The sequence below is a fragment of the Metabacillus mesotrionivorans genome (genome assembly GCF_052171315.1).
Lineage (GTDB): Bacteria > Bacillota > Bacilli > Bacillales > Bacillaceae > Bacillus_P.
Genome location: NZ_JBQMFF010000008.1, coordinates 1 through 57,671 on the forward strand (window position 1 = coordinate 1; position 57,671 = coordinate 57,671).

Annotated in this window: 55 protein-coding genes (1 of these 55 running past the window's edge); 45 read left to right on the plus strand and 10 right to left on the minus strand. The window is 40.6% G+C overall.

What is annotated here, in order from left to right; all coding sequences use genetic code 11:
• Positions 1 to 492 precede the first annotated feature (492 nt).
• From ACTSEZ_RS17350 to ACTSEZ_RS17375, 6 genes are all read left to right on the plus strand, one after another.
• A complete protein-coding gene (locus ACTSEZ_RS17350; RefSeq protein WP_029284972.1) occupies positions 493 to 723 on the plus strand; it encodes a DUF1146 family protein in 231 nt (76 codons plus the stop codon).
• Positions 724 to 965: 242 nt separating this feature from the next.
• A complete protein-coding gene (locus ACTSEZ_RS17355) occupies positions 966 to 1,706 on the plus strand; it encodes a YwmB family TATA-box binding protein (protein WP_369735590.1) in 741 nt (246 codons plus the stop codon).
• A gap of 32 nt (positions 1,707 to 1,738) precedes the next feature.
• Positions 1,739 to 3,043, plus strand: a complete 1,305-nt coding sequence (gene murA, locus ACTSEZ_RS17360; protein WP_320154835.1) for a UDP-N-acetylglucosamine 1-carboxyvinyltransferase — start codon at positions 1,739 to 1,741, stop codon at positions 3,041 to 3,043.
• Between the two features lie 166 nt (positions 3,044 to 3,209).
• Entirely contained in the window at positions 3,210 to 3,644 is a 435-nt protein-coding gene (locus ACTSEZ_RS17365; RefSeq protein ID WP_369735592.1) for a VanZ family protein, read from the plus strand.
• 106 nt (positions 3,645 to 3,750) lie between these two features.
• Complete coding sequence (gene spoIID, locus ACTSEZ_RS17370) at positions 3,751 to 4,773, plus strand: stage II sporulation protein D (protein ID WP_369735594.1); 1,023 nt, start codon at positions 3,751 to 3,753, stop codon at positions 4,771 to 4,773.
• Between the two features lie 667 nt (positions 4,774 to 5,440).
• Positions 5,441 to 6,139: a hypothetical protein gene (locus ACTSEZ_RS17375; protein WP_369735595.1), complete on the plus strand. Its 699-nt coding sequence runs from the start codon at positions 5,441 to 5,443 to the stop codon at positions 6,137 to 6,139.
• A 257-nt stretch (positions 6,140 to 6,396) separates the two neighbouring features.
• Here ACTSEZ_RS17375 and ACTSEZ_RS17380 read toward each other — a convergent pair whose 3' ends face one another.
• Positions 6,397 to 6,894, minus strand: a complete 498-nt coding sequence (locus ACTSEZ_RS17380) for a GNAT family N-acetyltransferase (RefSeq protein WP_369735596.1) — start codon at positions 6,892 to 6,894, stop codon at positions 6,397 to 6,399.
• A gap of 6 nt (positions 6,895 to 6,900) precedes the next feature.
• Entirely contained in the window at positions 6,901 to 7,329 is a 429-nt protein-coding gene (locus ACTSEZ_RS17385) for a VanZ family protein (protein WP_369735597.1), read from the minus strand.
• Positions 7,330 to 7,504: 175 nt separating this feature from the next.
• Here ACTSEZ_RS17385 and spoIIQ point away from each other — a divergent pair, with 175 nt between their 5' ends.
• On the plus strand, positions 7,505 to 8,443 hold the full coding sequence (gene spoIIQ, locus ACTSEZ_RS17390; protein WP_345741239.1) for a stage II sporulation protein SpoIIQ: 939 nt from the start codon (positions 7,505 to 7,507) through the stop codon (positions 8,441 to 8,443).
• A gap of 22 nt (positions 8,444 to 8,465) precedes the next feature.
• Here spoIIQ and ACTSEZ_RS17395 read toward each other — a convergent pair whose 3' ends face one another.
• A complete protein-coding gene (locus ACTSEZ_RS17395; RefSeq protein WP_369735598.1) occupies positions 8,466 to 8,801 on the minus strand; it encodes a hypothetical protein in 336 nt (111 codons plus the stop codon).
• A gap of 150 nt (positions 8,802 to 8,951) precedes the next feature.
• Here ACTSEZ_RS17395 and spoIIID point away from each other — a divergent pair, with 150 nt between their 5' ends.
• The 8 genes from spoIIID to ACTSEZ_RS17435 all read left to right on the plus strand — a co-directional run bounded on the left by spoIIID (position 8,952) and on the right by ACTSEZ_RS17435 (position 14,920).
• Positions 8,952 to 9,227: a sporulation transcriptional regulator SpoIIID gene (gene spoIIID / locus ACTSEZ_RS17400; protein ID WP_029284957.1), complete on the plus strand. Its 276-nt coding sequence runs from the start codon at positions 8,952 to 8,954 to the stop codon at positions 9,225 to 9,227.
• Between the two features lie 149 nt (positions 9,228 to 9,376).
• Entirely contained in the window at positions 9,377 to 10,378 is a 1,002-nt protein-coding gene (locus tag ACTSEZ_RS17405; protein ID WP_369735720.1) for a rod shape-determining protein, read from the plus strand.
• 192 nt (positions 10,379 to 10,570) lie between these two features.
• Complete coding sequence (locus ACTSEZ_RS17410) at positions 10,571 to 11,359, plus strand: flagellar hook-basal body protein (protein ID WP_369735599.1); 789 nt, start codon at positions 10,571 to 10,573, stop codon at positions 11,357 to 11,359.
• Positions 11,360 to 11,369: 10 nt separating this feature from the next.
• Entirely contained in the window at positions 11,370 to 12,161 is a 792-nt protein-coding gene (locus tag ACTSEZ_RS17415; RefSeq protein ID WP_369735600.1) for a flagellar hook-basal body protein, read from the plus strand.
• Between the two features lie 12 nt (positions 12,162 to 12,173).
• Complete coding sequence (locus tag ACTSEZ_RS17420) at positions 12,174 to 12,437, plus strand: DNA-directed RNA polymerase subunit beta (RefSeq protein WP_369735601.1); 264 nt, start codon at positions 12,174 to 12,176, stop codon at positions 12,435 to 12,437.
• Between the two features lie 67 nt (positions 12,438 to 12,504).
• On the plus strand, positions 12,505 to 12,939 hold the full coding sequence (fabZ, locus tag ACTSEZ_RS17425) for a 3-hydroxyacyl-ACP dehydratase FabZ (RefSeq protein WP_369735603.1): 435 nt from the start codon (positions 12,505 to 12,507) through the stop codon (positions 12,937 to 12,939).
• Between the two features lie 683 nt (positions 12,940 to 13,622).
• The gene (locus ACTSEZ_RS17430; protein ID WP_369735604.1) at positions 13,623 to 14,585 is read left to right on the plus strand and encodes a nuclease-related domain-containing protein; all 963 of its coding nucleotides are present in this window, start codon (positions 13,623 to 13,625) and stop codon (positions 14,583 to 14,585) included.
• A gap of 59 nt (positions 14,586 to 14,644) precedes the next feature.
• Positions 14,645 to 14,920: a hypothetical protein gene (locus tag ACTSEZ_RS17435; protein ID WP_369735605.1), complete on the plus strand. Its 276-nt coding sequence runs from the start codon at positions 14,645 to 14,647 to the stop codon at positions 14,918 to 14,920.
• An 18-nt stretch (positions 14,921 to 14,938) separates the two neighbouring features.
• Here ACTSEZ_RS17435 and ACTSEZ_RS17440 read toward each other — a convergent pair whose 3' ends face one another.
• Entirely contained in the window at positions 14,939 to 15,394 is a 456-nt protein-coding gene (locus ACTSEZ_RS17440) for a YwpF family protein (protein WP_369735606.1), read from the minus strand.
• A gap of 401 nt (positions 15,395 to 15,795) precedes the next feature.
• Here ACTSEZ_RS17440 and ACTSEZ_RS17445 point away from each other — a divergent pair, with 401 nt between their 5' ends.
• Entirely contained in the window at positions 15,796 to 16,194 is a 399-nt protein-coding gene (locus ACTSEZ_RS17445) for a hypothetical protein (protein ID WP_369735607.1), read from the plus strand.
• 157 nt (positions 16,195 to 16,351) lie between these two features.
• A complete protein-coding gene (gene ssb, locus ACTSEZ_RS17450; RefSeq protein WP_369735608.1) occupies positions 16,352 to 16,729 on the plus strand; it encodes a single-stranded DNA-binding protein in 378 nt (125 codons plus the stop codon).
• A gap of 674 nt (positions 16,730 to 17,403) precedes the next feature.
• Here the strand turns inward: ssb and ACTSEZ_RS17455 are convergent.
• Both ACTSEZ_RS17455 and ACTSEZ_RS17460 read right to left on the minus strand, forming a co-directional pair.
• Entirely contained in the window at positions 17,404 to 20,160 is a 2,757-nt protein-coding gene (locus ACTSEZ_RS17455) for a DEAD/DEAH box helicase (protein WP_369735609.1), read from the minus strand.
• Entirely contained in the window at positions 20,150 to 21,760 is a 1,611-nt protein-coding gene (locus ACTSEZ_RS17460) for an SWIM zinc finger family protein (protein ID WP_369735610.1), read from the minus strand. The genes ACTSEZ_RS17455 and ACTSEZ_RS17460 overlap by 11 nt, the downstream gene beginning before the upstream one ends.
• A 392-nt stretch (positions 21,761 to 22,152) precedes the next feature.
• On the opposite strand from ACTSEZ_RS17460, the gene ACTSEZ_RS17465 reads away from it, so the two are divergent.
• The 15 genes from ACTSEZ_RS17465 to ACTSEZ_RS17535 all read left to right on the plus strand — a co-directional run bounded on the left by ACTSEZ_RS17465 (position 22,153) and on the right by ACTSEZ_RS17535 (position 35,112).
• Positions 22,153 to 22,296, plus strand: coding sequence for a YwzD family small protein (locus ACTSEZ_RS17465; RefSeq protein WP_087946346.1), 144 nt, complete (start codon positions 22,153 to 22,155; stop codon positions 22,294 to 22,296).
• A gap of 156 nt (positions 22,297 to 22,452) precedes the next feature.
• Positions 22,453 to 22,584 carry a hypothetical protein gene (locus ACTSEZ_RS17470; protein WP_267881656.1) on the plus strand — a complete coding sequence of 44 codons (132 nt, stop codon included), beginning with the start codon at positions 22,453 to 22,455 and terminating at the stop codon, positions 22,582 to 22,584.
• A 232-nt stretch (positions 22,585 to 22,816) separates the two neighbouring features.
• Positions 22,817 to 23,566: a YveK family protein gene (locus tag ACTSEZ_RS17475; protein WP_369735611.1), complete on the plus strand. Its 750-nt coding sequence runs from the start codon at positions 22,817 to 22,819 to the stop codon at positions 23,564 to 23,566.
• Positions 23,556 to 24,254 carry a CpsD/CapB family tyrosine-protein kinase gene (locus tag ACTSEZ_RS17480; protein ID WP_369735612.1) on the plus strand — a complete coding sequence of 233 codons (699 nt, stop codon included), beginning with the start codon at positions 23,556 to 23,558 and terminating at the stop codon, positions 24,252 to 24,254. The genes ACTSEZ_RS17475 and ACTSEZ_RS17480 overlap by 11 nt, the downstream gene beginning before the upstream one ends.
• Positions 24,255 to 24,382: 128 nt before the next feature.
• Complete coding sequence (locus ACTSEZ_RS17485) at positions 24,383 to 25,147, plus strand: tyrosine-protein phosphatase (RefSeq protein WP_369735613.1); 765 nt, start codon at positions 24,383 to 24,385, stop codon at positions 25,145 to 25,147.
• A 205-nt stretch (positions 25,148 to 25,352) separates the two neighbouring features.
• A complete protein-coding gene (locus tag ACTSEZ_RS17490; RefSeq protein WP_369735614.1) occupies positions 25,353 to 26,681 on the plus strand; it encodes a UDP-glucose dehydrogenase family protein in 1,329 nt (442 codons plus the stop codon).
• Positions 26,682 to 26,699: 18 nt separating this feature from the next.
• Complete coding sequence (gene galU / locus ACTSEZ_RS17495; protein WP_369735616.1) at positions 26,700 to 27,581, plus strand: UTP--glucose-1-phosphate uridylyltransferase GalU; 882 nt, start codon at positions 26,700 to 26,702, stop codon at positions 27,579 to 27,581.
• Between the two features lie 16 nt (positions 27,582 to 27,597).
• Entirely contained in the window at positions 27,598 to 28,260 is a 663-nt protein-coding gene (locus ACTSEZ_RS17500; protein WP_369735617.1) for a sugar transferase, read from the plus strand.
• Between the two features lies 1 nt (position 28,261).
• Complete coding sequence (locus tag ACTSEZ_RS17505; RefSeq protein ID WP_369735618.1) at positions 28,262 to 29,521, plus strand: O-antigen ligase family protein; 1,260 nt, start codon at positions 28,262 to 28,264, stop codon at positions 29,519 to 29,521.
• The gene (gene pssD, locus ACTSEZ_RS17510) at positions 29,508 to 29,948 is read left to right on the plus strand and encodes a PssD/Cps14F family polysaccharide biosynthesis glycosyltransferase (RefSeq protein ID WP_369735721.1); all 441 of its coding nucleotides are present in this window, start codon (positions 29,508 to 29,510) and stop codon (positions 29,946 to 29,948) included. The genes ACTSEZ_RS17505 and pssD overlap by 14 nt, the downstream gene beginning before the upstream one ends.
• Positions 29,949 to 29,964: 16 nt before the next feature.
• Entirely contained in the window at positions 29,965 to 30,423 is a 459-nt protein-coding gene (locus ACTSEZ_RS17515; RefSeq protein WP_369735620.1) for a glycosyltransferase, read from the plus strand.
• Positions 30,424 to 31,551, plus strand: coding sequence for a polysaccharide pyruvyl transferase family protein (locus ACTSEZ_RS17520; protein WP_369735621.1), 1,128 nt, complete (start codon positions 30,424 to 30,426; stop codon positions 31,549 to 31,551).
• On the plus strand, positions 31,523 to 32,608 hold the full coding sequence (locus ACTSEZ_RS17525) for a glycosyltransferase family 4 protein (protein ID WP_369735623.1): 1,086 nt from the start codon (positions 31,523 to 31,525) through the stop codon (positions 32,606 to 32,608). The genes ACTSEZ_RS17520 and ACTSEZ_RS17525 overlap by 29 nt, the downstream gene beginning before the upstream one ends.
• A complete protein-coding gene (locus ACTSEZ_RS17530) occupies positions 32,593 to 33,921 on the plus strand; it encodes a lipid II flippase MurJ (RefSeq protein WP_369735624.1) in 1,329 nt (442 codons plus the stop codon). Before ACTSEZ_RS17525 ends, ACTSEZ_RS17530 begins: the two co-directional genes overlap by 16 nt.
• 78 nt (positions 33,922 to 33,999) lie before the next feature.
• The gene (locus tag ACTSEZ_RS17535) at positions 34,000 to 35,112 is read left to right on the plus strand and encodes an alginate lyase family protein (protein ID WP_369735626.1); all 1,113 of its coding nucleotides are present in this window, start codon (positions 34,000 to 34,002) and stop codon (positions 35,110 to 35,112) included.
• A 283-nt stretch (positions 35,113 to 35,395) separates the two neighbouring features.
• Here the strand turns inward: ACTSEZ_RS17535 and ACTSEZ_RS17540 are convergent, their stop codons facing one another.
• Positions 35,396 to 36,412 (minus strand): hypothetical protein, encoded by a 1,017-nt coding sequence (locus ACTSEZ_RS17540; RefSeq protein ID WP_369735627.1) that lies wholly within the window; start codon positions 36,410 to 36,412, stop codon positions 35,396 to 35,398.
• Positions 36,413 to 36,942: 530 nt separating this feature from the next.
• Positions 36,943 to 38,178, minus strand: coding sequence for a BCCT family transporter (locus tag ACTSEZ_RS17545; protein WP_369735628.1), 1,236 nt, complete (start codon positions 38,176 to 38,178; stop codon positions 36,943 to 36,945).
• A gap of 209 nt (positions 38,179 to 38,387) precedes the next feature.
• Between ACTSEZ_RS17545 and ACTSEZ_RS17550 the strand changes: the two genes are divergently transcribed.
• The 4 genes from ACTSEZ_RS17550 (at position 38,388) to ACTSEZ_RS17565 (ending at position 42,132) form a co-directional block, all read left to right on the plus strand.
• Complete coding sequence (locus tag ACTSEZ_RS17550; RefSeq protein WP_369735630.1) at positions 38,388 to 39,677, plus strand: hypothetical protein; 1,290 nt, start codon at positions 38,388 to 38,390, stop codon at positions 39,675 to 39,677.
• Between the two features lie 314 nt (positions 39,678 to 39,991).
• Positions 39,992 to 40,360 (plus strand): hypothetical protein, encoded by a 369-nt coding sequence (locus ACTSEZ_RS17555; RefSeq protein ID WP_369735631.1) that lies wholly within the window; start codon positions 39,992 to 39,994, stop codon positions 40,358 to 40,360.
• Positions 40,357 to 41,508: a bifunctional metallophosphatase/5'-nucleotidase gene (locus tag ACTSEZ_RS17560; RefSeq protein ID WP_369735632.1), complete on the plus strand. Its 1,152-nt coding sequence runs from the start codon at positions 40,357 to 40,359 to the stop codon at positions 41,506 to 41,508. The genes ACTSEZ_RS17555 and ACTSEZ_RS17560 overlap by 4 nt, the downstream gene beginning before the upstream one ends.
• Positions 41,509 to 41,625: 117 nt before the next feature.
• Positions 41,626 to 42,132, plus strand: a complete 507-nt coding sequence (locus ACTSEZ_RS17565; protein ID WP_369735634.1) for a DUF6933 domain-containing protein — start codon at positions 41,626 to 41,628, stop codon at positions 42,130 to 42,132.
• A 281-nt stretch (positions 42,133 to 42,413) separates the two neighbouring features.
• Here the strand turns inward: ACTSEZ_RS17565 and ACTSEZ_RS17570 are convergent, their stop codons facing one another.
• The gene (locus ACTSEZ_RS17570) at positions 42,414 to 44,237 is read right to left on the minus strand and encodes a hypothetical protein (protein WP_369735636.1); all 1,824 of its coding nucleotides are present in this window, start codon (positions 44,235 to 44,237) and stop codon (positions 42,414 to 42,416) included.
• 387 nt (positions 44,238 to 44,624) lie between these two features.
• Between ACTSEZ_RS17570 and ACTSEZ_RS17575 the strand changes: the two genes are divergently transcribed.
• The 5 genes from ACTSEZ_RS17575 (at position 44,625) to ACTSEZ_RS17595 (ending at position 52,799) form a co-directional block, all read left to right on the plus strand.
• Positions 44,625 to 44,759, plus strand: a complete 135-nt coding sequence (locus ACTSEZ_RS17575) for a hypothetical protein (RefSeq protein WP_369735637.1) — start codon at positions 44,625 to 44,627, stop codon at positions 44,757 to 44,759.
• Positions 44,760 to 45,139: 380 nt separating this feature from the next.
• Positions 45,140 to 48,415: a S8 family peptidase gene (locus tag ACTSEZ_RS17580; RefSeq protein WP_369735639.1), complete on the plus strand. Its 3,276-nt coding sequence runs from the start codon at positions 45,140 to 45,142 to the stop codon at positions 48,413 to 48,415.
• 168 nt (positions 48,416 to 48,583) lie between these two features.
• Entirely contained in the window at positions 48,584 to 50,887 is a 2,304-nt protein-coding gene (locus ACTSEZ_RS17585) for a hypothetical protein (protein WP_369735640.1), read from the plus strand.
• Between the two features lie 310 nt (positions 50,888 to 51,197).
• Entirely contained in the window at positions 51,198 to 51,362 is a 165-nt protein-coding gene (locus tag ACTSEZ_RS17590; RefSeq protein ID WP_369735641.1) for an antitoxin VbhA family protein, read from the plus strand.
• Between the two features lie 204 nt (positions 51,363 to 51,566).
• Entirely contained in the window at positions 51,567 to 52,799 is a 1,233-nt protein-coding gene (locus tag ACTSEZ_RS17595) for a S1C family serine protease (protein ID WP_369735642.1), read from the plus strand.
• Positions 52,800 to 52,862: 63 nt separating this feature from the next.
• Here ACTSEZ_RS17595 and ACTSEZ_RS17600 read toward each other — a convergent pair whose 3' ends face one another.
• The gene (locus ACTSEZ_RS17600; RefSeq protein WP_369735643.1) at positions 52,863 to 53,618 is read right to left on the minus strand and encodes an AAA family ATPase; all 756 of its coding nucleotides are present in this window, start codon (positions 53,616 to 53,618) and stop codon (positions 52,863 to 52,865) included.
• Between the two features lie 430 nt (positions 53,619 to 54,048).
• Here ACTSEZ_RS17600 and ACTSEZ_RS17605 point away from each other — a divergent pair, with 430 nt between their 5' ends.
• The 4 genes from ACTSEZ_RS17605 to ACTSEZ_RS17620 all read left to right on the plus strand — a co-directional run.
• Positions 54,049 to 54,765 (plus strand): alpha/beta hydrolase, encoded by a 717-nt coding sequence (locus ACTSEZ_RS17605; RefSeq protein ID WP_369735644.1) that lies wholly within the window; start codon positions 54,049 to 54,051, stop codon positions 54,763 to 54,765.
• 4 nt (positions 54,766 to 54,769) lie between these two features.
• Positions 54,770 to 56,071, plus strand: coding sequence for an ABC transporter substrate-binding protein (locus ACTSEZ_RS17610; protein ID WP_369735645.1), 1,302 nt, complete (start codon positions 54,770 to 54,772; stop codon positions 56,069 to 56,071).
• 71 nt (positions 56,072 to 56,142) lie between these two features.
• Positions 56,143 to 56,877, plus strand: a complete 735-nt coding sequence (locus ACTSEZ_RS17615; RefSeq protein ID WP_369735646.1) for an N-acetylmannosamine-6-phosphate 2-epimerase — start codon at positions 56,143 to 56,145, stop codon at positions 56,875 to 56,877.
• On the plus strand, positions 56,831 to 57,671 hold the 5' portion of the coding sequence (locus ACTSEZ_RS17620; RefSeq protein WP_035319428.1) for a MurR/RpiR family transcriptional regulator. 11 nt of this gene lie beyond the right edge of the window; 841 of the gene's 852 nt are visible here — the first part of the coding sequence; it begins with the start codon at positions 56,831 to 56,833; the stop codon falls past the right edge of the window. The genes ACTSEZ_RS17615 and ACTSEZ_RS17620 overlap by 47 nt, the downstream gene beginning before the upstream one ends.

Below are 57,671 nucleotides of genomic sequence, written 5' to 3' on the forward strand. Positions count from 1 at the left end.
CGCTTCTCTTATTAAAGACGTTCAAAAAACGGTGTGCGGGAGGAACCTTGACAGTTTCGTTCATATCAGGAGGCTCCAGGCACTCCCCGCGGAAAGCAAGTGACTGCAGCGGAAAGGAACGGTCACAGTTCGAACCACTGACGCAAACATTTCATAAATTTGCCACGAATCTTCACAAAAAAAACATCACTGCACGCACAGAATTTTATATAATAGAGGAGGTGTAAAAGCCTCTTCTTTTTTGTTGTTTAGGAAATTATAAAGAATAATAGGCTGTGGGTAACATAACAAAGTTATCATCGTCCAGCTCCAGCGCCTAGATCCTCTGTCAGAACAAATCCGTCAAAAAAGTCAAAACCGGACTTTTCCGCCGGATTCTTATCTGCCTATCGGATCTGACCAAGGCGCTTGCGCTTTTGTTCTGTGCAAAAAAAGAAGATAAGCAAAAGCCTTCTTTTCGAAATATAGCTACATATAGGAGTTGTTTAACCTATGCTTGATTTTAATCAGCAGGCGTTGCTTGGCCTTATGTCTCACCTCGTGTTTATTCCGGTTACCTGGTGGGCGCTGCAGGCGCTTCATATTGAAAAAGCCATGAAAAAAGGAAAGGTCATGCAAGCGCGTGCGCTGCTGATTCTGCTTACAATCGCCATCTCAGGTGCTGTCAGCAATTTTTTTCTTGATTATTTAATATGGTCCCGCCAGCTGCCTTTTTTATTTTAGGGCCTTTTTTACCGGTTTATTTCAGCACTGACACAGCCAATTCACTTAGCCAATAGATCAGGCAAGCATGCTGACATCATCTTTTCTTTGTTTTCGTACGTTTAGGCAACTGACAACAGGGGAATATGTCCTACAGATTAGGAAGTGAACAGCACGAGCTTGTCTAACAATGACGACTTTTTCCACGTATGCCGCACTCTCAAACGGTAACACTGTTACTAGGGAGAGGACGTGGGGATATCATGAAAAAAGTCAGTTTAGCCATTATAGTATTTCTTATTTTTTTTACAGGTGCATTCGCTGCACACCAGACATTCGGAGCAAAGAAGGAAACGGAGCTTGAAACCATTGTAGAGGGCATGGAAGCACAGGGAATTGATGTAAAAAAATGGTCAATGTATTCAAAGAAGATGGTTTCACACGAAACCCGTTCTTTTGAAGATACAGTGAAACTTTTCCAAAATCAATTTCGTCAGTTTAAGTGGTCTGAGGACCGTGCGGACGGCAAACTACATAAGATGACAGGTACTTTTTTCGACAAGAATTCAGGATTTACCGAAAAACTCCAGATTCAAGCAACCGACACAAATGGATTTCAGCAATCGTATATCTTGTATGAGCTGAGCGGAGAGGGTTCCGGAAAAAAATGGGCGGAGATCTATGGGCATGCGCAGGCCAGAAGCTTCGACATTTTCCATGAAAATCCTACAATTTTCACTTGTGTCAATGGACAGCTTGATGATAAGATGAGTAGTGTTTTGCAACTTAAAGTGGATGCTTTGCTTAAACAATTTAACGCGGTGCCGGTGGAACAGCTTAAAGAGAAGTCGTTCATATCCGTGTCCGCACTCACGAAGGATTGGAATCATGTGATTCCGGCAGACTCAGGCAGCATGAACATTCAAATTGCGCTCAGAAGCGCAGGATTGGGCGGTAATACTAGCGTTACAGTAGGAACCCCAATCATAACGTCTGAATATTAATATATAGAAATTGGGACGCGGAGGGGAAGACCTTGGAAAAAATCATCGTCCGCGGCGGTCGTAAGTTAAACGGTACTGTAAAAGTAGAAGGTGCTAAAAATGCCGTTTTACCAGTAATCGCTGCATCTTTATTAGCCAGTGAACAAAAAAGCATAATCTGTGATGTGCCTACGCTCTCCGATGTGTATACAATCAATGAAGTGCTGCGCCATCTTGGTGCAGAAGTTCACTTTGAAAATAACCAAGTGTTTGTAGATGCATCAAATGAGCTAAATATGGAAGCTCCTTTTGAATATGTGCGCAAAATGCGCGCTTCTGTATTGGTCATGGGGCCATTACTAGCAAGAAACGGCCGTGCACGCGTGGCTCTGCCAGGCGGATGTGCGATCGGATCACGTCCAATTGACCAGCATTTAAAAGGCTTTGAAGCAATGGGAGCAACAATTAAAGTAGGTAACGGATTCATCGACGCTGAAGTCAAAGGAAGACTTCGCGGCGCCAAAATCTACCTTGATTTCCCAAGTGTTGGAGCAACTGAAAACATCATCATGGCTGCGGCTCTTGCGGAAGGAACAACCATCCTTGAGAACGTAGCAAAAGAACCGGAAATCGTTGACCTTGCCAACTACATCAACGCGATGGGCGGCAAAGTGCGCGGAGCCGGAACTGGAACAATCCGCATTGAAGGTGTGGAAAAACTGACAGGCGTTAAGCATCACATCATTCCTGACCGCATTGAAGCTGGTACATTTATGGTAGCAGCAGCAATTACTGGCGGAAATGTGCTTGTTCGCGGCGCCGTGCCTGAACATTTAGCATCTTTAATTGCAAAAATGGAAGAAATGGGCATCCAGATCACTGAAGAGGAAGACGGACTTCGTGTCATTGGCCCTGAAAAACTAAAAGCCATTGACATCAAAACGATGCCGCATCCAGGCTTCCCGACAGACATGCAATCACAAATGATGGCATTACTGCTGAAAGCGGAAGGCACTTCTATGATTACGGAGACGGTTTTTGAAAACCGCTTCATGCACGTGGAAGAATTCCGCCGCATGAATGGAGAAATTAAAATTGAGGGCCGTTCTGTCATCATCAATGGTCCAGCCAACATGCAAGGCGCTGAAGTTGCAGCAACAGACCTGCGCGCTGGTGCAGCACTTGTTCTTGCAGGCTTAGTATCTGAAGGCTACACGCGTGTAACGGAGCTTAAGCACGTTGACCGCGGCTACGTAGACTTCCACGGAAAACTTGCTTCTATCGGTGCAGACATCGAACGCATCACGGAAGAAAGCACTGTGAAATCAGAAAAAGCTGTCAGTGACATGAACGCATAAATTTATACGTATTTTTTCAGGAAGCCGGGGTAGATCTACTCCGGTTTCTTTTGTTTTTCTTAAAAAGAAAGACTTTATTAGTTTGGGTGTTTTCCTTATGATTTATACATAGATACTTATAAAAAACACCGTAAATGACAACGATAAATGCGGAGGAGGGAAAGAGATGAAAGTTATCATTGCGTGCTGCCTGATCACCGCATTTTCATTGTTTTCATTTACGAGCGACCTGCAGTCTCTGCTGACAGCGAACTATATCGGATTTATCTTCAGGAGCGATCCTGATTTCTCAGATTTGCTGATGACCGCTGATATCCAGTGGCAAAGCACATTTTATGTAATTTCCAAAACGGGACACGCGCTGTACTTCTTCTTTTTCACACTGATCATGACGTTTCTGTATCGTATGCGCACGGCTCTCCTTTGGGCTCTCTTTCTTGCGGTTTCATCCGAATTTCTTCAGCTGTACACAAACCGCAGCGGAAGAATCGTCGATATGCTTTATGATCTCACCGGAACTGCTGCTGCCATACTCGTACTTTTCATCATGAAAAAGAGCGCCGGGATTGTCGAAGGAAATCGCCGCAGCGTGCCGAAATGAATAATAGAAGTGCGTGAACTTTCCAATGTTTGGAGTCATAAACGGTTGTCCACCTCCATAGAATTGAACAGAGACGGTAAACGACATATCGGATATGGAGGCCCAGATGAAATCTTTGAAACCAATCGTTTTAGTACTCGCCGGATTATTTCTCATCATATTAATGATCCCAACACTCCTCGTAGCCCCCTTTATGAACGATCCATCAAGCGGAGAACTATCAGAAGACCTTCAAACCAAAAAGGGTGAACAGCTTATGCTTGGAAAATCCATGATCGATGTACCAGTGTACCGAAGCAGCTCGGAGAAAATTGAAAACATCCCGCTCGAAGAATATGTCATCGGCGTAGTCGCCTCAGAAATGCCGGCTGATTTTGAAGAAGAAGCGCTGAAGGCGCAGGCGCTTGCAGCGAGGACGTATGTGGTGAAGCAGATGATGTTTGATAAGCTGCCGAAAGTTCCTGAAGGAGCGGTCGTCAGCGACACAACCTCCCATCAGGTTTACAAAAACAACGACCAGCTGAAAAAACAGTGGGGCAAGGATTATAACTGGAAAATGACAAAGATCTACAATGCGGTAGCATCCACTCAGGGGCAAATTCTGACCTATGACAATAAACCGATCGATGCTTCCTTTTTCTCGACAAGCAACGGCTACACCGAAAACTCGGATGAATACTGGACAGCAGCACTGCCTTACTTAAAAAGTGTAGAAAGTCCGTGGGATGAAAAATCCCCTAAATATCATGACCAAACCGTCATCAACGTACGTGACTTCGAGAAAAAGCTCGGCGTGAAGCTCGGTTCTGGTGGAGAAGTCGGCAAAGTGATTGAGCGCACGTCCGGCAAACGGGTCGCCCAGGTCGACTTCAACGGCAAAAAGCTCAGCGGCCGCGAAATCCGCGAAAAACTCGGCCTCCGCTCAAGCGACTTCGCCTGGCAGCTCAAAGGCGACCAGGTTGTCATCACCACAAAAGGCTTCGGCCACGGCGTCGGCATGAGCCAATATGGCGCCAACTTCATGGCCCAGGACGGCAAAAAATACAAAGACATCGTCAGCTACTACTACCAGGGCGCCAAAGTCGGCAGTGCCGAACCGTTTATTGCCCAGTACACAGCCAGAAATTGAGTTTCTGCCCGCGGGATGGGTCCTGCGGGTTTTTTTGGAGGTATTTTGGGCAGAACATGGAGCGTTACTTGCCGCATAGATTGGAATACTTGGTGGAATGGTTCTTTTACTTGAAAAAGCAATTGCGTTACTTGCTGGAAACGGGTGTTCATTAGAAAATTTTCAATTAACTCCTATATGGCGGTGTGTATCCTTCATTCAGATGTCCTGTTCGAAGAAATTTTGGACATTCTTTAAGAGTGCACTTTACAGAGCTTTGAAAGAGCAAGATATCAAGGAGATAAATTCAAGTGATATTAAGTTTATACATTCTGTCCAAAATCAGGTAAGGAAAAAACGTTATAAAGTATGACAGCGGAAAAAAATTGAAGATGCGCTTCCATAAAATTCTGAAAGAGAGAAAAAGGAATTTGTCGAGCATTCCTATCAATAATGACGTTTTGAAACAGTATCTAAAGGGCGAATCTTTAGCAGATACCTTGCGGATCTTGATTATTCCTTTTCAGAAGAACATGAAAATGTAGTTATTCAAGCTTGTAAAATCAGGTGCGAGAGTCAAGAAGAAACTCATTCCATGATCAAGTAAAAAAATGTTTACTTAGAAATGTTTACCATATATAATGATGGATGGTTTATAAAACCAATATAATACATGGGGGAAATTATTTTGTTTAAATTAGGTAAGGTTGCTGTTTCTGGTCTTTTTGTTGTTGGGTTGCTTGCTGGCTGCGGAGATACAGAACAATCATCAGGTTCAAGCGAAAAGACAGAGGAAGCGAAGCCTGCTGATCAAAAACCTTTAAAGGAAGAAAAACCTTCCGAGCCAAAGAAAGATGAAAGCGGCAATACAGAGCTTTTGGAAGTTGGTCAAAAGGCTGAATCGGATGCTGCTAAAGCAGAACTTCTGAAAATCAAGCAAGTAAATGAGACTATTGATATTGCACCATTAAAAGTAACTGTAAAAGATGTTAAGGTGATTAAGCTTACTGACTTGGACCCTGCATTTGTGGAAGATCTGGTGTTTCAAACGCAATCGAATACTACTGATATAGAAAACGGATTCTCATACATTCAGGTACAATATACAGCTGAAAATACATCAGAAGGCAACGTTGACTGGTATGACCTGATGAACGTTGTTACAGATAAAGGTGAACAGATTGACGGTCAGATAAAAGATATGTTCTTTGATGACTCTGAAATGGATAGTGTTTTCATCGGTAAAGTAAAGAAAGATTTCCAAGATGGATTTATCGTCAAGGATGCAGAAATCGGTAAAGTGAAGCTGGTATTCGGCAACACAATGAACGCTGATACTTACGAGGACATTACTGGTCAGCAGACAGTTGAATATACATTAGAATAGATAAAATAAAGCTGGAGAAAATTTCTCCAGCTTTTTTATGCCATCTAATGTGTATGCTAATTGTAAAACTAATTATGCTGTTGTTTCTGAAATTTGCACTCAAAACACTTTATATTAATACTTTATGTTCTTTGCAGAGAGAGCTCTTCCGCAAAGTGCAATTGATCAATTATTTACAGAATAGATGGAAAGCGCTGCTTATTGCCGTGCTTTTTATTTTTATAAGCAAAAACGCGCCTCTCCACAGGCGCGTTTCTCTATTGAATCACTCGTTTCCCTACTATCACTAAATCGCGCTCCACTCCATCGAGCTCCGCAACACGTGGCATATTCGCCCACTGTTCAAAGCCGAAGCGCTTGAACAAGCGCAGGCTAGCTTCGTTGTGCCCGAATACAAGTCCTAGCAGGGTTTTGATGCCGAGTTCAGGGCATGCATCGAGTGCAGCCTGCAAAAACGTTGTGCCGATGCCTTTGCCGCGCACGTTTTGATCAATATAGATGCTGACTTCAGCGGTATATTGGTAGGCGGCACGTCCGTGGAAGGATTCAAAGCTGAGCCAGGCCACCACTTTGTCTTCATCCGTCATCACCCATATCGGGCGCATATCCGTATGGTTGTTGAACCAGGTTTCACGGTCGGCAACCGTAACCGGAGTCAGGTCTGCTGTCACCGCTCTGCTTTCAATTGTCGAGTTGTAGATCTCAACGATGGCGGGCAAGTCGCTGCGGACAGCTTTTCGAATAGGAAAACTCATAGATGATCACTCCGAATCATTTAGCTTTTTAAAAAGAGAGGTGATAAATGAAGGACGGTTTGCAAAATAAGTCACCTTCATTATATAGAAAGATACAAGTACACCGATGGCATCCTTCACCAGATCAATTACTGTAGCGGAACGGTACGGAACAAAGTACTGATGAATTTCATCTGTAGCCCCGTAAAGAATCGAAATCACGGCTGCAAAGACACTAGCCTTCGTGGTCCAGCGTCCGTTTGCGGCAAACGCCAGCGCGATGAGCCAGTAGAGAATCCCGAATTCAATCAAGTGAAGCGATTCCTTCATTAAGCGGTCAAACGAAAACGGCGTCTTAATAATGGCATCCGCCGGCAGGCTTGAGAGTATCCAAATGAGGATCATATAGAGAATGGGGGCGATTGTAAGCGCCCATTTGAAAATCGGCTTCTTCATTGACGTGCTCCTTTAGCTTGCTGATGGAACATAGTATACCATGTGTGCCGGAAAAATTTTAGAATCCATACATAATTTTATAACCTTCAGCAAAAAATAACTTTTTGAATTTTTTTGGCCCAGATGTATATATTTTCAGAATTCTGTTCAGAATGATTGCTGAGGTGATGATAGAATGAGAGAGGAAGAAACTAAACGTACTTCTCAAAACTCAAAAATGCAACAAATTTTCAGAAAGCGTTGGGTATTCCCAGCAATCTACTTAGTCAGTGCAGCATTGATTTTGACAGCCGTGTTATGGTATCAGTCAATCGGCAATGGTAACTCAGCAAACGATCCAAGTGATTATGGAACATCGTATCAGGATGAGCCGACACGTGAAGTAAACTCAGCAGTAGAAAACTTCGCAATGCCGGTAGCCGATGCAGATTCAGTATCTGTCATCCGCAGCTTCTATGAAGCAGATGCAACAGCAGAAGAGCAAGAAGCAGCACTCGTTTCCTATAATAATACGTACGAGCCTAGCAAAGGAATTGACCTGGCAAGAGAAGACGGCAAGGAATTCGAAGTCGCAGCTGCTCTAAGCGGTACAGTTACTAAAGCTGAAAAAGACCCATTACTCGGAAATGTCATTGAAATCGAGCACAAAGACGGCGTAACTACAGTTTACCAATCATTATCAAGCATGACTGTCGCAGCCGGTGACGAAGTTGAGCAAAACGAAATCCTCGGACAAGCTGGAAAAAGCCTGATCCACGAAGAAGATGGCGTACACGTTCACTTTGAAATCCGCAAAGACGGTACAGCAGTAAATCCCGTTGACTACATGGATAAGCCAGTTTCAGCATTGAACGAAATCAATGCTGAAAAAGAAGCACCTGCTAAAGAAGAAGAAGGTACTGAAGACGCAGAAAAAGGCGCTGAGGAAGAAAAGGGCGCTGAAGAAGAAAAAGGTGCTGAAGAAGAAAAAGGCACTGAAGATGCTGAAAAAGGAACCGAAGATGAAAAAGGTTCTGAAGAAGGCAAAGAAAAAGAAGACGCTGGTAAAGAGGGCAAAGAAAAAGGCAACTCTGACGAGCAGTCTGAAGCTTCAATCAGCACAAAAAACGCATAATAAGCATCACTCTATAGATTGTCTATCCGCTTAGGGATAGACTATTTTTTTGTTTTTGGATATTTGGCCGGTTAGTTGCAGGAATACCTCTTTTACTAGAAAAAGATGATCTGTTACTTGCCACAATGCGCGGAATACTTGCCGGAATACCTCTTTTACTTGAAAAAACAGATCCGTTACTTGCCCCAACCAGCAGTCTCCTAAATAACAACCCGCATCCTTCATACTCAAACCCTCGACAAATTTTTAAGAAAATACCCACTCCGCCAAAACATAAAAATACACTTTCAAAGTGCCCCAAAACACAAATTATAAAAAAATTCGCACAAATCCCTTGTCCCTCTTGACTTTTTAGCATATATCTTCAACCAAGCTAATAAAATGTTACAAACCTAACAAAGAGAGTGTCTGAGGTGAGGGATCGTAAGTTATATACATAGGCGCAGCTGCGTCTTGGTGCGAGTCTCATTTCACACTTCTCACATCCATTTTAGGGAGGTCGAGTGGTGTGCACGATTACATCAAAGAACGTACTATCAAGATTGGAAAGTATATCGTGGAGACGAAGAAAACTGTTCGCGTGATTGCGAAGGAATTTGGCGTTTCTAAAAGTACTGTCCATAAGGATTTAACCGAAAGGCTGCCTGAAATCAATCCAGAGCTTGCGAATGAAGTAAAAGAAATTCTTGATTATCATAAATCCATCCGCCATTTGAGGGGCGGGGAAGCGACGAAGCTGAAATACCGGAAAGAGGATATTTTACAAGAAGAGCCTGTGAAATAAGAATTCTGCCTGTCTTTCTTGCAATTTCGACAAATCCCTACAAAACCTTTTACAATTTCAACCTTTTTTTAGTAAATTGTGATACAATATGAAATTAGGGCACAAAGTAGGAAATGCTGGGATCAGATTGCAAGGAGGATATGGAAAGAATGTTTGCAAGGGATATTGGAATTGACCTTGGTACTGCAAATGTACTAATTCATGTAAAAGGAAAAGGCATCGTTCTGAACGAGCCGTCTGTAGTTGCACTGGATAAGAATACTGGCAAGGTTCTTGCTGTTGGCGAGGAAGCCAGAAGAATGGTTGGACGTACTCCTGGGAATATTGTTGCGATCCGTCCATTGAAAGACGGGGTCATCGCGGATTTTGAAGTAACAGAAGCGATGCTCAAGCACTTCATCAACAAATTAAATGTAAAGGGTTTATTTACGAAACCCCGGATGCTTATTTGCTGTCCGACGAACATTACCTCTGTTGAACAGAAAGCCATCAAGGAAGCTGCTGAAAAAAGCGGCGGAAAAGACGTATTTCTTGAAGAAGAGCCAAAGGTTGCCGCAATCGGCGCCGGTATGGACATTTTTCAGCCTAGCGGAAATATGGTTGTAGATATTGGCGGTGGAACGACGGATGTCGCAGTTCTTTCAATGGGCGATATTGTCACCGCCTCTTCTATTAAGATGGCTGGGGACAAGTTCGACATGGAAATTTTGAACTACATCAAAAAAGAGTACAAGCTCTTAATTGGTGAACGTACGGCTGAGGATATCAAAACGCAAGTCGCGACAGTATTCCCAGGCGCACGCAACGAGGAAATCGCTATTCGCGGACGTGACATGGTGTCAGGTCTGCCAAGAACCATTACAGTCAACTCTGAAGAGGTTGAAGGCGCACTGCGCGAATCAGTCGCTCTCATTATTCAGACAGCGAAAAGCGTCCTTGAGCGCACTCCGCCGGAGCTTTCTGCGGACATTATCGACCGCGGCGTCATCCTGACAGGCGGCGGAGCCCTTCTGAACGGCCTTGATCAGCTGATGGCAGAAGAACTGAAGGTTCCTGTCCTGATCGCTGAAAATCCAATGGACTGCGTGGCAGTCGGAACAGGCATCATGCTTGATAACGTCGACCGTCTGACTAGACGCAAAATCGTATAATCTATGAGAAACATCAGTCATACTGGCTGGTGTTTTTTTCTTCTTCTCCTAAACCTTTCGCCCTCCCAGCCGATTTTAAGAGTGTAGAAGCTTAACTTTATAATATTTACAAATTTATACTGTGCGGAGTCTTGAACTCCGCTATAATGAAAAATAGAGAAAATTGCCTAAATACTCTTAAGAGGTGGAACGATGCTAAGAGGCTTTTATACTGCATCGGCGGGAATGCTCGCCCAGCAGCGGAGAACGGAAATGCTCTCCAATAATATTGCAAACGCCAATACCCCGGGCTATAAAACAGATCAGGCTGCGCTCAAAGCGTTTCCTGAAATGCTTCTGAAAAGAGTGCAGGACAACAAACTGCCTCAGGAAGTCGGCTCGATCAACACAGGTGTCTATCTTCAGGAAATGATTCCCCAGTTCGCTCAGGGAGACCTGCGCGAAACGGGCATAAATACAGATATAGCTTTGCTTGAAACGGCTGTGCCTGAAAACGGCACGCTGATGTTCGGCGTGCAGCTTCCGGACGGCGAGGTCCGCTACACGCGAAACGGGCAGTTTACGAGAAATGAGAACGGACAGCTCTCCCTTGCAGGCAATCCGGTTCTCTCAACGGACGGACAGCCGATTACGCTTGCATCTGACGAGTTTGAGATATTGCCGGACGGCACGGTCAGAGTAAATGGTGAGGCGGGGTCGCAAATCGGCATCTTCTTTTCAAACAATACAGCAGGTCTGGTGAAAGAAGGGAACGGTCTGTACCGGACAGAGGATGGCACTGAGCTTGATGCGGCTGCCGGCAACCCGGACGTTGCCTTTCAGTTGAAACAGGGTTTCCTTGAAGGATCCAATGTGGATGTATCAAGGTCCTACACGGAGATGATGACCGCCTACCGCGCCTTTGAAGCGAACCAGAAGGTGCTGCAGGCCTACGACAGAAGCATGGACAAAGCCGTCAACGAGATTGGCAGAGTCAGATAGGAGGAGAAGTATGCTGCGATCTATGATTACCGCATCGAACACACTTGGTCAGCTGCAGCAGCAGCTTGACCTGATTGGAAACAATATGGCCAACATCGACACTCAGGGCTATAAACGGACGCAGACCGGCTTTTCTGATTTGCTTCAGCAGCAAATGGACAACGGCGGCCCGGATGACAGCCTTGCCGGCAGATCGACTCCTCTTGGCGTGCGATCAGGATCGGGTGCGGTGCTGACTGCTCAGACCGCCTTTTCACAAGGAGGCATTAAGACAACCGGCCGCGAACTTGATTTCGCACTGACTAAGCCTGGACAATTTCTGCAGGTGGAAGCAGGCGGGGAAATTCAATATACACGGGATGGCGCAATGTATTTGAATCCTGCTCAGGACGGGCGCCTTCAGCTTGTCACGTCTGAGGGGCACGCTGTTTTAGATGAGAATCAGAATCCGATTTTTCTGGATGCTTCTTTTAAAAACAGTACCGTATCGGCTGGCGGAAGATTGACGGCAAATCCATCCGGTGAAACGGTTCAGCTTGGAATTGTAGGAATTACCCAGCAAACAATGCTTGAAAAACAGGGCGGAAATCGGTACGCTTTAAAAGAGATCGCTCCAAATGGAACAGTTGCCTTTTTAGAGCCTGAACAAGTCGGCATCAAACAGGGTGCCCTCGAAATGTCCAACGTCGATCTTTCAAAAGAAATGACCGACCTCATGATTGCGCAGCGGTCTTATCAACTGAACTCAAAATCAATCACCATGGGCGATCAAATGCTCGGGTTAATCAATAGCGTCAGATAAGGGGTTTTTACAGTGAGTGCAAACGAACAGTCTCGTGAACATGTGAAACAGAAAAAGAACAGCGAAGAGAAGAGCGAAAAAAGTCCGAAAATCAGAATCAGGCTGATTCCCATCTGGCTGCGCATCATTCTTTTGCTTCTTTTCATGGCCATTGCCGTCACCAGCGGCGCGATGATTGGATACGGTGTACTCGGCGACGGAAAACCAACAGATATCTTCGACAAACAGACGTGGCAGCACGTCATCGACCTGGTCGAAAAAGAATCCGAAAAATAAGGAGGGCGAACCCCTCCTTTTTGTGTATAATAGAACTATTAGGTTGTACTAGGAGGAGGTCCTAAAAATGCTCGACATCAATCAAATCAAAGAAATTATCCCGCACCGCTACCCGTTCCTGCTCGTGGACAAAGTCATCGAAGTTGAAGAGGGCAAGCGCGCCATCGGACTCAAAAACGTAACAGCGAATGAAGAATTCTTTAACGGACACTTCCCGGAATACCCTGTCATGCCGGGCGTCCTGATCGTGGAAGCACTGGCCCAGGTCGGCGCCGTCGCCATGCTCATCAAAGAAGAAAACCGCGGCCGCCTCGCCTTCTTCGCAGGCATCGACAACTGCCGCTTCAAAAAGCAAGTAACCCCTGGCGACCAGCTCCGCCTCGAAGTCGAAATCATCCGCCTCCGCGGCTCCCTCGGCAAAGGAAAAGGCGTCGCTACTGTGAACGGTGAGGTTGTTTGTGAAACTGAATTAATGTTTGCATTGGGTGAGAAAAAAGAATAACGGTTTGAAGGACGATCCTGGGAGGGGTCGTTTTTTGTTCGTCTAAATTAGGAGGCAGCGGGGATATTTCAAGTAAACAGTGGATTTCGGCAAGAAAGGGTCGGCTTTTTCAAGAAAAAGAGGCATTTTGGCAAGTAATTCGCGTCGAGTAGCAAGTAAAGGACGAAGTGTTACCCCACGGACTAATTTCAAAGACTGGAATGCCCAAAAGCGTCTTCGAGCAGGGATCATATACGTAGTTTGCACACTGTAAGTTAGGAGGCGTCTGGAAAATTTCAAGTAAACAGCTGTTTGCAGCAAGTAAAGGGTAAGATTTTTCAAGAAAAAGAGGTATTTAGGCAAGTATTCCGAGCTAAGTGGCAAGTAAAGACCAAAGTGTTGCCCGCGCTTCTTGTTTAGAGATTGGAATGCCCAAAAGCGTCTTCGAGCAGGGATCATATACGTAGTTTGAACACTGTAAGTTAGGAGGCGTCTGGAAAATTTTAAGTAAACAGCTGTTTGCAGCAAGTACAGGGTCGGCTTCTTCAAGAAAAAGAAGCATTCAGGCAAGTAACAAACATTGAGTATCAAGCAAAAGGCAAAGTATAGTCCAGAAACCGACCAAATAAGTTTCACATGAAGACAGGATTATCAAACATAACAGAGAACTGCTACAAGTGAATACTCAACGAAGGAGTGATTAGTTGATTGTAAAAGAATTGCAGCCGTCAATAAGGCTTAGAAAGCTTGAGGCATTATTGAGAAGGCTGCCCAGTCATCACAGAGAAAGACGCAGGGTGGAGGACGAATATGCCAGAAGGATGGCAGGCTACCGCGGAGAGCAGTCAGTGGGCTATCACTTGACCCCGTTGCTGAGCAAGGAATTTCTTGTATTGTATGATATAAGAATGCAGCAGAACAGTTCATTTTACCAAATGGATATACAGATTCTCACACCTGCATTCTTCGTCATCCTGGAAGTAAAGAACATGAGCGGCACACTATGCTTTGATCAGCCGTTCGGGCAGCTGATACGTACCTTGAACGGGAAGGAAGAGGCGTTTTCGTGTCCGATTGTTCAGGTGAAACGGCAAGCGCATTATTTGGAAAGCTGGGCGAATCTATACAGGATTCCGGTTCACTCTTTTGTTGTTATCAGCAACCCTGCAACCATCATCAAATCTATCCCCGCCTACTCCGATATAGTCGTCAAGACGGTCATTCACGCTGCCGCTCTTGAAGAGAAGATTACCTCCCTTAGAACACGTCACAGGGAACCGCTCATAGCCCCAAAAGAACTAGTCAAGCTCTCAAAAAAGCTGAAAAATCTTCATGTTCCCGACAATCCCGATTTACTAGCAATGTTTCAAATCCGAAGAGATGAGCTTCTAACAGGCGTACACTGTCCTTCCTGCAGCGCCCTTCCGATGCGAAAGATAAGCGGCATTTGGTCATGCAGAAAATGCGGTTGCCGTACGAAAACAGCACATCTTAATACGTTAGACGATTATGTTCTCTTATTTGGTACAACGATTACAAACAGACAAGTCAGAGAGTTTCTCCAAGTATCCTCCACCTTCTCGGCCTCCAAGCTTTTGGCTGACCTCAATCTCCCTCACACAGGCACCTACCGAAACAGAGCCTATCTTCTGCCTGCACCCACATAAAATCCCCAAAACTAACACACCCTAACCCCGAACAACCACCACGAAAGGAGCAACCCAACATGAAAAAGAAATGGTACCTAATAGCAGCAGGATCCCTGCTTGCGATGATGCTTGCAGCGGGATGTCAGGATGATCAGGATCCGGCGCCTCCGGAGGATAACAACATGGAGGAGGAAGTGCCGAACGACGAGACACCTCCGGCTGAGGAAGAGACGGAAGACGACATGGAACAGGATATGGAAGAGGATATGCAGGAAGACGAAGGCAAGATGGAAGATGAGATGAAAAAAGATGAGAAGCATATGGAAGAAGATATGAAGCACGACATGAAATAGGCAAAACAAAAAGTCCCTTCACGGTTGAGGGGACTTTTTGGTGTGGATTTCGCGCTGTTCATTGAGTTTTTGTCTGAAGGCGTGGACGAGATCGTCGCCATGAAGGCCTTTGGTGAGCAGATCACCGAGGACTTTTTCGGGCTCGCTTTTGGATTTCCGGGCGAGCATGCGGCCTTCAAATAGTACAGATATATGCTCTTCAAGGACCATAATGGATTTGATGTTTGCCATAATTTCAGCAGGCTTGTTCGTTTTTTTGGATATGGTGACATAGAGGCGCAGTTCGGCATTCTGCTTCGACAGAGATTCGAAGTATTCATTCTGGTCTTTCGGCAGAAGCGCTTCGATCATCCAGTGATTCTCGCCGTCTTCTTTGTTGATGATCAGTCCGTCCGATAGGGAGATTTCGTCAAAGCGTACACCGTTCTCTCCCTCAAGTTCAATTGTCAGTCCCACGAGTCTAAACGTTTTCATAAACACCCTCCTTGGTCCAGTTTATCGTTCTCATATGGTTATTGTTACATTATACCATACGAAAGGAGCGGGACACCAAAGGAAGGGATGAGCCGAATTATTCAATTATCTTTTGTATCTCCAGAATTGTGTGCTAATGGCGTTCTGCAACTCCTGAGGCCTGCCCTAGCATCTTTCTTTCCGTGTATCATGCACTTTACTCCTAACGTATAAGATCTGATCCGGCACCACATACAGAAAAAGGGAGGAAAATCCATTCTAAAAGCGGATAACAGAGTATAAATGAGATTAATTACACATTTTTACAATAAATGAGAAAATATACCCATTATTAGCGTTTTTCAAACTCTTCTCTATTTGTTATTTTGGAAAAGTAAACATTTAAGAAAAGAGGATGATCAGTGGAAACCTTCAAACTTAAAACCATTTCAGTAAAAGACCTTCAGGCATCAGGTGGAATTGTGCGGGAGAGGCTCAATAACGTACCCATGACTCTCAGATTGGGAGAGGTCATCGGAGGAAAAGTAAAGCACCACCATTTTCAGGTCAACCGGGAATCCTCCGTCGAGATCCTCTACGAAATACGGGAAAAGCAGCAATTCATCCGTATACTGTTCGATTTGCTCAAAAATCAGCTTTCCATTCACTCGTTCATGTGGACACATGAAACTAACCGCTATGAACAGACAGCCATAGAAGAGCAGCTCATGACATCAAAGGCCTTTCAAACCATTCTTCATAGCATCACATTTTCAGGCAGTGATCAACAATCCTATCTTTTTCAGCTTCATAAAAAATAGAAAAAAGCCCAGAATATGATGCTCAAAATCAATTCAAAACAATATTTTCCTAAATTAAAAACTTCATTATCACCCGGCAAAATTTGATTTTCACGATTTTTCCTTGGCTCTAAAACCCGTTACAATGGTCATGCAAGCTAAGGAAAGGAGGAACCACGTGATCAACTCAGTCGTGCTCGTCGGACGCTTAACGAAAGATCCGGATATGCGCTACACAGCAGACGGTGCCCCCGTCGCTAACATCACACTTGCAGTCAACCGCACCTTTAAGAACGCATCAGGTGTCATGGAAGCAGACTTCGTCAACTGCACCCTCTGGAGAAAAACCGCAGAAAACACGGCAAACTACTGCCGCAAAGGCTCCATCGTCGGCGTCTCCGGCCGCATCCAAACCCGCAACTACGAAAACTCAGAAGGCAAGCGCGTCTACGTCACCGAAGTCGTAGCCGATTCCGTCCGCTTCATGGGCGGACAAACCCGTGAACTCGCCGTAACCGAAAAACCGCAGCCGCTGCAGCAAACCCAGCCGCAGTAACAACAGGCTGCACCTCCCTCACAGACAGAGAATCAATGAACGCCCCGTTTACCCACACACTTTGGCCGGCCGGATTGATCTGGCTGGTCGTTTTTGATTTCTTTTACAGCAGCCATTGCGAACCAGGCAAGTAAAGAAGAGTTCTTTTCTAGTAAAAGAGGTATTTTTGCAAGTAAACTGCAGATTCCGGCAAGAAACGGAGTCTCCGTCCGGTCTACATACCCTAGCACCTACACCGAACTAGGAGGCAGCAGGGAAAATTCAAGTAACCTTGCCAACCTTGCAAGTAAAAAAGAGCTCTTTTCTAGTAAAAGAGGTATCCCAGCAAGTAAACGGCAAGAAACGGAGTCTCCGTCCGGTCTACATACCCCAGCTCCTACGCCTAACCAGGAGGAAACTGGAAAAATTCAAGTAACCCCGCCAACCTTGCAATTTAAGAAGACATCTTTTCTAGTAAAAGAGGTACTCCCGCAAGTAAACCGCCAATCCAGGCAAGTAACGACCACCAAGCTGCAAACAAAAAGCCAGCTCCCCAACAGGAACTAGCTTCACAAACCATTCTATTTCCCAACCTTCTTCCCAATCAGCTCATAAAGCTTTCGCCATTCGGGACTCATGGTGTCTTTTTCTTTCGGCTTTTCCTGTTCTTTCTTCTTGGCCATGTCGCGCGCCTCCTAGCTGATGGATAGGGTGAAGAGCTCTTCGAGTTCGTCTGTTGAGAGCTCGGTGATCCAGCTTTCGCTCTGGATGATTTCATCATTCAGGGACTGTTTTTTGTCCAGCATAACGTCGATTTTCTCTTCGATGGTGCCGGTTGTGATCAGCTTGTGCACGTGCACGAAGCGGCTCTGTCCAATACGGTACGCGCGGTCGGTTGCCTGGTTCTCGACAGCGGGATTCCACCAGCGGTCGTAGTGGACGACGTGATTGGCGGCTGTCAGATTCAGTCCGGTTCCGCCGGCCTTTAGGGACAGAATCAGAATCGTATACTCCCGGTTCTGGAACTGTTCGACCATTTTATCGCGCGCAGCCTTAGGCACACTGCCGTTCAAAAACAGCACCTTTTCACCAAACTCGCGCTCAAGCAGGGACTGAATCATTTCACCCATGCCGATATACTGGGTGAAAATCAGCAGACTCTCATCCTGCTCGCGGATCGCGCCGACGAGCTCCAGCAGCTTCTCGATTTTATGAGAACGCGTCGTCACAGACGCGGCACGCTCTTCTTTCAAATAAAGCGCCGGATGGTTACAAATCTGCTTCAGCTTCCCAAGCATCTTCAGGATCAGCGCCTTCCGCTGCATCCCTGCAAGCTGCGAGACCTGGGCGAACGTATCCTTCACAAGCTGCTCATAGAGAGAGGCCTGCTCAACAGTGAGCGGGATGTACTCTTTTTGCTCCTGCTTCTCAGGCAGATTCAGCGCCACCTGCTCATCGCGCTTCGTGCGGCGGAGCAGGAACGGTTTGATCAGCTGCTGCAGGTTGCCGATGATCTTCGGATCGCGGTCCTTCTCAATCGGGAGCACAAACTTTTTATGAAAGCTGTGCAGGCTGCCCAGGAACCCGGTATTGATAAAATCAAAAATCGACCACAATTCCGTCAGGCGATTTTCCATCGGCGTCCCAGTCAGGGCGATATGGTGATGGCCCTTCAGTTTGCGGATCGCCCGCGACTGCTTCGTATGGGCATTCTTGATATTCTGCGCCTCATCCAGGCAAATCGTGCTCCAGGGAACAGTTGCAATTTCCTCATGATCCGCGTGAGACAGGCCGTACGACGTCAGCACAATATCGGCACCGGCAATCGAAGCCGCGAAATTCTCACCTTTAGCCCGGTTCGGACCATAGTGGAGATGTACCTTCATATCCGGCCCAAACTTCTCGATTTCCTTTTGCCAGTTGCCGAGAACAGAGGTAGGGGCAATGATCAAAAAAGGCGCCGGCATGTTTTCATGCTCAAGAACATAGGCGAAATAAGCGATCATCTGAATCGTCTTACCGAGACCCATATCATCCGCCAGACATCCGCCAAACTTGAACTTCCGGAGAAACAGCAGCCAGTCAACGCCTTGCTGCTGATACGGGCGCAGCTCGCCAATGAAGGTAGCAGGCACATCATGCTTCGGAATATCCGTCGTCTGCGTCAGCTGGCGCAGCATGGACTTCATCTGCTTGTTCAGCTCAATATGGATATTCGCAAACGCGCGCGCATCCATAACCTCATCTTCATCATCACGTGTATCCGCAAGCTCCTGCTGCAGGATATCGGAAAAATGCAGGCCCTCTTTTTCCGCCTTTTTTAAAATCGACTGCACGTGCTTGATAAAAGCAGGGTCAAGCTTGATCCACTGTCCTTTAAAATTCACAAGACGGCGGTTCGCATTCACCATCTGCATGAACTCATCTTCGCTCAGCTCAACACCGTTGGTCGAAAACCGCCAGTTAAAGTCAATCAGCGAGCTCATGCCGACAAAGGACTGGCCGCGAGGGGAGGAAGACATCTTCGCCTTCAGCATCACCTTGGAGTCGCGAACAACCTGCCACCACGATGGCAAGAGGATCTCAACTCCTGTATTTACAAACGTCTCACTCGCGCTCGTCAGGAAGAGCCACGCCTCATCCTCGGATATATGCGTGTTTCCGTTCTTAAACGACAGCCACGGCACAATCTCCTCAAAGCGCTGCTGCTCCCGTTCAATCCGGTCCATATAGCTGCGCCACGGAGCGGGAAGATCCTTCAGCCCCTGGAAAAGGTGAAACGAATCCGGATTTTTCCGGTCACGCAAAAACAGCTCAAGCTTCCAGTCATCCCCGTCATAATCCGGCTCATTCAAGCGCAGGCCAATCGTAAACGGTGCATCATCAACAAGGTAGCCGATTTTCTCAAGCCAGTCGCGTTCATCCAGAAAATGACCTTCAAACGTCTCGGCAGCTCCGTAAGCATTCACTATATCGCCCCACGCTACGCCAAGATCGGGGTTTTGCTCAATCAAATCATTCACAGCAGCAGACAGCCAGTCAGCCGTAAACCCTTCAAGCTCGCCGGCCGTATCGCGCCATCCGAACGCACCGCTTTTCCAGCGCTCATAATCCGGCATAAATTCACCCGATACGATACAGTCGTATATCGCTTCCGCTGCATCGATCAGCGATACGGCATCTCCGCTGTATTCAACATCTGCTAGCGAGTTCGTCGTGTCTTTTCCAATCAGCTCGACCATCATCCACGGCGACAGGAGCACAGAAGGGACCCCGATATAACTCACGTCCTCAAGCATCGATCCGTAGAAAGACGATTCATGCCAGGCGAAAAGATAGCGCCTCATATGATTGGTGCCGAGCACTTTCTCATCTTTTGTCGTGCACCAGATGTAAAAGTGAAAATTCTCGATTTGTTCGGTGTGAACGGAGATCTTCAAATCATTCAGCATGAATCAACTTTCCTCTCTTCAGCTCCTCCTGAAAAGCCCGCAGGCGCCGATGCTCATGCGCAAGCTTCCCAAGATAGATTTCAAATTGACTTTCTTTCTTCAGCTTCTTATATAACGTGCGCGCTTTTTTCAAATACCGCACAGCAAATTTATAATTGCTCCGCGTTTTCTGGGCAATCTCATGGCGTATCGCATGGTGATACACCGTCAGCAGCGATTCCGGACTTTCCTTCTCGACAACTTTCAGCAGATCTCGGTCAATCTCATACAGCTCAAATCCAAGAAGCAGCTGCAGCTCCGCCCACGTCTTAAACTGCTTCCGGTTAACCAGGAAATGATGATACTCCGCGTAGCTGAAAGGCAGGGATGCGCGGCACGCATTTTCATACAGACGCTCATCCTTTGACTGCATTGAATAGTCCCCGAGCAGATCAAGATAATACCGTATCGCTCTGCGCTTTTCTTCATATGGAAGCTCGCTGTTGATATACGCATCGATCTTTCCATGCATATGAGAAAACCATTTTCCGGCACGTTTCCAGTTTTTCCGGGAAATAATATCTTCCACCCAATCATACAAAACGACAAAGCCCGCATCCGAAAACATCGCCATCTTCTCAAACAGGACATCGTCATTTCCAAGCAGATACTCCATATGCAAAAGGGCAAGCCCGTACTCAGGCTTCATCTCCGAGCTTTGCTTATCTTGCAGCCACTCCGCCTCTTCGGTTACCCACTTCTTCTGATTCAAAAGAGCCGTCCAAAGCGAGCGATATACACTCAGTCGTTCATATTGCATATAGTCGCTCACATCTAGCAGTCTCCGGAAAACTTCTATACTATCCTTCAGCAGACCGTCAATCGAAAACGGCAGAGCAAACTTCCGCATCTCACGAAGTTCATAGGTAATCGTATCGATGCACTCTTCGAGATAAGAATGATACACATTATGCAACAAATGCTCCCCGGGCTTCGTCTCATTAAGCAGACGAAGCATTTGGAACAGCACAGCAAGATTCGCGTGAATCAAATAAAAGCGCCTGAGATCCGCATCTTTCGGAACCTTCTTCTTAAGTGCTGGATAGTAATGATTGTACAGGCTCTGGAGCTGCTGCACGGTGCGCGGGCGGTTTTCCGCCCAGCGCTCGTATTCAAACTCAAAATAGGCTAGCCAGCTCTCAAGCGAATCCTCCTTCCAGCTCACAGAAGGAACCAGCTTGCTCGCTGGCTTCAATTGGGCCAGAATCGCCCTCTGGGCCTTGGCATTCCAGGCGTCCATATACGTTCCGACTGCTTCCGTACTTGCATATAAATAAAGAAAGGCAGCCGCAGCATGACGGCATGGAAAAGCAGCTGGGCACGTGCACGAACTCATCGTGAAAAAATCAAGCTCAAGCACCACCCGCACAGGCGTCACATCCTGCACATTCGCCTTCACCGTGTGCCCGTCAATCTTCACATTATAAACACTGCCCTGCCGGTACAGCATCAAACCCTTTTTCATCAGCTGCCGATCATCCTCCGAATTCGGCGACAGCATATCCTGCAGCTGCTCACCTGCCTGCAGAATCAGTTCTTTATCCAGTTCGTGCTGAAGCATGGCGTACCGCTCCTTTTTGTTAAGTTATAAATTATATATAGATTACCGATTTGAGGCGGCACTGTTTTCTGGTGTCCAGCTCCATCGTCCAACTCCTCGGCCAGAACAGAATCCCCCAAAAAGTCAAAACCGGACTTTTAGTGTGATTCCTTATCTGTCTGTCGGAGCTAAACGGACGATTCCGCTTTTCTAGTCATCTCTACATTATAACTCAAAAAGAATAAATCAGAAAATGTCAGCGACATAAACAAATTAGGTTTAGCGGAAAGAAAATTCGGGGACATAAACAATAGTTCGACACGAATGGTATAAATAGTTGCCAGCCGACACAAAACGCAGTATAATCTGCTTGTTGTATATTTTTGTAAAATACAAGAAAGGAAATTTGTAGAATGAAAGAAAACAATCTAAAGCAAGAAGAACTTCTGCAAATTTTAATGAGCGCCTACCAAAAAGGCGAACATTCAAATGAAATTACCACCAAAGAACTGCTCGATGAGCTGATCCTACAATTCAGAAAAGTATATGCCTCATAATAAATGAACACCGAAAAGAGTCCGCAATCAAAAGTGTGCGGACTTTTTTCGTCTACATCCTACCAAAGATCTATTAAACTATTCCTAAACCTCACCGATAATTAAGACATAAACATTTAGACATTTGTCGACAAGATTCGAGGGGGATTTTAAATAATGAGTCAATGGATTACACCAGAGGAAATGGAACGGAAGAGAGAGCTGAAAAAGCGCGTCGTTACTGTAACCATTCCTGTTTTAACAATTGCAATCACAGCGCTTGTAACCGTTTTAATAAATGGCCTATAATTCGTCAGGAGATTCGCGTTTTTGCGGGTCTCCTTTTTGCATTTTAAAAAAATTAATACACTATTTACAAAACCTTGTTATAATTGTCATTATTGTTCAACAAACTACAAGTTTTTACAAAATATAAGAAATTAATCACATGCAATGTAAAAATTTGTAGCGTATATGTAGGTCTTTTATTATAATGGTTCTTGTGCTTTTTTCTAATACATACCAAAAAACGGAGGTCAACATGGAAGAAACTATCAGCTTGAAAGAGCTGTTTCGAACTTTAAGGAAACGTCTTTCACTCATTATTATTATCACGGCCATTGCCGCAGCCACAAGTGGACTTATCAGCTTTTTTGTTCTTACTCCTATCTACCAGTCTTCTACTCAAATTCTAGTGAATCAGACTAAAAGTGATCAGCAGGCTTTTCAATATAATGAAGTACAAACCAACCTGCAGTTAATTAACACTTACAATGTCATTATTAAAAGTCCAGCTATTTTGGATAAAGTTATTCAGCAATTAGACCTCAACATGAGTACAAGTGAACTCAACAGCAATGTAACAGTAGAAAGTGAGCAAAACTCACAAGTAGTAAATATATCTGTTCAAGATGAAAATCCAAAGCAAGCAGCAGAAATTGCCAACACAATTGCAGCTGTCTTTCAAAAAGATATAGCTCAAATTATGAGTGTTAACAATGTCAGTATTCTTTCTAAAGCCGATTTAGGAACAGACCCTTCTCCAATTCAGCCAAAACCTTTGATGAATATTGCAATAGCAATGGTAATAGGTCTTATGGCAGGTGTGGGTCTAGCATTCCTCCTAGAATTCCTTGATAACACAATTAAAACCGAAGATGACATTGAAAAACATCTTGGCCTTCCTGTATTAGGTGCGATTACCCGTATTGACATGGAACAGGAAATCAAAAATCAAAAGAATGTGCAAACGAACGTTTCTAGAACGAGAGGTGAGAGTTTTGGCTCGTAAGGACCGCAAGCAGTTGTTTCAAACGCAAAGCAGAAGTTTAATTTCGATGACAGCTCCAAAATCACCGATTGCCGAGCAATACCGAACGATCCGTACAAACATTCAATTTTCAACGGTTGACGAAGATATTACATCAATGATTGTTACGTCAGCAGGACCAGGGGATGGAAAATCAACAACGGCAGCAAACGTTGCTGTTGTGTTTGCTCAACAAGGGAAGAAAGTTTTGCTTGTAGATGCCGATTTGAGAAAACCTACAGCGCACCATACTTTTAAAATGGACAATCACTCCGGCTTGACAAACGTCTTGACAAAGCAAATTAGTGTTACTCAAGCAGCAAAATACACAGAACAAGAAAATTTATATCTATTATCGAGCGGACCAATTCCTCCAAATCCATCTGAATTATTGGCCTCAAAAGGAATGAAGCAGCTGATTGAGGATGCAAAAAGAGACTTTGACATGATCATCTTTGATACGCCTCCGGTACTTGTTGTTACAGATGCTCAGATTCTAGCGAACTTAGTTGATGGTGCTGTGTTGGTTGTCAGCAGCGGCAAAACAGACTTTGAGGGAGCGAAAAAAGCAAAGGATGCCCTATTACAAGCCAAAGCAAAAATTCTAGGTACTGTTTTAAATAACAAAAAGCAACAGGATAGTCAGTATTACTATTACGCAACAAAATAAAGGAATATCGACAAAATATAATTCTTTTGAACTGGTTTGTGATGTGTTAAATCTCTAGAAATATTTACAGAATTTAATAGGCATTATTAATCCTAATGCCTATTTTTATCCTATGGGCGGTGGTTCTTATGATTGATATTCATTCACATATTTTACCTGGGGTAGACGATGGAGCGGCAACTATGGAAGAAGCCATTAAAATTGCTAAGGCTGCAGTCGAAGAAGGCATTACAACTATCATTGCCACACCCCATCATCAAAACGGCAAATACATAAACGGCAAGCAAAGTATTTTAGAAAGCGTAGAAACACTAAACACACTACTTCGAAGTGAAACCATTCCTCTAACCATATTACCTGGGCAGGAAACACGAATTCATGGAGACTTGATGAATGAATTAGAAACTGACGTCATTCTGCCGCTCAACCACACCAGCTATGTTTTTATCGAGCTTCCATCAGGTCACGTACCTAGATACACCGAACAAATGCTGTTTGACATACAGCTTAAAGGGCTCACCCCCATTATCGTTCATCCAGAACGAAACGCAGAATTTATTGAAAACCATGATCTCTTATACAAGCTTGTCAGTAAAGGAGCGCTTACTCAGATTACATCATCGAGCATCACAGGGCATTTTGGAAAGAACATAAAGAAATTCACTCTGCAGCTTGTAGAGGCACAATTGACTCATTTTCTGGCATCGGATGTTCACAGCTTAAAGAATCGTCCATTCAGATTATCTGATGGATACAGTGTTCTTAATAGAGAATTCGGATCGCAAGCTGAGTACCTCTTTAAAGAAAATGCTGAACTCCTTGTACAAAACTTAACAGCATACAGAATGGATCCAATGAAAATAAAGAAAAAGAAGTTTTTAGGAATTTTTTAATAAGGACTTGTGATGTTTCCTCCTTCCATATCAAAGGAGGCACTCGGCTGCATTTTCGGTGAGAGAAGTCTTCAAGGATGCGGAGTGAGGGTGAATTCAATGCCCATCTTGATTAAAAAGAAAGATAGTTAACTATAGATTGTTACGATGAGAATGCTTTACGGTTAACTATTTCAATTCAAATGATAAGAAAAAGGTGAATGTAATGAAAATTGCAGTTGTAGGAACGGGTTATGTAGGTCTTGTGACTGGAACTTGCCTCTCTGAGCTTGGTCATACTGTTACGTGTATTGATATTGACCAAAAAAAAGTAGATAAGATGAAAGCGGGATTTTCTCCTATTTATGAACCGGGTCTTGATGAATTAATGCTAAAAAACATTAAAGAAAAGAGACTGGACTTTACAACAAATCACGAAGAAGGTTTTAACGGAGCTGATGTCATTTACATAGCTGTAGGGACACCTGAAAAAGAAGATGGTTCAGCAAACTTAAAATATGTTGAGTATGTAGCAAAGGATATTGCTTCAAACGTGAAACAAGATGTTGTAGTAGTAACTAAAAGCACCGTACCTGTTGGTACAAATGACTGGATTATAGAAGTGATCGAAGATAATTTGGTTCATGATGTAAAAGTTGAGATTGTCTCAAATCCCGAATTCTTGCGTGAAGGTTCTGCTATTTATGATTCTTTTAATGGTGATCGAATTGTGATCGGTTCAAGTTCAGAAAAGGCAGCAACTATATTAGAAGAAATCAACAAGCCATTCGGACTTCCAATTTTCAAGACGGATATTCGAAGCGCAGAAATGATTAAATACGCAGCAAATGCTTTCCTTGCAACGAAAATCAGTTTTATTAATGAAATTTCAAATATCTGTGAAAAATTGAATGCCAACGTAGAAGACGTAGCCAATGGCATGGGGCAGGACAGCAGAATTGGTTCTCAGTTCCTGAATGCTGGCATTGGATACGGCGGTTCTTGTTTCCCAAAGGATACGAAGGCTCTAATACAAATCGCAGGAAATGTAGAGTATGATTTTGATTTATTAAAAGGCGTGGTGCGTGTTAATCAAAAACAGCAAGAAATTCTTTTAAATAAACTTGAAGATAGATTTGAAAGTCTATCAGGTAAAAAAGTTGCTATTCTTGGACTAGCATTCAAGCCAAATACAGATGACATGAGAGAAGCAGCTTCAATCGTTATCACAAAACATTTAATTGAGAAGGGCGCTAATGTTTTTGCTTATGATCCTGTTGCAATGACAAACGCAAAGAAAATCCTGGATGCAAAAGTGAACTTTGCATCAGATGCTGCTGAAGCACTGATGGGTGCTGATGCCGTATTGATACTTACAGAATGGAATGAATTTAAAGACTTAGATTTGAAAGTATTCGAAGAGCAAATGAAATTACCAATTATATTTGATGGCCGTAATTGCTATGACCTTGAGATTGTTAAGGACCACAATCTTGAATATCACTCAATGGGAAGAAAGACGATTAATACTGTAAAATCACTTGCTGTAAATTAAATAAAAGGGGCGTTTTAATTGAAAAAAGTAAGAAAGGCAATTATACCAGCTGCTGGATTAGGAACTCGTTTTTTACCAGCAACCAAAGCTATGCCAAAAGAAATGCTTCCTATTGTGGATAAACCAACCATTCAATATATCATTGAGGAAGCGATTGAATCGGGTATTGAGGACCTAATTATTGTAACGGGAAAAGGTAAAAGGGCGATTGAAGATCACTTTGATCACAATTTTGAACTAGAGCAAAACCTCATTGAGAAGAAAAAGTATGATTTACTCGAAAAAGTTAATCATTCTTCGGGAATTAACCTTCATTACATTAGACAAAAAGAGCCAAAAGGGCTTGGACATGCGGTATGGTGTGCTAGAAAATTTGTTGGTGATGAGCCGTTTGCAGTATTACTTGGTGACGATATTGTTGAAGCAGAAACTCCTTGTTTAAAGCAGTTAATAAATGAATATGAGAAAACTGGCTCATCTGTAATAGGTGTTCAATCAGTTGCGGAAGACCAAACACATCGATATGGAATAATAGATCCTTTAGAAAGTGATGGGGGACTCTATAAAGTAAACCGTTTTGTAGAGAAACCTGCACAAGGAACAGCACCATCTAATTTAGCAATTATGGGTAGATACATAATAACTCCCGAAATTTTCGAATTATTAGAAGGTCAAAAAACAGGTGCAGGTGGGGAAATACAATTAACAGACGCAATTCAACAATTAAATGAGAAACAATCTGTGTATGCCTTCGATTTTGATGGCACTAGATATGACGTTGGTGAAAAATTAGGATTTATTAAAACGACAATTGAGTTTTCCTTAAAGCATGATGATATCAAGGATGAGATGATCAGATACATGAAAGACTTATTAAATGCGCTTAAAGTAAAAGGGTAAGAGGTGAAAGTTTTTTATGGAAAGTTACTCTATTACAGCTATAGAGCCAGAAATCGTAGACAGATTGGAATTAAAGCGTCTATACGAAAAGAGAAAGAGAGTTATAGATATTATTGGTTCACTAATCGGAATAATATTATTGTTTCCGTTCTTTTTACTTATATCAATTTTAATCAAACTTGAAGATCCTAAAGGAAAAGTTTTTTTTATTCAAAAAAGGGTTGGTAAAAATGGTAAAGAATTTAACATGTTTAAATTTCGGTCAATGGTACATGATGCAGAAAATAAATTAAATGAATTATTAAAGCATAATGAAGTATCTGGGGCTATGTTTAAGATGAAGAATGACCCGAGGATCACTAAAATTGGGAAGTTCATCAGAAAAACTTCTATAGACGAACTTCCACAATTGTTGAATGTACTGAAAGGGGAAATGAGTTTGGTTGGGCCACGCCCAGCACTACCTAGAGAAGTAGAAACTTATAATGAGAATCATTTACAAAGATTACTAATAACACCAGGATGCACAGGACTCTGGCAGGCAACAGCAAGAAATAATGTAGGATTTGAAGAAATGGTAGAATTGGATCTTTACTATCTGAAAAATAGGACAATTTTTTTTGATTTTAAAATTATTTTTATGACAATAAAAATAATTTTAATTCCTAATGGAGAGTAAAATGAGTCGAATTTTTATACAAATTGTATTAGTAATTTTGTTATTTCAAGAACTATTAGCTGTAAACTTACATCCTTTAATAGATATGGCGGATGAGGTCATTGTTGTATTTTTGGCATTTTTAGTATTTCTAAAATTATTAAAAAGTCAAACCATTTCTAAACACACAATGTTAGTTTTATTAATAACGATTGCATTTTTGTTTATTGGTTTTATATCCAGTTTTTTGAGAGACGGGATTTCTATAAATTCTATTATTAGCTCTTTCCTAGTAGTGAAAGGGTTTATTATATATATAACAATCTTTGAACTAACTGGAAAAAACGAAAATAGAATCAGTATAATTATAAAAACAATTATATCTGTTGGATTTATACTCATGTTTTTTGCGGTAATAGATTTTTTACTTTATGAAAAATTTAGAGCTTTATTAAATTTAGATTACCGTCAGGACATAAGGGCAGGTTTAGTTAGCGTACAATCTCTGATGACACATCCGGGTGTTTATGGTTGGTTTATGAGCTTGTGTGGAATCATTATGTTCTCGAGGTATTTAATTAATAAAAATAAAAAAGATATTATCATATCTGTTATCTTTTTCTTGTTTGCACTTATTTCGCTAAGATTTAAAGTGATAATGTTATTAGCGTTTCTTATTTCTTACTTATTATTTAAGTCGAAAAATAAGTTATTAGGTATCATAGTTGTTAGTTTATTTGTAGTGCCTATCTTTTTATTTTTCTTTGGAGATATATTCTCACTGACGATTGATAGATATATTCAAATTGATTATGATGAGTCAGCGAGAAAAGCTTTATACTTATTCTCATTTGTAATAGCAAAAGAATACTTTCCAGTTGGCACTGGCTTTGGTACATATGGAACCTTTCAGTCAATTGAACCATATAGTAGCGTTTACTATGAATTTGGATTGAATCGTGTGTGGGGATTAAGACCAGATAATCCAATGTGGTTGACTGATACTTTTTGGCCGGCAATTCTAGGAGAAACAGGATTAGTAGGGATTATTCTTTATGGAAGTGTATTTTTAATTATTTTCAGGAACCGAAAACAAATTAAAAAGAGATTGAATCTATATTACTATTACATTTTTATTTTTGTTTTTATTCAAGCATTCTTAGAATCTTTAGCCGAACAAATATATTTTTCAAGTCCACAATTTATCATTATTTTTACATTGTTGGGCTTAATTTCTGCAGACTTAAAGGAGAAAAAAATTGAAGAAAGTGTTAATAGCTAGTTCAACGGGTGGACATTTTACTCAAGTTAATAAAATTGCAGCAGTACTAGATGATAAGGATATTATCTACTTAGTTGAGAAGCACCCCTCTGTACTACAAAGAGATAATATGTACTTTTTAAAAATGTTTAATAGGAAAGAAAATATAATAAAGACGATGATAATAAATACAAAAATTTCTTTTCGTGTATTAAGAAAAACAAAACCAGAATATATTATCTCCACTGGTGCAGGTGCGGTTATACCTTGTATGATTCTTGGAAAACTTATGGGTTCAAAAATTATCTTTATTGAGAGTTTTGCAAAGGTAAAATCCCCTACATTAACTGGTCGAATTATGTATCTTATAGCAGATCGATTCTATGTTCAGTGGCCTGATATGCAAAAAGTATACAAAAAAGCTATTTATAGAGGTGGTCTATATTAAGAAGATATTAGTTCTAATGGGTACCCAGAAATTCGGATTTGACAGATTAATAAATCATTTATCTGATTTAGCAGACGATAGTGAAAAATATGAGTTTACTATTCAAACTGGTTATAGTTCACCTCCGGAAAATGGTAAAGTTAGTTGGTTTGATTTTAAAAATGCAGAGGATTTAAATCAGTTAATAAAAACTTCTGATTTAATCATTACCCATGCAGGCACCAGTTCAATTAATCAAGCGTTAACTTTGGAAAAACCGATAATTATTGTTCCAAGAAGACAAAAGTATAATGAACATGTGGATGATCATCAGCTGGAAATGTCAGACTATTTTAGTGAGAAATATGGGATTCCTGTCATACATGAAATTAAAGATCTTAGTTCTAAACTCTTAAATGAAAATTTTAAAATAGCAAAGATTAAAATGGAAAAAAATCTTATTAATGACTTAATAAATTATATGGAGATTGGTTAAATGAAGATAGCAATTGTTGGTAACTATGGTAATCGTAATGCTGGTGATGATGCGATTTTGTCAGGGTTAATTCACACATTATTCACAATCAATAAGGACGCTGAAATAACGGTTTTTACTAATAATAAAGAGAATACCGATACAGTTGAGGGTGTTGTGAAAGAAAATTTAATCTATAAAGAAAAAAAAAATAAATTGCTTAACATCATATTTTCAATTAAAGAAATATTAAAATTAAAGAGAAAATTTGATATTGTAATCTTGGGTGGCGGGGGCATTTTAATGGATATGTATCCAAGAGATTTACCTCTGTATTGGTTCATTGTGAAGAATATTGTTAAACGAGATGGTGACCTTATTGTCCATGGTGTTGGCGCTGGGCCTCTAAAAACATCTTTAGGTAAGAGGATAGTAAAAAGTATTCTGAATTCTTCTAAGGTAATTAGTGTAAGGGATGAAAAGTCAAAAAGCATCCTAAGTAAATTGATTCCAGTAAATCGTGCAATAGAAGTTATTGGTGACCCAGCCTTTGGAAATGAGTATGCAATTACAACAAAACAGGATGGAATAAAAAAGATTGGGATAACAGTCTTACCATATTTTGCTGACTATTACTGGCCAAAATATGATAAAAAGAAGTTCGAAGCATATAAAAATAATATGATCAAGCTAATCCTCGGTCTTTCTGATAATGAAAAAAATCATATCTATTTATATAGCACTAAGTATCCTGATGATCATAAACTTGCAAATGAAATTTTTCAGGAAACAAAAAAACAAAACGTTTTTTTAAATGAAGAAGTTTTCAGTCCGAAATCTTTGATTAAATTTACACAAGATTTGGATGTAGTTGTAGGTACAAGGCTTCACTCTCTTATCATTGGATTATTAGTCAATTCAACTATCTTCGGTATTGGTTATCACCATAAAGTTGAAGGCTTTTTTTGTGAAATGGAATTAGAAGAGCATTTCTTTAATATTGATGATATAAATGTTGAAGTATTAATTGAAGAGATCAATAAATCAGTGGGTAATACAAATAATATCATTAAGGCTAATTCTATTTATCAAAGCAAATTTGCAAAGGGTGTAAGCATTCTTGAATCAGTTATCAAGGCGAAAAAGTGAAATTGATAATAATAAAATCTTATTAGTAAGCAATATGTTTCCGTCTAAGGAAAATGCTGCGTTCGGTTCTTTTGTTTATAACCATTACAAAAGATTAAAAAAGAGTTTTCATATCGATAAAATTGTGATAAATAATCATAGGAAGGATAAAAAAAACGTTATTGCAAAATATTTAACGTTTTTCCTTAAACAAATAAAAGTACTCATTTGCATAAAAAAATATCAAATTGTGCATTTTCATTATGTTTTTCCAACTGCATTATTAATTGATATTTTCAAGTTTTTTGGTTCAAAAACAATTGTCACAGTCCATGGTGGAGATGTTGACAATATGGCCAAGAGGACGAAGTTTCACAAGACAATTACAAAACATATTTTAAATAAAGCAGATCGCATTCATTGTGTTAGTGAATATTTGAAAAATCTTATTGTCAAAGAGTTTCAAGTAAATCCTGAAAAAGTTGTTGTTTTCAATATGGGAATTGATGAATCATTTCTAGCCTTTTCAAATGGAAAAACAAAAGAATACGATCTATTATTTGTAGGGAATTTCATAAAGTCAAAAGGTGTTATAGACTTATTTGAAGCATTAAAAAATCATCCACAAATGAATGTTTGTATAGTAGGATCTTTACATGATAAAAAAGTCTATGAAATATGTAAAGAAATTATAAATAAATATAAATTGAACGTAGAATTTACTGGAGTAATTGAAAAAAGAGAACTAAAAGAATATTACAGTGCTTCTAAAATTCTAATATTACCTTCTCACAATGAAGGGGCTGGTCTAGTAACTATAGAGGGAATGGCAAGCGGATTATTAGTTCTTGGTTCCAACGTTGGGGGATTATCTGAACTCTTAGCAGAAAATAGAGGAATCTTATTCGAAGCTGAAAACATAAATGAAATTTCTTCTGCAATTAATAAGGGATTAACAATCGTAGAAAGTCAAGATATAGAAGAAATATCAAGGGTGAATGTTGAATATGCTCGCCAAATGACAATATCTCAACAAATATTAAAAGTAGAAAGGCTATATAAATGTTTTCTAAAATAATGAAAAATAAATATTTTGTCTTTATGACGATTGGGATATTGTCGTTACTTGGGAAGATTGTTGGCTTCGTTAGAGAACTTGTAATTGCAAATGAATTTGGTACTACAATTATAGCCGATAATTTGTCTTTGCTGTTAAGTATTCCAACATATGTTTATTTGATAGTTGGTGGAGCCTTATCAACTTCTGTTGTAATTTTTGCTAATTCGAAAGATAATAATACAAGTTTTTTAAAAGGTTTAAAAACTATTTATAAACATATTGGAATTGCTTCAATATGTTTATTTATGTTGATTTTATCTTTTTACTTTGTATATAAAGAATCAATTCATCCTTCAATCTTAATTATTTATTGGTCTATTCCGGTCTATGTCTTTTTATCACTTAGGACCAGTTTGTTTAACATCATTTCAAAACCTTTATATCCTCAAGTTGCATTAATCATTCTAAATGCAGTTTTTGTTATACTCATCTATATTGTGCCCTTAGACTTTTTTAAATGGGACATTTACGTTACATTTGGTTTAGCGTTTACTTTAAGTACATTCATTGGTTGTCTATCATTGTTACTTATGAAAGTATTATTTGTCTCAAAAAATCAGATATATATTAAACCCAAGAAAATTGAAGATAAAGAAATGAAAGTTAAAGAGTTTTGGAGTATATCACTACCAATCATTTTTGGAGGGGCTTCATTACAAATTAATAACATTCTTCAACGAATGTATGCAACAAATTATGAAGAAGGTGTAGTGTCAGCTGTAAATTATTCGACCAAATTAGTTTCAATCCCACAAGGTATGATGCTTGTAGGTATTGGAGCAATGATATTTCCTTTAATCTCAAGGAAAATAAGAGAGGACAATATTTCATATTTAAAAAAACTGTACTATAAACTAGGTTTAAGCTTATTTGTTTTATTTTCGATTGTATCTCTTATTATGTTTGTGTACTCTAATCTAATTACAAAACTTGTCTTTATGAGAGGGGAATTTGATCTAAGTTCAGTTAACGTAGTATCTGATGCCCTTGGTATTTATGCCTTTACAATACCTCTTTCTCTTATTATGATTTTACAAACCAGATTTCTATATGGTTTTAAAATGCAAAAAATGGTGAATTATGTATCGTTGTTATTTCTTGTCGTTGTTTCAACTTCGATATTTTATGTTTTGAAAGATACAACATCATTTTTACTCATACCTTACATTAATATTGGAATACTTATGATTATGATATTCATTTTCCATGCTTTGTTAAGGGTGAAATTAAATACAGAAGTTGAACGTAAGAATAAAGCGTCATTCCAATAGGAATGACGCTTTTGAGACTTGAAGAAAAAAATATATAAAGAAACAATAAATTCGTTTCTATAGCAGGTGGTTTGTAGGATGTTTATCAAACGATTCATATTAATAATATTAGTAGGTGTTATTTTTATTGGGATAATTTCCATTCAGGAAGATAGGTCCTATGGTATTTATAGTGAAAAAGAATTTAATCACCTTCATAAAATGATAAGTAAAGATGATATTAGACTAGAGGCCTATATACAGTTTATAGAACTAGCAAACCATTATTTAAAAAGAAAAGCAAGTCCGGTAGATTTTTTATATATACCCGCTACTTATAAAGATAACCGTGGCCATTCTATAGCCAGAAAAGATATTACGGAAGATGCTTATGCAAGTTATATATTAGGTCTCGCTTGGAAGTTAACTGATCAAGATATATATGCAGAAAAAGCAATAGATATATTGGAACAGTGGTCCAAAAAAAATAATCAGATTTCATTTAAAGATGATACTCCGTTGGTAGCAGCAAATAGCGGAGTAGGATTTATATATAGTGCTACATTACTTCGAGATTACAAAAAATGGAATACCTCACAATTTCAAAAATGGGTTGAGTTTACTTACTTGCCAACCATTCAAATTGCACGAAATAAATTGAATAATTGGGCTAATTGGGGGAATTTAGCTTCACTCGCTGTATATAGTTATTTAGAAGATGATAACAAGTTTAATAAAGAAGTTAAGTATACAAAGGAACTTATCATTGCCCAAATTGATTCAAATGGAAAAATGGAGAAAGAAGTAGTACGAAAAGCTAAAAGTATGAGGTATACATTTTTTGCATTAACACCACTCACACAGTCTGCATATCTTATTTTTAACGAAACAGGTACTAACTTATTTGATCTAAATAGTATAGAAGGTAAAAGGATGAAAACTGCATTTGATAAATTATATAATGCAGTAGAAAATCCAAGTAAGTGGCAGTACTATACTGAATTGGACTTAGAAATACCGAATTTAGAAGGGGATAACAATTGGCCGAGTAGTTTAATTGAAGCTATGTCACATATATATCCACATGAGAATTATGATAGTATATTAAAACAATATAGACCAATTTTAGGGGGATATGTAGCTAACAGGGGACCGCATCATTTATCTTGGAATTTCCCTACTTTACTACCTCCTAAAGTTTCTTCTAATTAAATAGTGCTAGAGTTTAAAGCGTTTTAGGATATATATAGGGAAACCTGGTGTACCAAAGGTATTCATCTTAAGCCTCGATATTAAGTCAATGTAACTTGCTTATCATAAATTTTAGAACAGCCCCTTTTGTATTTAAGATCAACTTGGCTCCCCCACCTCAAAGTTGGAGAAAAAACTTTTAAAGGAGAAGGCGCAGATGATGGAGTTTGTAGTCAAAGAAAGTACTAAAAAAATCACGGCTGCTAAAGTCAGCAGCCGTGTTTTTTACAAGTAAGAGTAATAATTATGCCCCAGCTTTTACAGTTTGTTTCCAAACACCATTTTCATCTTGCCATTTAATGATCATAGTTCCGCCGGATTCTGTCAAGTAGAAAGTTTGGCTAGGGTTTGCAACCAACTCTCCTTTTTCATTACCTTTAACATACTCTACGTATACTTTAAATGCATTGCTGTTTGAAATTCTCCAAACTCTATCCCCCTCTTGGATGTTAAGATCTGGGTGTGCAGCTTTGAACGCTTCTGATTGACCATCTTGAATGTAAGTTAAGCCTAAGTTCTTTACAACTAATTCAGCATCGAAAACATCCGGTTTATTTTCAGTGCTGATTGCGTCTAACTCTTCTTGAGTCATAGGCTTAAGGTTTTCAGTTTTATCTTCAACGTCAGCAGATACATCTCCTAATTCTGCAACCTTTTCATTAGCTTTTTTCACTTCGGCATTTGCACGTTCAGCTTCTGATTTGTTTGCTTCATTCTCTGCAAATAGTGCATCATAATCGGCTTGCAAATCAGCTAATTGCTTCTCTAATCCGGATACTTCTCCCTCAAGCTCAGCAATTTCAGCATTTTTCTCAGCAATTATGTTGTTTAGCTCTGCAATTTTAGCGTTAGCAGCTTCTAATTCTTGATTTAAACGTGCTTTATCAGCGTTTGCAGAAGCAAGAGACTCTTCAAGCTGTGCTTTATCAGCAAGTAGCTGGTCTCTTTCAGCAGTCAACTTTGCATTTGTTTTTGTCAGTAAAGATTTTTCGGCTTCGAGGTCGTTAATTTGGTTTTTAGCTTCTACGATTTTCCCGTTCGCAAAGGTTAATTTTTCCGTTGCATCAGCTTTTACAAGACCGATTTTTTCAAATAGAGCGTTCTCTGAAAATTCATATGCTGTTACCTTATTTTTTAAACCTTCAAGCTGTGCTTTTACTTGATCTACCGTTTCGCCGCCTGTAAATGCAAATCCAAAAGCGCCTACTGTTAGTGATCCTGTTAATGCTAAAGCTGCTACTTTTCCACTGATAATACCCATTTTTAATTCCTCCAGTTTGTTTTTTAATATATTTTTTAAGGATTAAAATAAAAGCTGAAACTACATGAAACGAATTGAACAATCACCTCCGGATAAAATTCTTAATAAAGAACATCAATAGCCGACTTTACCTACGCTAGAACTAAGATGAGAAGAAAAACTTGAGAAAAAATACTCCAAAAGAATTTAGATCGTATGTAAATAACGAAAAAAATACTAGTTATTTCTATTTATTGGGATATTTTCTCTCAATCCACGTTCTTAATATAGCACAAAAGATGCAGATAGCAACACCTAAATAATTCGACAATATTTTTAATGGGTTGTGCAGCCTTGTTATATCCTTAAAGTATTTTAAGTATTAAGCAGAAGAGCATGAGAAATAGGTTGTGATATCATCTATTCATAACGCATAATCCCTTAAAAATCTATGTATAGGAAATATAAGGAATAAATTTAAACTTCCTTGATGCAAGGAATATAAAAAACGCACCTGTCAAAAAAACAAATGCGTTTTTAAAAATGATTTTTCACCCCGCTTTGTTCTGCTTCTTCTCCTCAACTGTTTCTCCCACAGTCCTATCGTACCTCCCAGGATCTTTAGCCACTTTTATAAGAGCGAAAACGATACCAATAACCAATAAAACAGCAGGCACTCCGCCTAAATTAGACAGCATTTTAATTCCATCAATCTTAGCGAAACTGATCATTACCCAAGCAACTGCACTAATGGTGAGACCCCATACGACCTTAATGAAGACACCTGGTTCTGGACTTTCAGGGGTAGTTCCTTTGGAACTGATGCCTCCCATTGCTGCGAGGGTAGAATCGGCTGAGGTCACGAAGGATATGAAGACAATAAACAGGTAAATCGGGATGATAAATTCTGATAATGGCAGAGTTTCCAGTGCCGCATACACCAGTGCTTCCGGTCCGCTGGTGGTTAAGATTTCTCCGAATTTCCCGTCGTTCATCTGCAGATAGATGGAAGTGCCGCCGAAGATGGTCATCCAGATTCCTCCGAAAGCGGCAGGCAAGGCAAAGTTCACAATGATAAAGGCTCTTACGGTGTGCCCGTATGCAATCCTTCCTAAGAACAGGGCTGTTAGGGCAGCCCATGAAAACCAGTTTGCCCAATAAAAAGTGGTCCACCATTGCGGCCATTGGTCGTTTGCTGCAGCGCCAGTAAATAAGCTTTTCTCAAAGAAATGTGTTAAATAATAGCCGAAAGACTCGGTTCCTAAGTTCAGGATATAAGAAGTAGGTCCGACTAGAAAGATAAAGACGATGATGAACAGGAATAATTTAAAGTTGATGTCTGAAAGGATGCGGATCCCTTTCATGAGTCCTGTTGAAGCTGAGATGATGAATGTTGTCATCACCACTGCTGCAATGACAGCCCATAACAGCGGGGCACTTTTGAGGCCGGATAAATAATTGACTCCGCCTGCTAAATTCAGAATGCTTGTCCCCATGGCTGCTGCCATCCCTAAGGCTAATGTGTACAGACATATGGCATCAAGTGCTTTTCCCCATTTGCCGTGTATCTTATTTCCGAGGAGCGGAGCAAGCGTTGAACCTATGCTGAAAGGCTGTTTCATGTTGTAATAGGCAAACGCAAACATTAATGCAGGTATGCAGTAAATGGCGTAGGGAGTGATGGTCCAGTGAAGGTACATGGTTGACATCGAGAAGATGGCTGCCCCTGCGCTGTTAGGCTCCAGATTCATGGTTACTTGGTAGCAACCGCAACGGTGGATAATCATCTTTAAGAGGCATCTCAATCATTAAGGTTTGATATGTTAAGTTGCTCTTATTAATAGTAAAATTGTTTCATAAGATGTATTATCTATCTTCAGAATTTTATTGGATTAGTATCATAGAATCATCTGTCACGATATATCCAATTATTGTTAATATGGATATTAATGTATACAAGAAGAGTGATACAATTTAATACTTGGGGGGATGTTTGGTGAGTTTCATAGATTTAAAGAGCATTATTTTTGACAGCAATTTAATTATTGCGGTAATTGCGATCAATATGACCATAATTGGATTAACATCATTAGCTGAAACTAAGAAGATTATTGGTATTGATTATGGCAAGTTTTTAGTAAAAAAGTATCGTATTTTTAATTTATTTAGAGTTTATGAAATGCTTGTTGTGTTTGCCATAATTAATGTCTTTTCATTATTTTTAATGTTTGTTGAAACGTTTGAATTTAGATTAATAAATTCTGTTTTTCTTATGATCAGCTTAGTTTTTGCCATATACTACTTTTTTGCATATATCATTTCAGAAAATAAACTCGTGAAGAATCAAATTTATGAGGATGAAATCAAAGGTTTGTATTATGAAAGCGATAACTTTGATCATCAGGAAGCAGATGTTTTAACAAAGATGACAGGTGGTTCAAGAACTAGTAAGAAGCTGTCCAGCAATGTTATTAGTTACTTTAATACATACAATAGTGAATCACAGCTTGCTTTCGAAGAGATTTTTGGGAGAGATTCCTTACTCTACGATTACTCTAAAAAATCTAGAAGGAAACTAAAGAAAAAATATAATATTTCACCCTACATCTACAGAAACAATTCAAAAGGAATACATGATATCTCATATGAATTTTTTCAGTTATTCAGGCATAGTGACCAGCAGGACAAATGGGCCATAGAAATCTTGCGGATTTTTGATGGAGACCGCCTTATCTGTAAAAAATATGAGATTCTCCGGCTATTTAATTTTACAAGGGTTATTACTCATCTAAATCTTTTTGGAAACAATGACAATCTATTTAAATATAAATTTCTCGAATATGTAATTATTTTTTTCTACAATGCTGTATTAATAGAAGGAGATGAGATATCAAACCTGCCATATAAAGATATGATTGAAGAAGTTGAAAGCTACACATTTAATCAGTTATTGCAATTCATGTTTAATGACGAGCATAATCAAAAAGATTCTACTTTTACTCTCGCAGCTAAAAAAATTATTGAAGAGATTTTGCTGAAAGAAAAATATAAAGGAATCCTGAAGAATCAGGATTTAATTATATTGTTTTTAAATAAGACACTTGAAATAGATAATCAGTATATGAAGGATCTTTTTGCTGAAATACTAGACAAGTTTTATGAAAAGAATAGAGGGGAAGAAATTCCCGGAATGTTAAAGATAGAAAATATTAAGACATATATTACTGAGTATAGACAACGAAACAGGGTAACGGTTAGTGTAACAACGGAGGAGATTTTTGGCTGAATATTGATATATTAGCAATAGTAAGCACGAGAAAACGTGAGCGGTTCTTATGCTTCTATTAAAGTTTGAAGCGTGAGAACTGTCCTGATGTTTTGGTAAGACGCATCTGTTTTAGGACAGGTGCGTTTTTTTTTTTATGCAATTATTCTTCCTCTTAGCTTGGCCTTAACGGAGAGGCATTCTGGGAATTTAAATCAAATAAGGAATTGTATTGCTTTACAAAAAATACATCTTAACATACCCGTAACATTCCTTTCAAACCTTCCTTGTATACTTAAAAGGAACGAACTCTATTACATAAAAGGAGAGTGTTTATGAATCGCTTATTTCTTGTCGTATTAAGTTTTGTCATTGTTATCAGCTCTTTGTTACTAAGCAGCGTAAGTGCTGAGGCAAAAGGGCAGCCTGGAAAAGCAACAGTATTGTACTTTAACGATGCTCATGAAATTAGTCCGGTCGTTAATAAACTGGGAGACCGGGGCGGCGTCGCAAGGCTGAAAACTGCCATTGACCGTGTTAGAAGTGAGAATAAACATACGGCGGTAGCATTTGGAGGAGACTTAGGCGGCGGTACGTTATTTGGCGCTGTGTACCAAGGGTTTCCGATGGTTGAAGCCTTTAACGAAATTGGCATTGATCTTGCAAACTTGGTCAGCATGATTTTGATTTTGGATCGGATGTGACGAAAAAACTGGTTGAGCAATCCGACTTTGAATGGATGTCTTCAAACCTTACAGATACAGAAGGAAAGCCATTTGCTGATGTTCCAACCTACAAGATTATGAATAAACAGGGGATTAAAATTGGCGTTATTAGTCTTACGGATGATATGAACACAACATCTTCAGATGGGAAAGTCGTTCAGCAGGATCTTATCCAGTCGGCCAAACATGCAGTTAAAAAAATGAAAGAAACAAAAAAAGTGGACGCTGTTATTGCGTTAACACAAGAATCCTTAAAGAAGGATGAACAATTACTGGCAGAAGTGCTTGAAATCAATGCCGTGTTTACGGAAGAACAAGCAGAGGATCAATCATTTATCCATGAATATGAAAACAATCGTTACATCCTTGCTCCAGAAGGAAATCTTGGCTCAATGATCCGGTTGGATATCATCAAAGACGGAAAAGACATTGAGCTTAAGCCGTCAGTAATAGAGGTCGATCATACGGTGCCGGAAGATCCTGAATTAAAAAAGCTCGCAGATTATTATCAAAATAAGCTGGAAGAGGAGCTTGGCAAACCCATTGCAAAATTAGAGATTCCTCTGGTTTATGGAGATAACCATGAAACGAGATATCAGGAAACAAATATCGGCAATTTTGTAGCAGACAGCTACCGTTCTTTTTACAATGCGGATATCGGCATGATGAACGGCGGCGGCATCAGGACCAGTATCCCTGCCGGAGAATTTACTCTCCGTGATGCATACTCCATTCTTCCTTTTCAAAACAAAGTGATCCTGGCAGACGTAAAAGGAGAAACCATCAAAGCTGCTCTCGAGAACGGAGTCTCAAGAGTCGAAAACCTTGGCGGCGGATTTATGCAGATCTCAGGCATGACCTATTCCTATAACCCTGCTAAACCAGTGGGATCAAGAGTAGAAACGATCTCAGTCAACAACGAACCGATTGACATGCAAAAAACGTACAAAGTCGCCATGTTGAATTATGTATTTAACGGCGGAGACGGATATACGATGTTTAAAGACAGTCAATTGCTGGTGGATGAGCAGAGTGCACGTACGGATGCGGAAGTTTTGATAGAGTATGCGAAGGAATTAGGGGTTATTAATGTGGGGACAGAGGGGAGAATTAACGTAGTGCAATAGGAGAAACAGTGAATAAGGTAAAAAGCGGGAAGCTGTTTATTAAACGGATTCCCGCTTTTTATTTTTGAGCAAAGAGTGATATGTTATAGATAGTTCCTATACATAAAGGAGAGTACCATGCTAATCCAATGTACCAAAAAACTGCTCGACGAACTGAAAGTTACTCCAGTTGAGGCTGAAGAAACAGCCCCTTTATTATCCTGGCATGCCAATGCAATGAAGTTCGGCAGGCATAAATTTCTGGTGCTGGTTAACGACAAAAACCGATATGGCATTGTCCTTTATGGATTAAAAGCCAAGGATAAAAAGAATTTAGATCAATTGCTCATAAAAGCGATTCGCGAGGTTTTCCAATCTGAAGCCATTGATGAAGAAGTCATTAATGAATATCTAAACGCCCTATCACCTCTGACGTTTGCTAAAACTAAAAACCGGACTCTGGTTGCGAGGTTAAATAAACAATGTGAAAACGTCCTTTTCGGCGAAAAATTCCTGGAAATAGATACCGTTGTTCAAGTAGAGATGAGCAAATGGATCAGTTCGCTGCTGGCTGGAGATGGCAAGGGTAGTTATTTTCATCCGAATGAGGCTATGTATAGGGATTTGCTGGAGTTGAATGGTTGACCTCTAAAGCGAAAAGAATTATAGAATGTACATTTAGAACAAACCAATCACACAATTTGGGTCGAGCAGTTACTTAGGCAAACAGTCTTTTTAACGGAAAATGAAAGAGAGCATCAGAACCGTTCCTCAACTGCCTAAAAGAAGAAAAACGCCAAAAATGAATAGGTTTAGTTTGAAAAAAGACCCGTAGTTGACGGGTCTTAATGTGACTTGACAAATGTATTCCTTTTTTATATTTAATCTAGATGACCTAAATTTTCCGTTAGGAGATTTACTAGAGATTATTGAAAAAGGATTATTTCTGTCCCATTGTGAGTAACTGACATTTCTCCTGGATTCAACCTGATGGTAAATTCGCCATTATTTCCCCATCCGTCGTCATCATACTTATACGAAGCAATACCTTCATTAAAAGTTAGATTAACTGGACCTACAGATGCAATTCGCACACAATTATTTGAACAGATGTCGAATGTAATATCTGCTGAGTTATTTGTGATATTTTTAACTTTAATAAAATGAATACCCTTAGCATCTATCCAATCTCCTTCATAATTCTTAATAGTCAAATCACCGTTTTTCTTTTGTCCAGAGTCTTCATGATTATCTGTGTTCTCTATATCTTCTGATGGACTTTTGTTACTATTATCCGTTTCCTCATTTACAGTGGGGTTATTGTGAGTAACAGCAGGATCAATATCTTCTTCTATAATTTCATCAAAATCATTATCTTCTGCAGAATCTATAATTCCATCAACATAACTGATTAATCCATTTCCTCGATCTATCTTAAGTTCGCTTCCTTTAACATACATTTGATTTTCATTTGAGACAGTGAATTGAAAGAAATTTGGATCTACTTGTTCATCAGATAATTGAATTTCAATTCCTTTATGAGAAAAAAACCTTTCCACTTCTGTCGAACTTAAAACAAATGGTTTGTCAGATGCTTCTATAATTTCAATATCTTCTAAATACCAGTCAGCAGTTTTATTGTTATACTTAGCAGTTAAACGAAGTGAACGTCCAGTTTTGTAGGATTCATTCGCAAATTCTAAAACTTCCACTTTAGTCCATAATATATTTTCCTCTACTGCTCTGAGCCTAACGTGGGGTAACAGTTCATTTGGTGGTCCTTCTTCACCGAGAGATTCCTCTGAAAGTTTAAGTAGGGGTGTAATCTTTGTTTTAAAATTATTAGAAATTTTATCAGTCTTAGGGTTTTCAAGTGCTGTATAGTACATATTCATGACTTCGTCTGGTGTAATTTGCGTTTGGTTTTTAGCTTTTAAATACCAATCTACTGCTTTTTGAGCATATACACCATATTTTGTCTGGGTTTTTTCTCCATTTAAAGCCTGATAAATATCAAACGACAATAGCTGCATTTGAGCCTTACGTTTAAGACCATCTTTATGTAATTTAAACTCGACATCACCGAACTTTAAAAACTCTGCATTATAAGCTATTTGCCATTTGTGATTATCACCAGTACTGTCATATCGCATGATTAGTTTATTGTTTTGATCAAATATTTCATTATCTTTAACTTCTACTTCTGGATATAAATTAAAATAGACTAGTTTAGTCATTACATCCATTACGGTCTCTGATTTATTGTAGTCAAGAGAATTATACTCTGAATAAAAGGGTAGTTCTTTAATAGATTTATGAGAAGATTCACTGAATTCTGTATCTTCACCTGAGTTATTAAACTTTTTAATAGTCTCTTCTTTCAGTGTCCCTGCAATATTTTTTTTAGAACTTTCAATACTCGAATCAAACCCCTCGTCACCATTTGCAATCCCAAATTGAATTTCACTTAAATATTCAAATTCATTAACTTGATTCTTTAAACCTAAGAGCCATATTACAATATCTTCTTTGCTTCTTGTCATCAGAGTGAAGTGATCCTCTTTGTCACTAGGCCTTGCATCAAAGTAACCTACAGTCATTCCTGTTCTACCCATCAACTCTAAATTGTTTATTGTATTCACTTTTATTTCATTTTGCGTCTTTTGTGTATTGTGATTGGTACTATCGCTTTCTGAGTTACAGCCAACTAGTATCAAAAGGGATAATAGTATAATTGCAATTTTATTCATGTACATCTCCTTTAGTGAATGTTTATTCATTGTTCTGTAAATGAGGAAAGTGTATAACAAACTTCCTTTATATGAACATATCAAAAAATAAAAAGTTAAAAGGTATTTTTAAACACCTTTTAACTTCAGATTAAAAATTTGAACTTCCGCAATTTTCACAGCGGCTTCCGTAAGCATCAGTCATTGATCCGCAATCTCTGCATCTTGTTACAGCAGAACGTATTAAATTTACAATTTTTCTCACGAAGCATCCCTCCCAAACCAATTTGATTCTTTATATCTATTCTGATTATCGTCAATAATACCTATTTTATAAGTCTTTTCCTGAAAAGTGTGGAACGGGATCGAATTCCATCATTTTACAAAACAAAATTAAGAAACAAATACATGATGTTTAAAGAAAGCGGATTGCTGGTTGATGAGCACAGTGCACGGACAGATGCGGAAGTTTTGATAGAGGATGCAAAAGAACTTAATGATATTGATGTTGGGGTAGAAGGAAGAATTAGCGTATTGAAATAAGAGTAAGTTTGAGTATGACATTTCCAAGTGAGATAACACCGTTCCAATAAATAGAACGGTGTTGTTTGCGTTGCTGAAGCTGGAATGACCACAATGTCGCATCAGCAGCTCTGCTTTAGTCATTTCTCCTGCACCTTTTAGTAATCCTATTAGTATATTTAGTTTTAAGGTTCATTCCCTATAGCAGTACTTTTATTATTTGAATCTGGTTTGTATTTTTTAGGTTTAAATACTTATTAATTGTAGAATTTTATAACAATTTTCGACTTTTAAGTAATTGTTATGTTATTTTTTGTATTTTAATAGTAAAAAAGATATACATTAATTCCATTTTTAACTATAATCAGAAACAGAAACTAATTATGTGGAGGTAAAAGGTCATGGTGAGCAAGAATCACATTTTAAGGTTATTTATATGTTTCACTTTATTTATTGGTCTATTAACGCCATTCAGCCCTTCTGCTTCGGCGCAAAGTTCTGTTGATGCTGCCAAAACGCTAAGTTTTGACAAGCCTGTAAGCGGAGAACTGGGTGAAGGTGAAACAATCTGGTACAAAATATATCCGGATAAAACTGTGGAAACCAAATCGCACGTTGAATTTACAGTAGAGGGTGACAGCAGTCCAATCATATCTGTTTTCCCTGATTTACAGAGCGCGAAAAATGGCGTTACATATGAAAAGTATGCCGGCCAATCAGGGAGTGTAAAGTTTCCGATAGCTTGGAAAGGACCCTATTACATTAGTTTAACAGGGGAATATTCAGGCTCGTTTCAGCTTGCTGCCGGTACGCTTACAGAGGAGCCGACGGAACATCCGGGCGGGGTATGCTTTGTTGAGGAATCAACGAAAAGCAAATCAGGAGCATTTGAAATCTTGTCGGATATGAGAACGATCCGGGATCAGTTACTGAGTGACACTGCTTTGGGCAAGGAACTTGTGTCATTGTATTATAACGTTTCAAAACAGACGATTCTGGAAGTCGTGAAAGATAAAGAATTCCGTAAAACAATTTCGGAGGATCTTGCAAGTCTGTCAGACTTAATAAAAGAAATGGAGAAAGCCGCTGTGGGTGAGTCTAGCAGATATGTAGTATCTAAAGATGATTACAGGACAATTACTCATCTCAAAAAGGCTGTTTTGGACAAAACAAGTCCATCACTGGATCGTTCCATTAACGCGTATTGGGATAAGTTAAATCTTGATCAGTTAGAAGGCAAGCAGCTAACAGCAGCGCTTCAAGAAAGCGAATTGATTATCAAAACGAAAAACTATAAAGAAAATGAACTCATCGTTTCGTTTAAAGAAGAAACGTCTAGTAAGCGTGTGCTTAAGACAGCTGCCGCATTTTTAGGAACTAGTGTGAAAGTGAAAGAATTAAAGGCAAATGATGTCGTTCTTGATCAAACGTATCTAGTAAGCTACAAAAATGAAAAATCACCTCAAGAGCTTGCTGAGGAATTAGAGAAACTTCCAGAAGTCAAATTTGCGGAACCGAATTACATCGTACATGCCCTGACAAAGGACATTCACTATCCATATCATTGGTCCCTTGAAAACACAGGTCAGAATGAGGGTGCCCCAGGTGCTGACATTGATTTCTTAGGACTTGAGAAGCTTTTAAAAGGAATGAAATTAACAAATACTCTTATCTCTGTCGTTGATACAGGGACGAACTACACGCTGCAGGATTTACAGTCGGTTACAAGGAAAGATCTGGGCAAAGATTTTGTCAATCAGGACGGGGATGCAATGGACGATAATGATCATGGAACCCACGTTGCAGGAACCATTGCAGCGGTTAATAATAATTTTTATTCCATGACGGGAATTAACCAATTCTCAAGAATTCTTCCTGTTAAAGCGTTAGATGAAAGTGGAAGCGGAGATATGGCAGACGTGGCACTTGGCATTCGTCATGCTGTTGATAAAGGAGCAAAAGTCATTAACCTTAGTCTTGGTTCCACATCATACAGCGATGCAGTTGAGCAAGAGCTGATTTATGCTAAGAAAAAGGGCGTTACTGTTGTAGCTGCATCCGGAAATGACGGAGAAGAAGCAATCAGCTATCCGGGAAGCTCAGAGTATGTAATTGGTGTAGGAGCAACAGACAACCAGGATATATTGGCTGATTTCTCAAACTATGGGGAAGAGCTGGATATAGTAGCTCCAGGAGTCGGTATCCCAAGTTTAACGCATAATGGTGAAGTGATGTATGCTTCAGGCACATCTATGGCTACTCCTCATGTGGCAGCAGTTGCAGGTCTGATTTATTCAATCAATCCAAACGTTACTCCGGATGAAGTAAAGAAGCTATTAACTCTAAATTCAGTTGATCTAGGAACTAAAGGCTTTGATCCTGAATATGGCTGGGGCCGCCTTGATGCTGCAAAAGCAGTAAAAGCTGCTAAAGATAGCCTAAGTATGCCGCAAAAACCTGTTGTGAACCAGGTTGATGATAATGATCAAGCAGTATCTGGCAAGTCTGCAGCTGGAGCGACAATTACTGTAATGAAAGAGAAAACGGTAATCGGTACAGCAGCTGTAAAAACCAATGGTGATTACTCAGTCTCCATTAAACAGCAAAAAGCAGGCACTGTCCTGCAAGTGACAGCTGCTAACAAGTATGGAAAAAGTGCGTCTGCAGCTGTGACAGTATTGGATAAAACAGCTCCTGGAATTCCAGCAGTTAATGAAGTATCCGATAAATCCAAAGAAGTGTCTGGAACAGCAGAAGCAGGATCAACGGCAACAGTGAAAATTGGAACAAAGAGCTATACTGCTAAAGCAGATGCAAAAGGGAATTTCAAAGTTGCCATACCTGTACAAAAGAAAGGAACCAAATTAACGGTTACAGCAACAGACGCAGCAAAGAACGTCAGTGGAGCAAAAACCGTGACAGTAGTCGATAAGACTCCGCCCGCAGTTCCGGCGGTAAACACGGTCACAGACAAATCAAAAGAAGTAACTGGAACAGCAGAAGCAGATTCAACAGTAACAGTGAAAATTGGAACCAAGAACTACACTGCCAAGGCAAATGCAAAAGGAAGCTATAAAGTAGGTATCCCTGTGCAAAAGAAGGGAACGAAACTAACGGTAACAGCAACAGACGCAGCAAAGAACATCAGTGGCGCAAAAACCGTGACAGTAGTCGATAAAACACCGCCCGCAGTCCCGGTAGTAAACACAGTAACCGACAAATCGAAAGAAGTAACTGGAACAGCTGAGGCAGATTCAACAGTAACAGTGAAAATCGGGACCAAAAACTACACTGCCAAGGCAAATGCAAAAGGAAGCTATAAAGTAGGGATCCCTGTACAAAAGAAGGGAACGAAATTAGCGGTAACTGCGACAGATGCAGCAAAGAACGTCAGTGGAGTAAAAACCGTGACAGTAGTTGATAAGACACCGCCCGCAGTTCCGGCGGTAAACACAGTTACAGACAAATCGAAAGAAGTGACTGGAACAGCTGAGGCAGATTCAACAGTAACTGTGAAAATTGGATCAAAAAAATACACAGCTAAGGCAAACGCAAAAGGAAGTTATAAAGTAGGGATTCCTGTGCAAAAGAAGGGAACGAAACTAACGGTAACAGCAACAGACGCAGCAGGAAATGCTAGTGGTGCAAGATATGTAACAGTTACAGGAAAGAAGTAAATTAACGTGGGCTTTGCAACTCAAAAAGCACAAGATCTTGTGCTTTTTTGAGTTGTGGGATTAAAAATATATAACTTTTATGTTTTATTTTTTTTCGAGAATGTATATCCAATATATGATTTATAGTATAAAATACTCATGAATAATTACCTATAGGAGATGAATTTATTGAAACGAATGTTTAAAGGCTTTATTGTTGTTTTTCTACTTTTTAGTTACGTACTAGGGGTTAAAAGTCCAGAGGCCGCTGCTTCTGGTAATGCTGTATTAATTGATGTGAATAAAACATACACAGGTCAGCTGAAGGATGATAAGAGTAATTATTACAAGTTTACTTTACTTAAAGATGGAAATGTTTCGTTATCTTTTAAAAACAAAGCTAATGTTCAATGGAAAGCAAGTATTCTTCATGGAAATGGCGAGACAATTAATGAAACCTATTCAGATAACAGTGGATTAGTAGAAGGTTATGAAACAATAGAAGCAGGCTTGCCAAAAGGAACCTATTACATTGAAATTGCTGACATATATAATACTAATCAGCAAAAATATGAATTTAAACTGAATTTTAAAGAGAGCAGCTTGTATGAAAAAGAATTTAACGACAGCGTTGCATCTGCAAATCCAATTGCCTTAAACCAATCCTACAACGGAATTATGCAGTATTCTGATGATAACGATTTTTACAAGGTATCCCTTCCTTCAGATGGAAACGTGACGTTATATGTAAAACAAAAGGAAAATGTACAGTGGCAGGCACATATCCAAAATAAACAGGGAACCGTTTATCAAGAATTTTATACAAGCAACAGTGAATTGGTTGAAGGGTTCGCTACAGCGGAAGTAGGTCTTCCGAAAGGAGACTACTACATAAAAATTTCAAACAGTCACAATTCGTCGGATGTTCCTTATGAAGTAAAAGTGGGATTTGTTAAAAGCAGCAGCTATGAGAAAGAATTTAATGATTCCTTATCTTCTGCTAATTCGATGAATTTAAACCAATATTATAAGGGGACTATGTCTACACACAGTGATCGGGATGTATATAAGATTGTACTGCCTTCAGATGGAAATGTAACGTTAAATGTAAAACAGAAGCCAAACGTTTCTTGGGATGCACAAATTCTGAACAGTGAAGGATTTGTGTATCAACGAGTGGAAACTTCTAACGACGAATTAGTAGAAGGGGATGCTTCAGCTCAAGTTGGTTTGCCAAAAGGAACGTACTATATAAATATTCAACACTACTACAACACTGCGGACACAGTATATGAAATAAAAGCCGGTTTTACAGCATCTCCTTATTACGAAAAAGAAAAAAATAATACTCTGTCAGCTGCAAATTCCGTTGTACTAAATCAAGTATACAGAGGCACTCTTGTTGATTCGAATGATTTGGATGTATTTAAATTTAGCATTCCAGCAGATGGAAATATTGTGCTTTCCATGAAACAGACCCCTTTTGCTCAGTGGGAAGGTGTGATACAAAATGGTAACACTATTGTTGGAGAAGAATTATATACAGACGACGGGGAATTAGCTTCAGGATTTGCAAATCATCAAATCTATTTGAAAAAAGGCACTTATTACTATGTGTTAAAAAACTATCATGCTGCGTATGGTAAACCATACGAATTTAAAATCTCGATGAAATCAACTGATCTTAAAACAGCACAAATAAAAGTTACCAATAACACTGGGAAATCAGACACCGTCTCCGTTTCAGGAATAGCTAAAGGGGACATAGTCAAAGTGTACAATGCATCTTCAAAGGGATCATTACTTGGTCAGGTAACATCTGCAGGAACTTCAGCTACCGTATCCATAAAGCAGTTGGGATCTAAATCCGGTAAAGTCTATGTGTCTGTGACAAAGCCGGGTATGACAGAAAGCAATCGTACCGCAGCATCTTTTAATGGCGAAATATCCACCGCCTTAAAAACGTCTCAGGTGAAAGTAACCAATAACAAGGGAAAGGCAGACATTGTGGCTGTTTCTGGTCTTGCCAAGGGAGATATCGTTAAAGTCTATAATGCTTCTTCAAAAGGTACACTGCTTGGACAGGCTACATCTTCGGGATCAAATGTTTCCGTGTCCATTAAACAGCTTGGTGTCAAAAAAGGTAATGTGTATGTGACAGTGACTAAATCTGGAATGAGTGAAAGCGGCAGAACAGCCGTCTCCTTCCTTGGAGAAGTTTCTGATGCCCCAAAAGCTTCAAACATTAAAGTAGTGAACAATAAAAACAAAGCCGACACTGTGACGGTCAGCGGAGTATCAAAAGGCAGTGTCATCAAAGTTTACAACGCAGCGTCAAAAGGAACCCTTCTAGGTTCAAAGACTTCTTCTGGATCTTCAGCTGTTGTTTCTATTAAGCAATTAGGTAAGAAAAGTGGCAAAGTTTACGTGAGTGTCACCCAAACAGAGCAGCAAGAAAGCTCGAGAACTGCTGCATCATATAAAGCAGAGTAAGAAGAGAGAAGCTGTTAGAAAGTCAGAGGAAATTGGCTTTCTAACAGCTCTTTTTAATTGTGTTTGTTTAAGGCTGGGATATTTTTGTGGATTGGTTCTTTTTTAGGTTTAAGCTGTTTTCTCCCAATCTGTCGACTGCCAGATTTAAGATTTGAGAATAAAACGAATAGAAACATAACGTTTGTTATACTAAATTCAGGGTTTATCTTCCAAAAAATATGTTTATGCAAGTAATGAGAATCCATTTAATAAAAACATTGCTCCTTCTGCCTTATTTTCATTTTCTAAGTAAAGGATGTGTGATAGGTAAATGTTAGTTAAAAAGGCATTGGAACAGGCCAAGGCAAGCATTGAGCTCGAAGGTAATTACATAACTGCCGAACAAAAAGAATTGGTGGAGAAGGTTATCAGGAATGAAATTACGGAAGGTGAATTCAATAAACGTGTTCTAGAGCTGGTGAAGAAAAAAGGGTGAAACATAAAGATTGCAAGTAGACGCTAAATTGTATAAAGGTAAAAGTTGTAAAATGGACTGAGCTCTTATACAATAAAACTAGTAAAATAGTCCTTTTACGGGGGTGGCGGATTGTATTGTCCGAAATGTGGAAGTCCGGTATCGCAGAGGTCAGCGTATTGTACGGGATGCGGAAATAAGAGAAAGCAGAAGGCAGGCAAGGGATTGTGGACTTTAACCATCATGATGTTGCTTATTTGTGTTGGCGTTATTGGATATTTAGGGCTGGAATTAACGGAACAAAAGCCGGTTGAGAAAATGGCGGCGGAAAAAACAATCAGGGAGAAGCCGCCTGAACCTCAAGTGAAAAAAGAGCCAATAAAAAAGCCAGAAGTGGAACCGGCAGCGGCGGAAGTGAAAAAAGCACCTAAAGAAGTGTCGGATATCATTCAGGATGCACAGCCAAAGGTATTTACGATCTTCAGTGATTACGGCCAGGGGTCCGGTTTTTTAATTAATGAATCAGGTGACATTCTGACAAACGCGCATGTTGTTGAAGGCAGTCTGGATGTCACAGTCCGAAGCAGCCAGGGGGAGGAGCTCACAGGTTCGGTCATTGGCTACAGCAATGAAGTGGATATTGCGGTAATCAGAGTGGCTGGACTTGCCGGTCAGGAGCCGCTGGAACTGGAGCTTACAGAACCTTCTAAGTTGGGGGACGAAGTGATTGCGCTTGGAAGCCCAAAAGGTTACGAAAACACGGCGACACTGGGTAATATAAGCGGGGTAGGCCGGACATTCTACATTCCTCCTCATGAATACGAGGGGATTTATCAGATTTCAGCTCCTATTGCTCCCGGCAGCAGTGGAGGGCCTCTCCTTGATAAAAATACTGAAAAGGCCATCGCAATTAACTCTGCGCGGGACAATCAAGAGGTTAACATCGGATTCAGTATTCCGCTCTATCAAGTGATGGATCAGGTCACAGACTGGGTCAATCAGCCGATGACGGCAGAGGAAGTGGCAGCACTGTTCTATACAGCGGACGGACTGTATTTTTATCAGGATCTATATGATAACGAGTATTATTTCGACGGCGGTGAATACAGTGAGGAGTTTGAGGATTCCGGAACTCCTGAAGATGAATACTACGATGAGTATGACTCCGAAACACCTGAAGATCCATACTATGATGAGGATTATACGGATGATGAGTACACCGAAGAGTATGAGGATGTCCCCGCAGATGAATACACTGAAGATATGTGGGATGAGCCGGCTGAAGACGTGCCGGCAGCCGAAGACGAATATATAGAAGAAGATCCGGAATACCCGGATGGCTATTATGAAGAGCCCCCGGCAGAAGAAGTTCCGGTGGAAGAAAATCCGGAACTTGAAGAACCAGCCGATTCTGAGGAAGAGGTGGCTGACGAAGCTCAGGATGGGGAAGGGTTTTAATAGAAAAGGGGTCAGTCCCGCGTTGCATTAACACGTTAATGCGAAGCGGGACTGACCCTTAAACTATTCTACCGGAATAAACTTAAAGGAATCATTTGCCTCAATCATATTCCCTTCAACAATTCCAATTACATACTCTTTTACCCCGAGTCCCTCCATATTGCCTATGATGGTATTGGCGATTAATCCTCCAGTTGAGTCATAGACAACAAAATTACTCCCCTGTCCGACAGCCACCACTTTATAGCGTCCTTCGGGAATGTCCTTTCCTACTGTAAAAAATCCTGCAGGCAAGATCTTTGGAGCATCTTTCTTCTCTTTTATCCCGCCTTCGATGGCTGATAACTCTTTCTTCTTTGATTCAATTTCATTGTTTAACGTTTTTACTTTTCCTTGTGCAGCTTCCAATTCCGTTTGCGATTCTTTTAACTTTGCGTCAATGATGGCCTGTCCATCTTTCACCTGTTGATCGAGCTGGCCTGGAATCGTACTCAGTTTTTCATTTGCTGCTTTTATCTCTTCTTCGATTTTACTTTTTGTCTCTATTAATGCAATCACTTCGCCGTGCTCTTTTTTCCTGGATTCAAGCTCTTTGTTTATACGGTCAACTTCTTCATTAAACGTTGCTTCTTCTTTTTTGCTCTTTTCTTCCACCTTAATAAGCTCGGATTCCTTTTGCTCAATCCTTTCTATCAGCTCGCTGTAAGTAACTTTTTCGTCTTCAATCATGACAGTAAGTTCCTCTTCGCTTCTCGGCAAAGATATACCCGCAGCTGCGAGAATTACTCCAGCCGCTATGCCTATGCCCAGCTTCTTCACTGGCTTTTTCCTAATGAGATTTACAACTAACCAAACAAAACAAGTAAGAAGAGTAAGGAAACCAATGAAAAATAAAAATGCCCCCATTATAACCTCCTAAAGTGATATGGAAAAAAGCGTTCAGCCATTGTCTTTTCAATATTTATGATGCAAAGGTGAATCGTATTCCAGATTAAGGTATTTTTGCTTATATCTATCTTAGGGAATAAGGAATATTTTCTCGAGTGGGCTGGCTCTTTTCCTTTATTCAAGCAGGGGTCAGTCCCGCCCTGCATTAATACGTTAATGCGGAGCGGGACTGACCCTTTTTGGAGCAAATCTCCACCAAATAAAATATTTTTGAAGAAAATATTCACACAATTCAGAATAGGTGTTATACTTCTTATCAATAGGCGGTTGTCTATGATTCAGGGGTGAGAGGAAGTTCGATGTGTCTTTTAAACTTCGAGAAATTGATTTTTTCAGTCGATGTCTGCAAAGGGAGATGCGGTTTTATTTGCTTGAGAATCAGGCCTTTGAGCAAAATGAGAGCGTTTTCGTTCTGTATGTGCAGGATGGGCTGGATTACCTGGAGATTGGGGAGCTCGGGCAGAGGCTTGGCAGGCTCATGGAGAAGCCGCTGCTGATTGTGCTTGTTCCGCCGGGTGATTCCATGCAGAGGTATGCCTGCTATCATCCGAATGGAGAGACGCACAGCGAATATGTGTCGTTCTTTCTGGAAGAGCTGCTTCCGTTTGTGGAAGATCAAGTGCTTAGCGGTAAGCGTGCGGTGAAGCGGGGTATGCTTGGTGATTCTCTCGGGGGAGCGGTCAGTGTTTCCATTTTTCTTAGGGATCCTAAGATCTGGACGCATTTGCTGCTGCAGTCCGCCGCATTTTCTCCTGTTCATTTGGAGGAGGTAAATGCGCTTGGCCAGCACAGAAATCTCCATGTTCATCAGCTTGTTGGACTGAAGGAAGATGAATTTGTCTCTCCGATCAGCCATCAGCGCTTATGGATTCTTACGCGCAATCGCCTGATGCGAAAGGCATGGACTGAAAAAGAGGCTCAGTTGTCGTACATAGAAAAAGACGAAGATCACGTATGGACTTTCTGGAAGGATCACTTAGAAGAAGCGTTATTATTTTTTGCCAATCAAGGGGGATGAAAAGGTGAAGAAAAGCTTGCGTTTACTTATTCTTGGATTGACCGTATTTATGCTGATGTTCGCAGCAGCCTGCAGCGGCGGCACAGAGAAAGCGAGTTCAGATGATAAGAAATCAGATGGACCGATTGAGATTGAATTCTGGACGATGCAGCTGTCTCCGACATTTGATGACTATATTAACGGCGTCATTGCTGATTTTGAAAAAGAGAATGAAAACATTAAGGTCAAGTGGGTGGATGTTCCGTGGGGAGACATGGAGAAAAAGATTCTTGCATCTGTTGCCTCTAAAACGGCTCCTGATGTAGCGAACCTGAACCCGCAGTTTGCGGCAAAGCTTGCTGAGCTTGATGCGCTCGTCGATATGGATGAGGCGGTTGCGGATGATGTGAAGAGCCAGTATTTTGAAGGCGTATGGAAGTCCAACACGTTTGACGGAAAAACATTCGGTATTCCGTGGTACCTTTCTTCGCAGGTAACGATGTACAATACGAAGATTTTTGAAGAGGCAGGGCTTGATCCGAATAAGCCGCCTGCAACGTTCGAAGAGCTTGCAGAAGTGTCTAAAACGATTAAAGAAAAGACGGGTAAATATGCGTTCTTCCCTCCGTTTGACGGAAGCCACCTTCTTGAAACGATGGTGATGAAGGGCGTCGATCTGACAAATGAAGAGATGACAAAGGCTGCGTTCAATACACCTGATGGAAAAGCAGCGTTCCAATATTATGTGGATTTATACAAAGCGGATCTAATTCCGCGCGAAGTGCTGACAGAAGGCCATGGAAAAGCGATTGATATGTACCAGGCAGGCCAGCTTGCCATTCTTGCGAGCGGTCCACAGTTCCTGAACACAGTTAAAGAAAATGCGCCGGATGTGCTTGCAGCGACGAAGACGGCTGTATCAATTACCGGTGAAACGAACAAGAAGAACGTAGCGGCTATGAACCTTGTGGTGCCAAAGCAGAGCGAGCATCAGGATGCGGCTGTTAAATTCTCTGTTTTCCTGACGAATGCTGAGAACCAAATTGAGTTTGATAAATTGACGACAATCCTGCCGTCCGTTGAGTCAGCGCTTGAGGACCCTTATTTCACAGAGCTTCCTGAAAATGCGACTCCAATTGATGAGGCGCGCATCGTTTCAGCTGAGCAGCTGAAAGAAAGCGAAGTGCTTGTTCCGCCAATGAAGGGCTACGATGAACTGAAAAATGCCATGAATGAAGCGATGCAGGCTGCGATGCTTGGAGAAATGTCAGTTGATGATGCTCTTAAGCAGGCAGAAGATAAATGGAATGAAATTTTAAGTCAATAAAGCAGGGAAGGGGGGAAACTCCCTTCTTTTTTCCACAAACGGGTTCATGTCAAAGTTACGGGGAGCACAGGATGGAGAATCTATTCAGTCAGATAAAGGGAAAGTTGATCGTTTCTTGTCAGGCGCTAAAAGAAGAGCCGCTGCACGGGCCGGCTATTATGGCAAAGATGGCGAAGGCGGCGAAAGAAGGCGGCGCAGCTGCCATCAGGGCCAACAGCAAAGAGGATATTCTAGCGATTAAACAGGAAATCGATTTGCCGGTGATTGGCATTGTCAAACGGGATTATGGGGGCAGCGAAATCTACATTACCGCCACAAGACGTGAAGCGGATGAGCTGATTGCTGCAGGAGTTGAAATGATTGCTCTGGATGCAACGAAGAGAAAACGTCCATCGGGTGAGACACTGGAAGGGCTTGTCTCTTATATCCATCAGCACCATGTGCTTGTCATGGCGGATATTTCTACGCTTGAAGAGGCTCTTTACGCGGATAAAATCGGGTGTGACTGCGTTTCAACGACGCTCTCGGGTTATACCTCCTATTCAAGACAGGAAACGGGTCCTGATTTTACATTAATACAAGAAGCTGCACAAAGCGTGAAAATTCCGGTCATTGCAGAAGGGCGGATTGGAACACCGAAAGACGCGGCAAGGGCTCTTGCAGCCGGCGCCCATGCGGTCGTTGTCGGTTCTGCCATTACAAGGCCGCAGCTGATTACGAAGACTTTTACTGACGGTTTACTGGAAAGAGGAGATCGAATTGACGGAAACATTTACATCAAAAGGGAAGCTAGCTGGTCTCATTAACAGCTATTACCCCTCTTTAACAAAGTCAGAGCAGAAAGTGGCTGTCTATGTTCTTGAACATATGGATCAAATTCTGTATTTCTCGGTAACGGATCTGGCGGATGCGGCTGAGGTCGGCGACACGACGGTTCTCAGGTTCTGCCGGAAAATCGGAACAAAGGGATACCAGGAGTTCAAGCTTGCGATTGCGAAGGATTTGTCCCAGCAGGAACAGGAAGAAGACAGCGGCGAGCAGCCGAACGGACTGATTACGTCCATTGCGGCTCACACGAAGCAAGTCATCGATGAAACGGTTCAGCTGCTAGATGAAAAAAAGCTGGAGGAAGCACTCGTTCTTTTGTCTGAAGCTAAATCCGTTCATTTTTTCGGAGTAGGCACTTCAGGGCTTACCGCTCAGGATGCGAAAAACCGCTTTTTGCGGATCGGGAGACGGACGGATGCCATTATTGATCCGCACATTCAGGCGATGACGGCAGCGACATTGACAGAAGAAGATCTTGTTATTGGACTTAGCGTTTCAGGAAGCACGAAGGATACGCTGGAATCGCTGAAAATTGCCAGCGATAACGGAGCGAAAGTGATTGCCGTGACGTATTACGCCCGTTCTCCTATTACAAGGCTTGCAGACTGTGTGCTGATCAGCGGAGGGAAGGAATCCCCGCTAGAAGGCGGATCGCTTGGGGCAAAGATTTCCCAGCTTTTTGTGATTGATTTACTGTGCACAGGGCTTGCATTACGAAACAAATCTGCTTCTCTGCTCATGAAAGAAAAAACGGCGCAGGCCGTTGTAAAGA

What these genes read in the sequence shown, in the direction of transcription:
- ACTSEZ_RS17350 (WP_029284972.1), top strand. Translation starts at nt 493, where the DNA reads ATGCTTGATTTTAATCAGCAGGCGTTGCTTGGCCTTATGTCTCACCTC.
- ACTSEZ_RS17355 (WP_369735590.1), top strand. Translation starts at nt 966, where the DNA reads ATGAAAAAAGTCAGTTTAGCCATTATAGTATTTCTTATTTTTTTTACA.
- ACTSEZ_RS17365 (WP_369735592.1), top strand. Translation starts at nt 3,210, where the DNA reads ATGAAAGTTATCATTGCGTGCTGCCTGATCACCGCATTTTCATTGTTT.
- spoIID (WP_369735594.1), top strand. Translation starts at nt 3,751, where the DNA reads ATGAAATCTTTGAAACCAATCGTTTTAGTACTCGCCGGATTATTTCTC.
- ACTSEZ_RS17380 (WP_369735596.1), bottom strand. Translation starts at nt 6,894, where the DNA reads ATGAGTTTTCCTATTCGAAAAGCTGTCCGCAGCGACTTGCCCGCCATC.
- ACTSEZ_RS17385 (WP_369735597.1), bottom strand. Translation starts at nt 7,329, where the DNA reads ATGAAGAAGCCGATTTTCAAATGGGCGCTTACAATCGCCCCCATTCTC.
- spoIIQ (WP_345741239.1), top strand. Translation starts at nt 7,505, where the DNA reads ATGAGAGAGGAAGAAACTAAACGTACTTCTCAAAACTCAAAAATGCAA.
- ACTSEZ_RS17395 (WP_369735598.1), bottom strand. Translation starts at nt 8,801, where the DNA reads ATGCTAAAAAGTCAAGAGGGACAAGGGATTTGTGCGAATTTTTTTATA.
- ACTSEZ_RS17405 (WP_369735720.1), top strand. Translation starts at nt 9,377, where the DNA reads ATGTTTGCAAGGGATATTGGAATTGACCTTGGTACTGCAAATGTACTA.
- ACTSEZ_RS17410 (WP_369735599.1), top strand. Translation starts at nt 10,571, where the DNA reads ATGCTAAGAGGCTTTTATACTGCATCGGCGGGAATGCTCGCCCAGCAG.
- ACTSEZ_RS17415 (WP_369735600.1), top strand. Translation starts at nt 11,370, where the DNA reads ATGCTGCGATCTATGATTACCGCATCGAACACACTTGGTCAGCTGCAG.
- fabZ (WP_369735603.1), top strand. Translation starts at nt 12,505, where the DNA reads ATGCTCGACATCAATCAAATCAAAGAAATTATCCCGCACCGCTACCCG.
- ACTSEZ_RS17435 (WP_369735605.1), top strand. Translation starts at nt 14,645, where the DNA reads ATGAAAAAGAAATGGTACCTAATAGCAGCAGGATCCCTGCTTGCGATG.
- ACTSEZ_RS17440 (WP_369735606.1), bottom strand. Translation starts at nt 15,394, where the DNA reads ATGAAAACGTTTAGACTCGTGGGACTGACAATTGAACTTGAGGGAGAG.
- ACTSEZ_RS17455 (WP_369735609.1), bottom strand. Translation starts at nt 20,160, where the DNA reads ATGCTGAATGATTTGAAGATCTCCGTTCACACCGAACAAATCGAGAAT.
- ACTSEZ_RS17460 (WP_369735610.1), bottom strand. Translation starts at nt 21,760, where the DNA reads ATGCTTCAGCACGAACTGGATAAAGAACTGATTCTGCAGGCAGGTGAG.
- ACTSEZ_RS17465 (WP_087946346.1), top strand. Translation starts at nt 22,153, where the DNA reads ATGAAAGAAAACAATCTAAAGCAAGAAGAACTTCTGCAAATTTTAATG.
- ACTSEZ_RS17470 (WP_267881656.1), top strand. Translation starts at nt 22,453, where the DNA reads ATGAGTCAATGGATTACACCAGAGGAAATGGAACGGAAGAGAGAGCTG.
- ACTSEZ_RS17475 (WP_369735611.1), top strand. Translation starts at nt 22,817, where the DNA reads ATGGAAGAAACTATCAGCTTGAAAGAGCTGTTTCGAACTTTAAGGAAA.
- ACTSEZ_RS17485 (WP_369735613.1), top strand. Translation starts at nt 24,383, where the DNA reads ATGATTGATATTCATTCACATATTTTACCTGGGGTAGACGATGGAGCG.
- ACTSEZ_RS17490 (WP_369735614.1), top strand. Translation starts at nt 25,353, where the DNA reads ATGAAAATTGCAGTTGTAGGAACGGGTTATGTAGGTCTTGTGACTGGA.
- ACTSEZ_RS17500 (WP_369735617.1), top strand. Translation starts at nt 27,598, where the DNA reads ATGGAAAGTTACTCTATTACAGCTATAGAGCCAGAAATCGTAGACAGA.
- ACTSEZ_RS17505 (WP_369735618.1), top strand. Translation starts at nt 28,262, where the DNA reads ATGAGTCGAATTTTTATACAAATTGTATTAGTAATTTTGTTATTTCAA.
- ACTSEZ_RS17515 (WP_369735620.1), top strand. Translation starts at nt 29,965, where the DNA reads ATGGGTACCCAGAAATTCGGATTTGACAGATTAATAAATCATTTATCT.
- ACTSEZ_RS17520 (WP_369735621.1), top strand. Translation starts at nt 30,424, where the DNA reads ATGAAGATAGCAATTGTTGGTAACTATGGTAATCGTAATGCTGGTGAT.
- ACTSEZ_RS17530 (WP_369735624.1), top strand. Translation starts at nt 32,593, where the DNA reads ATGTTTTCTAAAATAATGAAAAATAAATATTTTGTCTTTATGACGATT.
- ACTSEZ_RS17535 (WP_369735626.1), top strand. Translation starts at nt 34,000, where the DNA reads ATGTTTATCAAACGATTCATATTAATAATATTAGTAGGTGTTATTTTT.
- ACTSEZ_RS17540 (WP_369735627.1), bottom strand. Translation starts at nt 36,412, where the DNA reads ATGGGTATTATCAGTGGAAAAGTAGCAGCTTTAGCATTAACAGGATCA.
- ACTSEZ_RS17545 (WP_369735628.1), bottom strand. Translation starts at nt 38,178, where the DNA reads ATGATTATCCACCGTTGCGGTTGCTACCAAGTAACCATGAATCTGGAG.
- ACTSEZ_RS17555 (WP_369735631.1), top strand. Translation starts at nt 39,992, where the DNA reads ATGAATCGCTTATTTCTTGTCGTATTAAGTTTTGTCATTGTTATCAGC.
- ACTSEZ_RS17565 (WP_369735634.1), top strand. Translation starts at nt 41,626, where the DNA reads ATGCTAATCCAATGTACCAAAAAACTGCTCGACGAACTGAAAGTTACT.
- ACTSEZ_RS17570 (WP_369735636.1), bottom strand. Translation starts at nt 44,237, where the DNA reads ATGAATAAAATTGCAATTATACTATTATCCCTTTTGATACTAGTTGGC.
- ACTSEZ_RS17575 (WP_369735637.1), top strand. Translation starts at nt 44,625, where the DNA reads ATGATGTTTAAAGAAAGCGGATTGCTGGTTGATGAGCACAGTGCACGG.
- ACTSEZ_RS17580 (WP_369735639.1), top strand. Translation starts at nt 45,140, where the DNA reads ATGGTGAGCAAGAATCACATTTTAAGGTTATTTATATGTTTCACTTTA.
- ACTSEZ_RS17590 (WP_369735641.1), top strand. Translation starts at nt 51,198, where the DNA reads ATGTTAGTTAAAAAGGCATTGGAACAGGCCAAGGCAAGCATTGAGCTC.
- ACTSEZ_RS17615 (WP_369735646.1), top strand. Translation starts at nt 56,143, where the DNA reads ATGGAGAATCTATTCAGTCAGATAAAGGGAAAGTTGATCGTTTCTTGT.